A 45628-nucleotide genomic window follows, 5' to 3' on the forward strand; every position below is an offset into this window, starting at 1 on the left:
TATTTGAGAGATTAGGTCCTAACTTAAGAGCATCAAGCAGACCTCCTTTTAGCAGTAAGATCATTTTCGAAAAATTTCTATAAAAATTTTCTTAATTACCGTTTTTTTTAAATCCTGCTCCAAAATTTGAAACACACCCCATGAATTTTATTTTAAAAAATTGCGACTTTCTCTTTTTAACTTATATTCAGTATATGTAGGAGTACTTTAGGTAATAAAGGATCATTACTCAGGGATTTGAGATGAAAATATTTTCTGCATTGATTTTTGGTGTATTTTCCGCCTTAATTTCATTTTCTTCAGTTGCAGCTGAGTGGAAGCCAACTCAGGATATCACGATTATTGTTCCTTACAAGGCTGGAGGAGGAACTGACATGAGTGCACAGGCAATCAAGTCAGTTGCAGAAAAATATATCAAACATAAAATCACCATCAAGAATGTCACAGGCGAGGATGGTATAGCAGGTGTTAAGGAAATCGTAAAAGCAAATCCTGACGGACATACCTTAGGCTATGTGAACCTTCCAACTTTTGCTGCAATGTCATATCTGCCTGGAGCATACTTTCAGGTGTCAGATGTTGTCCCTATCTGTGGACAGAATACAGAAACCGCTATTATCGTGGTTAATGCCGACAGCAAATACCTGATGTTAGAAGACCTTGTAGAGGATGCCAAAAAACATCCAGGAAAAATTAAGGCAGCAACCAATGGATATAAGGCTTCATATCATACTGGAGCTCAGCTTTTCGCCCATTCTGCAGGATTTACATATACCGCTGTTCACTGCGACGGCACCATCAATCAGCTGGCAAAACTGTTAACTAAAGAAGTTGATTTTATCTGTGTCACCTTTGCTGAGATTGCAGATATGGTTTTATCAAGCTCACCAAAATTAAGAGTACTCGGAGTATTCGGCAATCACAGAATTTCTGCGCTTCCTGATGTTCCAACGCTGGAGGAGGCCGGCTATTACAACAAATGGTATGGAACCATTAGAGGAATTGTTGCTCCTCATGGAGTTTCTGATGACGTGGTCAGATACTACACCAATATCTTCAAGAAGATTATGGCTGATCCTGTAGTTGTAAGAGAACACTTTAAGAAACACATGACTCTGGATTACCAGGACAATCTGAACTTTGAAGCAGCGATAACCCAGTTGGATTATTTCTGTAGAAGTGTTGAAGGAACAATCTACAAGGATGAGCCGGAACTGCCCGCAGCTAAATCTGATTAAATATTGATCCTTATCAAGAAAATTAGCATGTTTACACCTCCCAAAGCGGAGGTGTTTTCATTTGCAGAAGAGCAAAACCGTATAATCTATTCCCCGAAAAAATTTCATTAACCAAACTAATAGATAATACACAACCGCATTTTTAATCAGTGTTATGATTAAATTGTGATAAAATAACTCGGTTTGTCGATTCTCTTTAAAAGAGAATATTGCATAAAAAACTGAGGACATTATGCTTTCGTCTACATCACATTTTTTGAACCGTCTATTTAAGATTGAACAGAAAGGTTCATCTGTTTCTACAGAACTACTTGCAGGCCTAACCACTTTCGTTGCTATGGCCTACATTATTTTCGTAAACCCATCAATTCTTGAAGCATCAGGAATTCCTCGTGAAGCCGCTGTTGCAGCCACTCTATGGTCTGCCGGTCTGTGCTCAATTGCCATGGGCTTATTCTCAAATCTGCCAATTGGTGTTGCTCCTGGAATGGGTATTAACGCATTCTTCGCATTCTATGTCTGCGGTACTATGGGCTTATCTTGGCAGACTGCTTTAGGTGCTGTTTTCGTATCAGGTGTAGTCTTCCTGATTCTGACCATTACCAAGCTGCGTATTCTAATCATCAAGGCTGTGCCAAACAGCATTAAGGCTGCAGTTGTTGTCGGTATTGGTATGTTCCTGGCTATCATCGGCTTAAGCGGTGCAGGTATCGTTGTAAAATCAGATGCAACCATGGTTACCTTAGGTCACATTGGTGACGGCAAGGTTTTCCTGTCAATCATTGGTATGCTGCTTATCTCAATCCTGCTGGCATACAGAGTTAAGGGCGCCTTAATCTATGGTATTCTGGCAATAACAGTCTTAGGTATGATTTTCGGTCTGACACCAGCACCAAAATCAGTAGATGATGTATTCAGCTTCAATATTCCAAGCTTTGCAGATACCTTCATGCAGATGGATGTGATGGGAGCAATCAACTACGGTCTGGTTACCGTTATCTTCACCTTTACAGTGGTTGAACTGTTTGACAACATCTGTACCTTAATCGGTGTAACCAAAGATGCCGGTTTAATGGATAAGAATGGTAATGTTGAGGGAATGGAAAAGGCTCTTTTAACTGACTCAGTTGGAACTATGGCTTCAGCAGTTCTAGGAACCTGTACTGTAACCTCATATGTTGAGTCTACCACCGGTATCAAGGAAGGTGGTAGAACTGGACTTACCGCTGTTGTTGTTGGTCTGTTCTTCTTCCTGGCATTCGTGTTTGCGCCTCTTGCAGGACTTATTCCAGCCTTCGCAACTGCCCCTGCAATCATTATTGTTGGCAGTATGATGATGAGAAACATCAAGGATATTGATTTCTCAGATGTTACCGAGTCAATTCCAGCATTCCTAACCATTGTCATGATGCCTTTGAGCTACTCAATCGGTAATGGTTTCGGCTTTGGCTTTATCAGCTACTGTCTGATCAAGACCTTTACAGGTCACGTAAAAGAAATCTCCCCAGTTATGTGGCTGATTTCAATTATGTTCGTTGTAAGTTTCTATATGCACGGTTTATAAACCAGTACAAAAAAGAAATAAAAAAATATATCTTAAGATCACCGTGGTTAATACACGGTGATTTTGTTTGTACTGAACAAAAATTAAGGCATTACCAGCTGCTTTAGCTGCTCAATCTCCATATCCACAATCTGTGCATAATGTTTTTTTAGAGTCTCAGTGTTCTTCATTCGAGACTGAAAGAAGAATCCTGACATGAATACAGACAGATGTTCAGTTGCAGCCTTGATATTCAGATTCTGAGGAAGCTGTCCTTTTGCCACACAGTTCATAATGATTTTGGAGAGGAGATCCATTCTCTTCTTATCAAGCTCGGCAAGTTTTGCTCTTGCCTCCTCATTACCGGCGAAACCGTTAGAAATGCCTATCAGCATGTTTACAAAGCTTGAATTAAAATATTCGATTAACTCTTCTGTAAACATATTCAGAATAAAAGCCCTGAGCTTGGAAAGAGGATCTATCTCTGAAGGAGAGGCACTTTCATAAAAATAACGGACACAGTCTGTGTTGTTATCCACATAGTCCACAAGATTTATCAGCAGATCTTCCTTACTTTCAAAATGCCAGTAAATAGCACCTCTGGATACCCCTGAATACTTGGCGATATCTGAAAGACTTGTTCTCTCATACCCCCTCTTAGAAAAAAGTCTTTTAGCGCATTCAAGAATACTCTTTCTGGTTTCTTGAGATTCATCCTGTGTTTTTCTTGCCATAACGGTCTCACCTTATGGACAGTCAGAGAAACTGTCTCAATGTTTAAATTCGTAAAAAATAATTAGACAAATTGTATTATAAATTGCGCTCAATTTGATATAGGTGTAATAAGAAACTCGCTTATACACTCCCAATCATTTACAATTAGTTTAACTAAATTCAAGTTTCGGTATCTAGATTTCTATTTCAGCAATTATGAAATTTAACAAACTTAACTCATATAAAGGTCTTATTTTTGATCTTGATGGAACTCTGATTGATTCCATGCCCTACCATGCCCAGTCATGGAAGCAGGTGGCAAACGAACACGGCTTTGATATAGACATCAAAGATGTATTCAGAATGGGAGGAGCATCAAGCTTTGACATTGCCAGATTCTACAAGAATCAGGGCTTTCCTGTAGGAGATCTCAAAGCCTATGTTGATAGGAAAATCGAGATTTATCTTGAGAACGTTCCAAAGATCAGAGTTTATGAGGATGTCTTTAATTTTCTTAAAGAAAGACGAGAGAACAACGTAAAAATTGCCATAGGAACAGGCTCCAGAACCGTCAATGTGAACTGTCTTTTAGAGGCTAAGAAGATGATGGATTTTATTGATGTCATTGTCACCTCAGATGACGTCACAGCTCATAAACCAAATCCAGATACATTTCTTCTGGCAGCAGAAAAAATGGACCTTTCACCAGAGGATTGCTGTGTTTTTGAAGATGGTGGCTTAGGCCTTCAAGCTGCAGTAAACGGAGGCTTTGACTGTGTTGAAGTTAAGGAAGGACGATTTGTTAATTTCTACGAAATAGCACGCTAACCAGCTTGAATCCTCCCAAAAAAGAAATCCCTTCGTACTTTCATTAGTATGAAGGGATTTTTGGTATTCTCAGATAAGGATTATTTCTTAATCAGCTGGCTTCTTAGAGTCCAGATGTTATTAGCATAATCCTTAATTGATCTGTCTGAGCTGAAGATACCCATAGTTGCAGAGTTAATCATTGCAGCTCTTGCCCACTTAGCCTTATCCTTGAACAGCTTCTGAGCTCTCTGATGAGCTTCCTTGTAAGAGGCAAAGTCTGCCAGTACCAGGAATGGATCACCATTGTTCAGAAGTGATGTCTTGATTGATGACAATGCGCCAGGCTGACCAGGAGTAAAGAAGTCAGAATCCAACCAGTCAACAACAGCCTTCAGATCATGATCTGCGTTGTAGTAATCCCATGGATTATAGCGAGGCTTCAACTCCTGAACTTCCTCAACGCTCAGACCGAAGATGAAGTTGTTATCAATACCGGCCTGCTCAACAATCTCAATGTTAGCACCATCCATAGTACCTAAGGTTAGAGCACCATTCATAGAGAACTTCATATTTGAAGTACCTGAAGCCTCATAACCGGCAGTAGAAATCTGCTCGGAAATATCAGCAGCAGGAATAATCTTCTCAGCAAGACTTACTCTATAGTTAGGGATAAATACAACCTTCAGCTTGCCCTTGATGCGTAAATCATTGTTGATCTTCTCACCAACAGCATTGATTGCGAAAATAATATCCTTAGCAAGAGTATATGCAGGAGCAGCCTTAGCACCGAAGATAAATACCTGAGGTACGATATCCTGATCAGGATCTTCAAGCAGACTCTTGTATAGAGACATGATATACAGAAGATTCAAATGCTGACGCTTGTACTCATGAAGTCTCTTAACCTGAACATCGAACAGTGCATTAGGATCAACCTCAACACCGGTCAGTTCCTTGATGGTCTTAGCAAGAGCAACCTTATTCTCATGCTTGATCTTCATGAAACGATCCTGATATTCCTTCTTGTCAGCATATTTCTTTAATGCCTCACACTTATCAAGATCTAAAGGCCAATCTTTGCCTGCAACATCATTGTATAACTCAGCAAGACCTCTGTTGCATGAAAGCATCCAGCGACGTGGGGTTACACCGTTTGTTACATTGCAGAACTTGTTTGGCCACAGCTGAGCATAATCTGGGAACAGATCTTCTTTAACCAGCTTAGAGTGAATCTTGGCAACACCGTTAACATGCTCTGAGGTGATTACACACAGGTTAGCCATGCGGACCTTTCTAACCTCTCCCTCTTCAATAATGGAAAGCTTAGACTTCATTTCGTTATTACCAGGCCACTTAGCTTCTACAGGACCATTTAAGAAACGGAAGTTAATCTCGTAAATAAGCTCAAGGTGACGAGGTAACAGTTTCTCGAAAATATATACAGGCCACTTCTCTAATGCTTCAGGAAGAAGTGTGTGGTTGGTATAGTTGAATGTTTTTGAAGTAATATCCCATGCCTGCTCATATGATAAGCCTTCCTCATCAATCAGAAGTCTCATCAGCTCAGGAATAGCAATTGTAGGATGAGTATCATTCAACTGAATAGCGATTTTTGATGCAAACTCGCTAAAATCATTGTGATGGGATCTCTTATATCTACGAAGAATATCGCGTAGAGAACAAGCACAGAAGAAATACTGCTGAGTTAAACGTAATTCTTTACCAGCCTCTGTAGAGTCATTTGGATAAAGAACCTTGGAAATTGTTTCAGCCAGAGATTTTTCAGTCTGAGCATCTACGTAACCACCAGCATTGAAAACGTCCCAGTTGAACTGTTCGGTTGAGCGTGATTCCCATAGACGAAGAATAGCAACAGAAGAACCTCTGTAACCAACAACAGGAATATCCCAAGGTACACCTTTAATCATGCTTGATGGGTGCCATACAGAACACTGTGAACCATCAGGTGCGGTCTGCTTCTCAACATATCCGCCAAGAGGGATGTTCTGAACAGACTCAGGACGGCAGGCTTCCCAAGGACAGCCGTACTCTCTCCATGAATCTGGACGTTCAACCTGCTTGCCAGCACGGATTTCCTGTCTGAATAAGCCGTTTTCATAATGAATACCGTAACCTACACAAGGATAATTACAGGTTGCAAGTGAATCCATAAAGCAGGCAGCCAGACGTCCTAGACCGCCGTTACCCAGAGCCATATCAGGCTCTTCCTCGCAAATCTCGTTAATATCTAATCCAAATTCCTTCAATGCTTCGCGAGCAACATCGAATTTTTCAAGGTTGGTAAGATTATTGATGGTTAATCTTCCCATTAAGAATTCTGCTGATAAATAATGCACTGCACGAGTATCATTTTTTGCGTGAGTCTGCTGAGTATCAGTCAGTCGACCGAAAATGTCCTCATTTACAGTTGCAACAAGTGCCTGCCACCAGGCTAGTTTACTTGCTTTTACAGGAGAGGTACCGATGGTGGTACGAAGATGTTTTTCAACCTGCTCTTTAAATGCCTTTACCTGAGCCTTATCTACAGCTGAAGTTGCCTTTGCTGCTTTAGGTGCTGAGGTAGTTGTCTTAGCAGCAGCTTTTACAGGAGCTTTTGCTTTAACAGTGGTTTTTGATGTTTGTTTTTTTGAAGAAGTTGCCATAAAAAATTCCTCTTTAACTCCTTTGGTATATTTGATTATAACAAAGCGTAAAACCCTGTTCATACTCAAAGTACTACACAATATTAAACCAAAATCTAGATTTTTTTTTGAACAACCTCTTAATTTTCAAAGAATTGTACCGTCTTAATGATGAAAGTTTGAAATCGGCGGAATAAAACGAGTAGATAGGACATTCTTTCCCAGTCTAAATGAGACAGAATTTAAGCACAAAGATGGAACAGCTAGAAACGAAGCTCGTCAGGAATATCTGGATTCATATCGAGATCACGAGGACGCTGTTGAGATTTGCCCTCTTTAAAGGCTTTCATTCCCATAACCCAGGCTAATACCTGAGCTACAGCCTTGAATAGCCCCCTTGGAATTTCATTATCAAGTTCGGTTGTGTAATAAAGAGAACGAGCCAAAGGAGGAATAGGAATTACAGGAATATTTGTTTCACGGGCAATCTCTTTAATCTTTTCTGCAATCTCATCAACACCTTTTGCCACTACAACAGGAGCTAAAGCTCCATTAGGATCATAAGATAATGCAACGGCATAATGGTTAGGGTTAGTAACAACCACATCAGCCTGAGGCACCTTAGCCATCATACGACGGGCAGCCATCTGATACTGCAGCTGCTTGATCTTACCTTTAATCTGTGGATTACCTTCTGTATTCTTGTACTCGTCCTTAACCTCCTGTTTGGTCATTCTAAGCTGCTTTAGATAGTGCCACTTCTGATAAGGAACATCTATCATTACAATCGGCAGCATCGCACAGACCACGATAATCATAAACTGCAGAAGAAGAATCATCGCTCGTCTAATAGCACCTATAGGATCAAGGTATGATAAGGTTAAAACTTCACTGATTCTTCCGGACAGGGCAAAATAGCAGAAAGAACCGATAAAGGCAACTTTCAGAACACCCTTTAAAAGCTCAATAATTGAGTTTAGAGAAAAGATTCTGCCAATACCATTTACGGGATTAAGTTTATTAAACTTGGGCTGATATGCTTCATGGGAAAAATTAAAGCCACCGATAAAAGTGTTACCATATATTCCGCAGATGAATAAAACTACAGCAATACAAATAATCGGAATTGCAATTTCTGTAACATCAGCAACGAAAAGTCGACGAATCTCATCGGTTGAGAAAATCTGGTCACGGGTCAGAGTAAAACTGTTATGCATTATCTGCTGGATAGAACGGCCAAGCATAGAGGAGAAGGCCCATAATAACAGTACACCAGCAAGAAGAACAACAAAGGTCGCAGCTTCCTTTGAGCGAGGAACCTGTCCTTTTTTTCTAGCATCACTTATCTTTTTGCCAGTCGGTTGTTCTGTCTTGTCGTCGTTATCTGCCATACCTTAAGTTTAGTCTAGCAATTCAGCTTTGTCGCCATTATTTTCGATCCACTGACGGCGATCAGCTGCGCGTTTGCTGGACAGCAACATATCCATAAGTGCAAAGGTACCTTCATCTGCATCTGTTGTGAGGGTAAGCTGCATCAGACGACGAGATTCTGGTGCCAGAGTAGTTTCTCTTAACTGCTCAGGATTCATCTCGCCCAATCCTTTGAATCGCTGAATCTTTATATTCTCTTTTTTGATGCCCTTTCTTAAAAGCTGTTTCTGTTTAACCTCAAGCTCTTCCTCATCAAGGGCATATTCCTTGATTTTTCCAGAATCAATTCTAAAAAGAGGAGGACAGGCAACAAATACATGCCCCTCACGGACAAGCTGAGTGAAGTGCTTGACGAAAAGGCCACACAGTAGAGTGCCGATATGCAGACCATCTGAATCCGCGTCTGCCAGAATACAGATTTTGTTGTAACGAAGACCATCAAGAGAATCCGCATCAGGTTCAACACCGATTGCCACAGAAATAGCTCTGATTTCCTCAGATGCCAGAGCTTCAGCAGAGGATTTCTCCCATGTATTCAGAATCTTACCTCTAAGAGGAAGAATTGCCTGACAACTCGAATCTCTTGCCTGTCTTGCTGAGCCTCCTGCAGAATCACCCTCTACAATAAATAGTTCACCTCTTGAAGGATCGGTAGAAGTACAATCCACAAGCTTTCCTGGAAGCGCTGGACCGCGAGTAATTTTCTTTCGCTCTACAGTCTTAGCAGAATTCTCTCTTTCTCTTGCTGACTCAATAATCAGATTGGCAATAACAGTTGCCTTTTCTACATTAGCATTAAGCCACAATGAGAATCTGTCTGAGATTATGCCATCAACAAGGGCTGCAATATGACGTGACGAAAGCTTCTCCTTAGTCTGACCCGCGAACTGCGGATCTCTCATTTTGAGTGAAATTACATAGCTGCATCGAGACCAGACATCATCAGCAGTAATCTTGATCCCGCGAGGAAGCAGATTATGAAGCTCACAGAATTCTCTCATGGCAGTGGTAAGACCACTTCTGAAACCATTGACGTGGGTTCCGCCATCAACAGTAGGAATTAGGTTTACGAAGGATTCTCCAATACAGTGGGAACCGCGGCCTTCCATCTCCCAGGCTACAGCCCACTCCAGTTCTTCATCCTCATTTTTAACAACACCGAAAAATGGAGGCTGAGGTTCAATTACCCTACCCTCTACCTGATTATTAAGATAGGTCTGAAGATTGCCGTTATAGGTCCACTGATCGGTAGTATTACGGATCTTATCTATAAAATTAATGGTCAGACCTTCACACAGAACAGCCTTAGCTTTTAACAGATGCTTTAAAGTCTGAACGTTGAATCTGATATCATCAAAATATGGCTCATCAGGCCAGAAATGCACAGTTGTACCGGTATTCTTTTTGCCACATGTACCGATTATCTCCAGATTTTCAGTCTTTTTGCCATATTCATAAACAATACGGTAAACATTACCGTCACGCTTAACAGTGGCAGAAAGTTTCTTGGATAGAGCATTTACAACAGATACACCTACACCATGCAGACCGCCTGAGAATTTATAGCTGTCTGAATTAAACTTACCACCGGCATGAAGTTTGGTAAGAATAAGTTCAATTGCAGGTATTTTTTCTACAGGATGAAGATCGACCGGCATGCCTCTTCCGTTATCTTCAACCTCTAAAGACTCATCTTCATGCAGAGTAACATTGATTAAGGAAGCAAATCCAGCAACAGCCTCATCCACACTGTTATCAATAACTTCCATACCCAGATGATTTGGATTCTGAGTATCGGTGTACATACCAGGTCTTCTACGAACCGGTTCAAGACCTTTTAAAACCTCAATAGAAGCGCCAGTATAATCTTTTACGTTTTCTGTCATATAAATCTAATGTATGTATATCTTTGCTAAGAAATAATTATTTTAATTTTAGCAAAAAGCATGGATAAAAGCACATTAGTGCAAATGGTTACAGATATAGAGATAGCTATCAGAAACCACTGTATTCATGGTGGTAGAATTAAATGAAATTATTATTTCTATGATTCGGATACTAAGAAATGGCAATAGATAACACAGAAATTGAGATCAAAAAAGTAAAAGAAGCTAACCAGAAATACCTCAATCTTTTTGAAAAATTCCTTAAAGAAAAAAAATTATCTCCAAAAACAATAAAAATACATTTGGAAAACATTGATTTTTTTATTAACGATTTTGTAGCTGATCATTACGTGGAAGGTTTTGAGCAGGCTCATTTATATCTTGAGGATTTTTATGCTTATTTAATTCAGAAATGCATTTGGGCAACACCTCCACAGATAAAAGGAGTAGCAGCGTCACTGAAAAAATTCTACAAATGCATGCTTGAAAATAATCTCATCAGCAAATTGGATTATTCGGAAACCAGTGATTCAATAAAAATAGGATTGGAATATTGTCTTGATTTCTATGGAGACTGTTACTGATAATAACAAAGGACTCATCCTGATGAGTTATACGTTCCAGCAAGTGAAATTTGCCCCTAATGGTGTGGGCCAGGCTGGAACAGTATTTTAAGCATAATTTTTTATACAGTTAGACAAAATTTCGCTTTGGAATAGTTACAGCAGCTCTTAAGCCACCTTTGTTACGATTGGAAAGTACAACTCTTCCGTTAATCTCATCACAGGCAGATTTAACAATAGAAAGACCTAAACCTGTACCTTCAACCTTGGCAGAATCTCCACCAACACGATAGAAAGCATTGAATACCAGATCAAGGTCCTTTTGAAGTAAGCCTGGACCAGTGTCATCCACATAGATGGTAACAACCTTCTTATCGGCACTCTCTTCACATGAAAGATCACAGCGACCACCTTCAGGAGTGTACTTTAAAGCATTTGAAACCAGATTGGTGATGATAGTTTTTACATTGGTTCTATCGGTATAAACCTGTATATCACAGTCACCTTCAAGACCAAGATCAATGTTCTTTCTATCTGCTATAAAGCCAATCTCTTCAATAACTTCAATAAAGATATCCTTTATAGAGAAATTCTGAAGCTTCAGCACATGACCACACTGAGAGCGGGCATACTCAAGCAGGTTATTGGTAAGAGTTCTCTGCCTTGCAATAGCCTGTTTAAGCTGGTGAATTTTTTCAGCTTCCTCAGGAGGCAGATCCCCCTCATGAATAGCCTGAGCCTGAAGAGATATTGCAGTTAAAGGAGTTCTCAGCTCATGGGCAGCATCGGCAATAAAGCGACGTTCATTCTGCATCACACCAGAGGTCTTTGTGAAAAGACGGTTAATGGACTCGATGAAGATATCAAGCTCAGATGGTAGCTTGGTAGCTCTGATAGGAGAGAGATCGTTGTGTTTTCTGGCATCAAGTTCTGATGCAACCTTCTTAACCGGTCTGAAGATAACATTAACCAGAAAAATCGTGCTTGGTACATAGATAATCAGAAGCAGCAGGAATTCACTTAAAGAATGAAGCAGGGCCTGATTAACAACTTCATCTAAAAGATCATAAGAGCGAGCAACAACGAATCGAATACCGACCTTATTGGTAGATACATATGCTCTTACACGTTTATCCTTGATTAGAACAGTATAGATTCCATCCTCAATCATAGACGGGAAATAGAAGGTCTCTCCAGGCTGAGCAAACAGCGGCGCAACCATAATGTCCTGATGCTTGTCGAAAAGATCATTAAGTGAAGGCATAGGAAGAAGAGATGATTGAGAACCGTGATGCGGAAACAGCAGATTACCGTTTATATCACGAAAAATTCTTCTTCTGAAAGACGGACCTTCCCAGGATTTAGGAAGCATAACATCGTAATTGACGATTACCCCTGCGATTTGAGCAAGTTCCTCGTCAATAAAAGATGCAGCCTCAATCTTGGTTTTGTTGTATGAACGATAGCAGCTAAAGCCAGTATAGATGATACCAATAATAGTCAGAGCAACGCACAGTTTTAGGCGAAGGGACCTTATTAGTTTCCTTTTATTACCTTCCAACCTACACCTCTGACATTTTTAATATTTGCAGAGCCAACCTTTTTGCGCAGGTTGTGAATAATAAATTCGATAGCATTTGATTCAACTTCTTCACCAAATGCATAAATCTTGTCTTCAAGTGTTTCTCTGGACAAAACAGCGCCAGGTCGGCGAAGTAATGCTTCAAGCAGAGAGTATTCACGGGAGGTCAGAGGACAGTGACTTACAACTCCGGCATCATCCTTAACCATAACCTCATGGGTTACGGGATCTAGGGTTAAAGTTCCATTGGTGAAAGACACAACATCATTAGAATTAGCACTTCTTCTGGTAACAGCTCTGATACGGGCAAGAAGTTCAGTCAGATCAAAAGGTTTGACCACGTAATCATCAGCTCCTACATCAAGGCCCTGAATACGATCATCAAGACCATCTCGTGCAGTAATAATGATTACAGGAGTAAATATGCTTTCAGAACGCCAGTTTTTTAATAGCTGAACGCCATCCATTCCTGGTAATCCAAGATCTAGAAGGATACAGTCATAGCTTATATCCTTAGGAGCATAGAGAGCCTGATTACCATCAGAAACACAGTCAACAGCATAAGCACTTGACTTAAGACTGTTCTCAAGTGCATTTGAAATCAATGGATCGTCTTCAACTACTAAAATACGCATAATCGTCTCACATCTTATTTAACCTAGATATTATGTTACAACAAACTTAGGATAAATTTAGCAAGAAGATTAGAAAACAGGTGGGATATTGTAAAGAAAAGGATAATACTTTAATTTTCCTCAAAGAATTTCAGGATACGTCCAATCTTACTTTCAAAATTATCATAGCGATGAGAACCGCCGTTTTCAACATCAACAGGGATATCTTTAAAGAATTCCAAAGCATACCTGTAATCTAAAACCTCATCGCCAGTCTGAAGAAGGACCATGGTCTTGTCTTTTCTGTAATCTACAAGCTCTTTTTCAAGCTCCTCAACATAGGCAACAGCTTCAGGTCTAACGACAAATGATTCACCGGTGTCAAAATTCTTAAGACTCTTACCTATATAGCCCATTTTCTTAATCCATGCAGATGGATACAAACACGGATTAATAAGCGCAATCTTAAGGTCATAACGGACAGACAGAATTATAGACAAAAAACCGCCAAGGGAACTACCTATAAGAAAAGGTCTTATTCCTTTCTCAAGATCTTTTTCTATTATTTTACAAAGAGATTCGACACTGAATTCAAGATCATCAGGATAATCTACAGACTGAAAATCTATATCTGTGATTCCCTCCAGCTCTCTTCTTAAAATCTGAGCTTTCTGTGCATTAGAACTGGATAGAAAACCATGAATATAAATGATTTTCATCAATATCCCTCAACATCATGATTTGGAATAAAGATGTTATTCTGAAGTCTGTAAACCTGAGTATCAATATTTCCATCCGGATAGAAAGTCAGATATCTCCAGCCAGGAGCCAGATTATCCAGAGAAAAATCACTTGATAACGGCGTAAACTGAATAGATGTGGAGGGTGATGCTATGTAACGGATATCATGGTCATACATATCAAATTCCTGATGAACATGACCTGTAAGAACAAGCTTTAACTTAGGGATCCGTCGCATGTATGCATTGAACTCATCTCGATTATGCATTGTCTGAGTATCAAGCCAAGCGGAATGAACAAGCTGTGGCATATGATGAACCAGAACAGCCATAAACTGATCAGGATTTCTTTGGGAACAGTAGCCAGTGTAATCAAGCTGTTTTCTCTCAATCCAGCCATGAGGAACAGCGTAAACCTCTGAATTCAGGAATACGAACTGCCATTTTGGAGTAATCACGTTCTTTGCAATATTAACTCCAAGATCCTCAAAGATTCTGTACATAAGAGGACCATCGTCATGGTTGCCAGGAAGGAAAAATACCGGTTTGTTCAGGACAGAGATTATAGAAGCAAAATGCTGATATGAAGTAGCAGAATAGTCCTGACTAATATCACCAGTAAAAGCAATAAAGTCATATTCAAAATTCTGATCTTTGATTGCCTGAATAGTAGCTTTGAAACTCTCAGAAGTATTAACTCCCAAAAGATCTTTATCAGGATCGGCAAACAAATGACAATCAGAGATCTGTAGAACTCTGACTGTACCGTCGCCTGACATTGGAGTTAAATACCGAGGGGCCATTCTTTTTTTAACCTTATGTTTCTATAGTAATACTGTAATCTTTATTGTAATCAAAAATGAACCTTTATAACGTAATCGCTAGCTCATTTTTGTAAATCTGGTACTTTTTTACAAAAATATCTTGGACTACCTCATATATTTTTTACTTAGCAAGTCCAAAAAGTTACGCAATTCTATAGGAAAAAAGAAGTTTTTTAAACCCTCGATATAAAAAATGTGACTTGCTTTTTATTTATTGTGCAAACGTTTTACAATTTTCGCCTTTTCCCACTTCAGATTCATAATTGCGATAATTGCAACAGAGTTATGAATGCGACCATTCATAACATTCTCGTAAGCATCATCAAGCTTTGCCTTGAATACACGCAGATCCTCAGATTCAGTTTCAAGTCCGCCATGGTTTCCAAGCTTTGATAAATCAGCCTTGGCAACGTATAAGGTAACCATCTCTGAAATTCCGCCAGGAGAAGGATATTCAGAGGTAATAAAGCATAAATCGTCTGGCTTTATATCGATACCGATTTCCTCTTTTACTTCTCTGATGGCAGTCTGCTCACAGCTCTCACCTTTATCAATAATACCGGCAACAATCTCAATCAGCCACGGACTCTCAGAATCTTTTAAAGCACCTGGACGGAACTGTTCAATCAATGCAACTTCATCGGTTTTCTCGTCCCAAACCAGAACAGCTACTGCATCAGCATCTCTTTCAAATACTTCTCTAACCAGAACCTTGGTTTCACCACCAGAAAACTGTTTGTATGAAACCTCGTATCGGTCCATAGCAAAAAACTGTTTGTATACACGTTCTTTTTTATGAATTGTTACATCCTTGATGCTGAATCTAGGTGCAAATAAATTATCACTTTCACTCATTTCTTAAGTGTCTCTTTATCTTGTAAAATATTGAAAAAAATTCGGAGTTTCTATGTCAAAACTGTTATTAAAAAATGCTCTGCTGGTTACCCCAGAGCGTATTATACGCAAAGATCTGCTTATTGATGGACAATTAATAACAAAAATCGATAACGATATTTCTGAGCCTACAGCCAAAATCATCGAATGTCATGAATATATTGTTCTGCCAGGACTAATTGATGATCACGTACACTTCCGTGAGCCAGGAATGACTCAGAAAGCAACAATCTACTCTGAATCAAGAGCTGCAGTATTAGGCGGTGTAACCTCCTATCTTGATATGCCTAACAATAATCCTGCAACAACAACCCTTGACCTTATCAATCAGAAAAAAGATATCGCCCAAAAGAATTCACTTGCAAACTACGGATTCTATCTTGGAGCAACAGATAACAATCTTGAAGAAATAAAGAAAGCCCCTGTAAAAGAGATTGCCGGCATAAAAGTCTTTATGGGCTCATCAACAGGAAACCTCCTGGTTGACAATGCAGAGAAACTCTACGGTATATTTGAGTCAGCAAGAACCATAATCGCACTTCACTGCGAAGATACCGCAACGATTCTTAGAAATGAGAAAAGAGCAAAAGAAAAATACTCTGATAATGTTCCTTTCTCCATGCATCCTTTAATCCGAAACAGAGACTGCTGTATAGCATCTTCTTCACTGGCTATTCAGCTGGCAATGCAGACAGGTGCCAGAATTCATATCATGCATATTTCTACAAAAGAAGAAATTGCAATGCTAGAACAGCTCAAATTCGGAAACGTCAAAACCAGACAGATTTCAGGAGAAGCCTGTATTCCTCACTTATTCTTCTCTGAATCCGATTATCTTCAGAAGAATGCATTCCTAAAATGCAATCCTGCAGTAAAGACTGAAAAAGACAGACTTGCTATAGTAAATGCTATTGAAAACGGTACCCTCACAACTGTTGGTACAGATCATGCTCCACATGAGATTCAGTCAAAACCGGGAAGCTACTTTAAATGTGCATCCGGACTGCCTTCAGTCCAGTATTCTTGCTTAAGTCTCCTTGAATTGTGGAAGAGAAAAGAAATTACTCTTGAGACCATAGCAAAAGTAACTGCGCAAAACGTTGCAGAGAGATTCCATATTGAGAACAGAGGAAGAATTGAGGAAGGATATTACGCCGATTTAGCAATCATAAATCCGCTGTTAAATCATAAGGTTACAGAAGATGATATAGCATCATCATGCAAATGGTCTCCATTTACAGAGCATACTTTCCCTTCAACGGTTATTCATACAATCGTAAATGGTAATCATGTAGTAGAGAATGGGAAAATTGTTAATGAAGAAGTGGGATTGGCGCTGACTTTTGACAGATAAAAAAAAGACAAGCGTGATTTCAGACTTGTCTAAAGGATATCCGTCTCTCCAGAGGAGAGACAGATACATTTGAAATTAAGATTCTAGAGCAAATCCAACTTTCTTGTATACATCATCTAAGGTCTTCTGAGCTCTTTCACGGGCCTTTGTAGCTCCATTCTTTAAGACCTCATCAAGATATCCCTGATCTGCTCTGATTTCTTTGTACTTGGTCTGAATTGGCTCTAACATTGCAACTAGAGCATCTCCGACATCACACTTGAAGGTACCGTACATTGAGTCTTTATACTGTTCAACAAGATCTTCAATGCTCTTACCATTACATGCAGACAGAATCTCAAGCAGATTGGATACGCCTGGCTTGTTCTCCCAGTCATACTTGATAACAGGAGGATTATCAGAATCTGTTACTGCTTTCTTAAGTTTCTTGATGATTGACTTAGGCTCTTCAAGAATTCTTACAACGTTATTCTGATTATCATCAGATTTAGACATCTTCTTGGTTGGTTCCTGTAAAGACATAACTCTTGCGCCTGTCTTAGGGAAATAGCCTTCAGGAAGAACAAAGGTATCACCGTAAAGATTGTTGAAACGGGTTGCAATATCTCTTGTAATCTCAATGTGCTGCTTCTGGTCATCACCAACAGGAACCAGATTTGCCTGGTATAAAAGAATATCAGCAGCCATTAGAACAGGATAATCAAAAAGACCTGCAGTAACATTGTCAGCATATCTCTTTGACTTGTCCTTGTACTGAGTCATTCTATTAAGCTCGCCAACCTGTGTATAGCAGTTTAATACCCATGATAACTGGCAGTGAGCAGGTACATGAGACTGTAGGAAAATTGTGCTCTTGTTCGGATCGATTCCAGCAGCAAGGAAAATAGCAAGTGTATCGTAAGAGCGACTTAGAAGCTCTTTTGGATCCTGTCTAACAGTAATTGCGTGCTCATTTACTACGCAATATATGCAGTCATAATCATCCTGCAGTTTAACCCAGTTGCGTAAAGAACCAATGTAGTTACCTACTGATAATTCACCAGATGGCTGGATGCCACTGAAGATAATTGGTTTAGACATTTTTCTTTACCTTTATTTAAATGATTTTATTAGTTCAATTAGTTGTGTAAAACTATCAAATTTATAGTCTATGTCAAGCTCTTCTAAATTTGCTCGGTTATAGCCATAAGTAAAAAAGACAGTACAAATCTTTGCATTCTGGCCTGCTATGATATCATTATCCGAATCACCAATCATCACTGCCATATCGTTAGAAACGCTTATTTTATCAAGACAGTACTGTAATGGTGCAGGATCAGGCTTTCTCTGTTTTAGAACTTCTCCACCTAAAACAAAATCGAAATAATCATAAATGCCCATGCATTTTAACAAAGGATCAGCAAAAATTTGAGGTTTATTGGTTACAACCGCAAGTTTTATTCCCCTTTCTTTAAAATACTTAAGACCTTCTATAACTCCGTCATAAATTCTAAAGTCGGTTTTAAGCCCTTCCGAATAAACCTGATTGAATACTGATCTGGCTTTTAATAGAAGCTCTTTATCAAGCTCATCAAGAGTAACATCAAATTTTCCTGCAAGAACTCTGGCAAGCAGCATGTTAACGCCATTACCAACGTATTCCTGAATAGTATTCTGTGGAGGAGGAGTAAGACCTAAGGCAACGGCACTTGCACTTGCCGCTTTTGCAAGCTGGACAATCGTATCTGCAAGAGTGCCGTCAAGGTCAAAAAGGAGTGCCTCAGGAAGAGACTTTAATTTTGACATGTTATTAAGCTAGTGCACTGTGTAATGAGGATAAAGCTTCCCTCTTATCGGAGGTTCCAAAGAAAGCGGAACCAACAACAAAGACTTCTGCACCATAAGATGCAATCTCTTTGATGTTAGAAGACTTAACTCCGCCGTCAACCTCAATTAGGATATCCCTATTTTCTGCCTTTGCCATTGCTTTGATATCAGCAACCTTAGTCAGAGTAGCAGGAATAGTAGACTGACCACCAAAGCCTGGATTTACAGTCATAACCAGCACAAAATCAAGTTTATCCCACAGATAGCGAAGCATCTGAGGAGGAGTAGAAGGATTTAAAGCTATACCAGCCTTAATTCCCATTTCCTGAATATGAGTCAGCATTCTTTCAGTGTGAACACATGCTTCAGGATGGAAAGAAATCCAGCTGGCACCAGCTTTTGCATAATCGTCAACAATATTTTCTGTAACAGGTGTTACCATCAGGTGAACATCAAATACAGCATCAGGAAACTTCTTTCTCATTGCCTTGAGGAAGGCTGGACCAAATGTCATATTTGGAACAAAGTGATAATCCATTACATCAAAATGAATTACATCAACACCTACATCTAAAGCTTCCTTAACATCTCTTTCAAGATTTAAAAGATCAGCTGACAGGATGGAACCTGCAATCAAAAAATTCTTTTCTTTCACGATTACTGCAATCTCATTTCTGATTTAACTTTATCGAAAGTCTTGGCAAAAGGACCTGCAGATCTTATTGAGGCAGGCAGACTCCTACTTGCATCTATAGCTGCACGAGGTGAGGCAAAATCACCTGTGATCAAAACATGCCAAGGTCTTCCGTTACGAACGGTAGAATAAATCCAGTACTTGCCGTCAACATAGGAGGCGGCTCTCTGAAGAGCTGATTTATCAGTTCCGGCTAACACCTGAAGAGTATAATGATTTGAGTTCATAGAATCAATTTCAGAATTCTCTCCGGCATATGCTTTTGAATTTCTTCTGACAGGAGCTCTTGAAGGAGTAGCAGGTTCGTTCTTCTTTTGAGCTACAGCTGTCTCCTTAACCTCTGAAGCCTTAGCCTCAGAAGCTTTGGTCTCAGAAACTCTAGTCTCTGACTTCTTTTTAGCCTTCTCTTTTGCAGCTAAATCTCTCTTAGCCTGAGCCTGAGCTTCAGCCAGTTTTGCAGCAGCTTCCTCATCAGCCTTACGCTTTTGGGCAATTGCTTCGTCTTCTTTCTGGATTTTGTCCTTGTAAAGAATACTGTTTTCTCTGTGTAAAACAACTAAAGGTGCTTCTTCCTTATTGGCAGCGATCTCGTCTGATTTAGAAACAGCAGCTTCCTTCTCAGACTTTACCTTTTCCTTTTTCTCTAAAGATCCTGCCAATCCTCGCCTGGGATTATCTGATTTTGAATCAGCCCCCTTGCCTTCAATTGCCTCTAAAGCCTCTCCCTGAAGAGTCACAGAATTCTTGGTAGTAGGCTTAACTTCCTCAGCCTCTACACCACCTTCAACCTTAGGAAGGAGACCACCTTCATCTTTTACAGCTTCCTTCTCAGATCCCTTTGGACCGTTGGCCTTGATATCACCGATTGCCCCTGCGGATACAGCTAAAGGATCATCACTTACAGTCTGCTCTTTTTTCTCTTCATCACCGAAGGTAAGCTTATTTGCCTGAGCAGGATCTGCTATGGAAGTTGAAACTTCAATCTGCTGTTTGGCAGGCTCTTCAGTTGGAGTCCTGCCAAGGATTCTATCTATAACGTTGGTTCCTAAAAATACAGGAATTAGGCAGGCAAGAACTATTACTACACAGACAATAGCGATAAAAATACCGGTGCTGTTGTGTTTCTTCACTTCAGAAACATTTTTATCAGCATTCTGTTTCTGCTGATCTTTTTCTACTTCAATAGGATCTGCCATAAAAGTCTCCGTTAGTTTGATGATTCGCCCAAGATTACCATCGCAGGACTCCAGCGCATTAGGTAATTTAGGTAAAATGACGTTATATACTTTCTCAAGCCCAGCGTGTGAAAACAGCTGCCTGCTGATATCCAAAGCTTCCTGCATCGGGATTTTTGGAATCTCGTACTCTTTGACTTCAAGCTTATCATTTAATGAAGAAGAGATCTTAGCCTGAGCCCACAAAGGATGAGACGTGATCAAAAAAGAAAAGCGATTTTGACCTAAAACCTGAGAAAAGAGTTCAAAAACCTCATCTGAAAAGGAGGTAATAACATCATCGATGTTATCAATTACAACCAGTAATTTCTGTCTTACAGGAATAGATAGGGATTTAAAACTCTGATAGAGAGGAATAGTCTCGTCCCATTTATCAGCAGGAGCAGCCTGCTGAAGGAATAGCTGTCTGAGACGTTCTATAGACATCTCCCTCTGACAGGGAATGAATACTGTAGAAAAGCTCTCATCCAGCGCATTAACAATGTGTTCACAGACACTGGTTCTGCCACTGCCGGAATTACCTGTCAGAAAAATAATTTTTTCACCGTACTCTAAATCGGACTGCAGATGTTTAACGCAATCCAATAAAGACTTTGCGGTTGAAAAATTCTTATATTTCATCAAATCCCCAATAGCAAGACCTAAAAATTCTGTGCCAGAACAATATGTTTCCGCACAGGAATATACAGTTGAAAGCTTAGATTGCTGTTAGACACCGGCTTACAACCGTTTTTATACATTAACTACAGGAATTTTACTATATTATTTCAGTGAGTTAATTAAATTTTTTATCTCTTCATCGGTTACATCAGAAAAAATATCAACTTTTCCGATTGAAGTAGGAAGAACATATCTGATAGTGCCCTGTCGAACTTTTTTATCGTGACGCATATGCACAATAAAATCCTCTGCGGTCATATTCTCAGGGATTTTAACTGGTAGCAGAGCCTTTTTGCACAGTTCAAGCATTCTCATATCATCCTGCTCACTTATCAGTCCTCGTTTTCTTCCAAGTGCGGAGGCAATAACCATCCCCAGACCTACAGCCTCACCGTGCAGCCAGGTCCCAAAGCCTAAAAACGCCTCTATAGCATGGCCAAAGGTATGACCGTAATTGAGGATAGCGCGAAGACCATGCTCCTTCTCATCCTCAGAAACCACACTGGCCTTAACCTGACAGCAGTTTTTAACTATTCTGCCGATTACCTCAAGATCATATGAAAATACCTTTTCAATGTTCTTTTCAAGATAGCTGAAGAATTCCGAATCATAGATGATGGCAGTCTTAACCACCTCACCTAAACCTGCTGTAAGTTCTCTTTTAGGCAGAGTTTTTAAGGTATCAAGGTCGGCAATTACAGCTTTTGGCTGATAGAAGGCACCAATCATGTTTTTACCTAATGGATGGTTGATTGCAGTCTTTCCTCCTACAGATGAGTCAACCATAGCTAAAAGAGTAGTTGGGATCTGAATGAAAGGAATGCCTCTCTGATAAGTTGAAGCAGCAAAGCCGGCCATATCACCGACCACACCACCACCAAGAGCAATAATGGCACTGTCACGGGCAAAATTGTTTTCAAGAAGAGCCGTCTGAATCTCCCAGAAACTATCAATGGTTTTATAAGCTTCACCATCCTTAAGCACACACTCACAGACATTAAAGCCTGATTCCTCAAGCTGCATCTTTAGGGAATCAAAATAAAGAGGACCAACAGTATCGTTGGTTACAACCATCAGATCTCTAATTTTAGGAATGGCCTTTCTGACTAGTTCTCCGTAATGCTGAGAGGTACCGATGTAAATAGGATAGGAACGATCATTAAGTCCAACTGTTATATTTTCCATCTTTATTATTTCCTGATTTCTGCTTTAATCTGTTCTACGCACTGTTTAATGTTCTGAGTATTCGTATCAACAAGACAGTCATTCACTTCTTCATACAAAGGTTTACGTTTGGTAAAAATCTCATGTAATCTTGCCTTTGGATCTTCAACGGCAATCATTGGTCGATTTGTATCATTCATGGTTCTTAAATACTGAGTATCGACACTTGCATAAAGGTAAACCACAAAACCATTATCCTTAATAAGCTTACGGTTCTCCTCAGAGGTTACAATACCGCCTCCGGTTGCAATTACAGCATCATATTTAAGACACTTTTTTAAAACTTCAGTTTCAATTTTCCTAAAGCCGCTCTCACCTGACTCCTCAAAAATCTCAGGAATACTCTTTAAAGAGGTTCTGACGATTTCCTCATCAACATCAATGAAAGGCTTCTGTGTTAGCAATGCCAGGGACTTACCAATTGAACTTTTACCTGCTCCCATTGGTCCTATAAGGATAATTCTGCTTTTTTCTGCTCTGGACATTACTACTCCGCATTTTTTTTAGATTGATTAGCTTATTGAGTCTGATTCTACTTCATTTTGAGATTTATCAACAAGAAACGGGAGCTTTTGCACAGAAATAGCAATTCACGAGAAAAGAAATACAAAAAGCAGATACAAAAAAAACATAACTCAACATCTTTTCATATGGAAACCAATGCTGAAGTTATGTTTTTCTGAACAGTTAAAGGCACTGCCTATGCAGGATTCTCTCCTGCAGGTTTATCGTCTTCTTCCACTTTAGGATGGAACATGAAGAAGAAAAGAATACAGATAACAAGAGCATAGATACTGAAACTCATCCAACTTGGATACCAGTCTATATCGCCGTTAGCTTCAGTATTCATATTGATAACCGACTGGGCAAACATAGATCCTACAGAGGAACCAACACCGTTTGCCATCATCCAGAACAGACCCTGTGCACTGCTGCGGATATTATTAGGAGCCTTCTTATCAATATAGATTGAACTTGAGATTACGAAGAAATCAAAAGCAAATCCGTAAACAATCATAGATAAGATCAGAAGGTATAGACCAGATCCAGGATTACCTGCCCCCATAAAGAAGAATCTTAAAGCCCAGGCGGCCATTGCCAGCAGCATTACAGCCTTGATACCGAAACGCTTCAGGAAGAAAGGAATCAAAAGCAGACAGGCGCACTCACTGATCTGAGAGAGTGAATACAGAATATTCGAGTGCTTAACAGCAAATGAGTCAGCATATTCGGCAATTTTTGAGAAACTAGAAAGATATGGAGTTCCATAGGCATTGGCAATCTGCAGATTAATACCTAGAAGAGCAGAGAATATGAAGAAAATACATAGCTCTTTGTTCTTAAACAAACCAAAGGCATTAAGACCGAACATTTCCCTCAAGGTCTGATGTTTAAGCTGCTTTGGCTGATCACAGATTGGAAGAGTGAAGGTATAAAGGAAGAATACCAGACTTACAATTCCTGACAGCATGAACTGTTTTTCCGAGGCCTTAAAGTTAAACAGATCAGTCAGCCACATGAAGACTACGAAACCGATAGAGCCGAAAACTCTAATTGAAGGGAAATGCTTTACAGTATCAAGATTCTCCTGTTCCAACAAAGTATACGACACAGACAGAACCAGCGAATAGGAGCCCATGTAACAGCCTATACAGAAGAAATATACCAGATACATTTTTGAGTAGTACATTCCAGCATCAGGAAAGCCACCGATATAGAAAAGCACCAGCATTCCGAGACCACACAGGAGGTGGCATAGACCAAGAACTCTTACCGGCTGAACATATCTGTCGGCGATGATACCTGCTATAGTTGGTGTAAAAAAGGAAACAATACCTATTAAGGCATAAAAGGAGCCGATTCTGTTTGCCAAACCTATATGAACAAAATAGTTTCCCATACTGATAAGGTAAGCACCCCAGGCCCCCATATGAAGAAAGTTCAATATAGCAAGACGAATCTTAATACTCATATTCACACCACTTTCTGTCTATTCACTAAAAACCACGAATTCCCTACGTAAGAAAAAAAAATAATCTCAAATAATTAGGAAAATCTTTCTATTTCTTATTTGTGATTTTAGTTGAACAAATCAGGAAGAAATGTGTTTTGTATAAAAAATAGGCGTAATCACAAATAATTAGCGACTTAAATGGTGAAAGCTTTCGATTCCGTCACATTTTTTTTAGAAAACAGATAAATACAATTAATTTGTTACCTTGAAATTAAGTGACAGATATGAATAGTGTGTTTTCCACACGGCATAAGATATAATATACACACAAAATAAGAGATGCTTAGTTTTTAACAGAGGCTTTTTGTGTTTTTACATTATTTAAAATTCGCTCTTTGGACAGGATTATTCGGAATCGGTGCCATTGGTGTAGCCAGTGCCGGTTTATATTATCAGGCTTTAGGCGATCTTCCTGATGTAGAAAAATTAAAGGAAGTCAGTTTTGAAACCCCTATGAAGATTTACACCGCAGATAACAAGCTGATCGGTGAATTCGGAGAGGCAAAACGTATTCCTGTAGCAATTGACAAAATTCCAGATAAATTAAAAAAAGCCTTTCTGGCAATTGAAGATACCCGTTTTTATGAACACAGCGGTATCGATCCAATCGGTATTTTCCGTGCTGCTATTGTTTCTCTTACAGCAGCTTCCGCACGTCAGGGAGCAAGTACCATCACTCAGCAGGTGGCAAGAAACTTCTATCTGACCAGAGAGAAAACCATTCAGAGAAAACTCAAAGAAATATTCATTTCCCTAAGAATTGAACAGGTTCTGACCAAAGAGGAAATCTTTGAGCTATACCTAAACAAAATTGCCTTAGGCCACAGATCATACGGTGTTGCGGCCGCAGCTCAGACCTACTATGGAAAGAATCTTGATGAGCTGACACTAGGACAGATGGCAACCATAGCCGGACTTCCGAAGGCTCCTTCAATACTAAACCCAATCTCAAATCCAGAGCGTTCAAGAGAAAGAAGACATCTGGTTTTAGAGAGAATGCTTTCCTTAGGCTTCATTACCGAGGATGAATACAAAAAAGCAGAGGCTGAACCATACAGAGCAGAGTTCCATGCCTCAAAGCTTGAATCCTATGCACCTTATGTAGCAGAGACAGTTCGCCAGAGTATCATCGATAAGTACGGAGATCAGGCTTACCTTGATGGCTATGAGATATACACAACTGTTCTTTCTAAAGATCAGGAAGCTGCAAACTATGCTGTTTTCAAGGGCGTAACCGATTATGACCGTCGTCACGGATACAGAGGAGCTGCAGACAACATCAATAAAATTGAGAATTACTCTCCTGATACCTTTGACAGAGCAAAATATCTTTACGCTGCTGATAAGTTCCATTACATCAAGCCTGCTATTGTTACTGAAATCAGTGATGAAAACGGAATCTGTACCGCTATCGGCAGAAAGGAAGCAGAAGTAAAAATCACTTTTGAAAATATGAAATGGGCTGCACCATTTGTATCAGACAAGAGACAGGGCCCTTCACCAAAGAAGGTATCTGAGGTTGTAGCTTTAGGAGATCTGATTTACTACTACGTAAATGACAAGCAGGAAAATGTTTTAACTCAGATTCCTCAGGTAGAAGCAGCAATTGTTGCTCTAAACCAGTATACCGGAGCTATTGTTGCGACTGTTGGTGGTTATGACTTTGCCAAGAGTAAATTTGACAGAGCATCTCAGTCAGTACGTCAGACCGGTTCAAACTTCAAGCCATTCCTGTACTCAGCAGCTGTAGCAAGAGGAATCAACATTAACTCCATCTTCCAGGATCTGCCTATCAAAACCTGGGATCCTGGTTCAATGACCTGGTGGGTTCCAAAGAATTCACCAAACCGCTACGATGGTGCCATGACTTTAAGAGAAGGTCTGGCCCGTTCAAAGAACGTTGTTTCCATCAGACTGATTCGTCAGATAGGTGTTCAGAACGCAGTTGAGCATATCAAGAAGTTCGGATTTAATCTGCCTAAATCTCAGCAGGTTGAATCAATGGCTTTAGGTTCTGTTGAAGTAACACCTCTTGAACTGGTTACCGGCTATGCAACCTTTGCCAACGGTGGATACAAGATTACCCCTTACCTGATTTCAAAGATTGTTAAAAACGGTCAGGTTGTCTTCGAGGAGAAGCCTAAAATAGCAGATCCAAATGCACCTGACAGAGTTGTAAATGGAATCAACCTTGAATACGTGGATGGAGTTGAAGAGCCAGAGAACAGTGCTCCACAGGTTCTGTCCCACAAGAATGCCTTTATTATCGGAGACATGATGAGTTCTGTTATTTACGGTGGTCACGGCGTCTCAGGCAATTACTGGGGAACCGGAGGAAGAGCAAAAACCGTAACCGGAAGAGAAGATCTTCATGGCAAGACCGGTACCACGAATAACGTTCATGATGCCTGGTTCTCAGGATTCAATGGTGACGTGGTTGCAACATCCTGGATGGGATTTGATTCAGACAGAGATTTAGGCTGGTCAAGAACTCAGGGACCAGAGGGCGGTGCCTACTCTGCCCTGCCAATTTGGGCGGAGTTTATAAAACTCTCACAGGCAGGAACCCCACCTGCTCCGATTCCTGTTCCTGCAGGCTTAGAGAAATGTTCTAACCATGGTATCTCAGACTGGTGCATCCGTGGTGGAACAACAATTTCAGAGTCAGATGTCGGAGAGGAAGGTGTAGAGAACACAGCAACTGACAGCAGAGGAGCTCCAGTCCAGACTGAAGTTGATACCTCAGGCGTAAGCTCAGATAACATCTTCTAAAGAAGGATCTGTACAGTCAGAATCGCTTTTGCAGTTCTGACAAAACAAAAGCTAGGTTCACATTAATGTGTCCTAGCTTTTTTTTCGTGGGTAAATCTCTAAAAACCAACAGAACAGAATCAGACAATTCTGTTGATATTTGGAACCACAACAACTGATGTCACCATTGGCGCACCTATCACTGGGTTTACTCCGTTAACAACGGAAGTCAGACAGGCTGCTGGTCTTCCTTTTACAAGGTGATTTATAGCAGTTGTCACTGTAATGGCCCCTACACATACGGGGCCCGCAACAAGATCACCTAGACAGGCTTCAGGTAGAGCATTAACTAGGTTAAGGGGCATACCTGGGCCGGTTACTACATCTCCTGTTGCAGTCATATTTACTAATGTTGCTGCAGGAGTCATAATCACACCTCTCTAGTTTCAAAGTCGAAAACAAACTTGCCATCCTTTGCACTTGCTGTAGCGGATACAAGCTGTTTCTCTTCCATTGTACACTCAAGGAAATGCGCGCTCAGTTCAGGTAGCAGATCATTGTTTACAATTGCATCAATCAGACGAGCTCCAGATGCGACATTATTGCATCTTGATATAATCTCATCACGAAGTTCCTGCGTATATCTGAACTCTGCGTGATAGTTTTCCTTAACACGTTTTACAATCTTATTAAGCTTCAAATCAACAATGTGATTTAATGCCTTCTTACCTAAAGGATAGTACGGAATTATATTAATGCGACCCAATAATGCTGCAGGGAAAACTTTCATCATTGCAGGACGTGCAGCCTCCTCCAATACAGAAGGATCTGGCAGATTATCTTCATCCTGACAAAGATTCATAATCGCATCATCACCAACATTGGTCGTCAATATAATTACGCAATTCCTAAAGTTTATGAGTCTTCCAGAGCCGTCCTCCATCTGGCCTTTATCAAAAACCTGGAAGAAAATCTCATGAACATCCTTATGTGCTTTTTCAATCTCATCTAATAAAACCACACTATAAGGTCTGCGACGAACAGCCTCTGTTAAAACACCGCCTTCACCGTAGCCTACATATCCTGGAGGCGCACCTTTCAAGGTTGACACAGTATGCGCTTCCTGGAATTCACTCATATTGATAGTTATAAGATTACTTTCTGTTCCGTATAACTGTTCAGCCAGAGCCAGAGCAGTTTCAGTCTTACCTACTCCGGAAGGACCTGCCAGCATCAGAACTGCAATTGGTCGGTTAGGATCAGAAAGATTTGCCCTTGCAGTCATCAGTCGTTTTGCAATCAGATCAAGTGCATGAGGCTGACCGATAACTCTCTGCTGCAGGAATTCAGACATCTTGAGAACAGAATTAATCTCATCTTTCATCATTCTGCCAAGAGGAATACCTGTCCACTCAGAAATAACAGTACAAACAGCCTGAGCATCCACCTCAGGAAGCAGCATAGGGGTTTCGCCCTGCATCTCATTGAGTTCATTTCTAAGTTTTTTAAGCTTCTCAAAATCAGCTTTGGAAGGCTTACTGTTTGCAGATTTTTCTTTCTTAGCTGCCTTCTCTGAATTTTCTGCAGTCTCTGCATTTTCAGCATTCGCTGCTTTCTCTTCTGACTTAACCTCTTCTTTCTTATCCTTGTGAGGAGCAATCTTCTCGCACAGATCAAAATACTCTTTAGCCTTATCTCTAATCTTCTTAAGTTTTTCATTCAACTCTTCATAGTGGGCTTTTTCTTTATTCAGCTTATCTGCAAGCGCTTTTAATTCATCCTCATGTAAAAATCCCTGTGAATTCTCTCTGCTAAGAATCTCCTGCTCTAAGGTCATAGCATCAATTTTGCGTCTGGAGTATTCAATTTCATAAGGTTCCTGACTCTGACTTAAGGCAACCTTGGCACAGGCTGTATCAAGGACACTTACGCCTTTATCAGGAAGCTGACGTGCAGGAATATAGCGACGGGAAAGTTTTACAGTAGCACTTAGTGCCTCGTCTAAAATTCTGACCTTGTGATGACCTTCCAGCATATGAGTCATTCCGCGAAGCATCTGCACCGCCTTGTCATCATCAGGCTCTAAAACCAGAATATTTTCAAAACGTCTGGTTAAAGCAGGATCCTTTTCAAAGTATTTGACATATTCCTGGTAGGTTGTTGCAGCAATACATCTTAACTGACCGCGGGCTAAAGCAGGCTTTAATAGATTTGCAGCATCATTCTGACCTGCTGCACCGCCAGCACCGATTAAGGTATGGGCTTCATCAATGAAAAGAATAATAGGTGTATCTGAACTTTTAACCTCTTCAATCACCTGTTTAAGTCGATTTTCAAACTCGCCCTTCATTGAAGCGCCTGCCTGCAGAAGACCTAAATCCAGAGAACGCAGAACTGTCCCTTTAAGACAGTCAGGAACATCTCCATCAGCAAGACGTTTGGCAAAGCCTTCAACCACAGCTGTCTTACCTACGCCAGCTTCACCAGTCAGGATTGGATTATTCTGTCTTCTGCGCATCAGAATATCAATCATCTTACGGATTTCTTCATCACGTCCGACAATGTTGTCAATCTTTCCTTCCTTTGCCTGAGCTGTCAGATCTGTTGTGTAGAGATCAAGGGCTTCTCCCTTGCCCATTGCAGGATTGGAGAGCATCTGTCCAGCCTGACCGGTAGCCCCTTCAGAGCCGCTGACAACACTTGAAACTTCAGGAGAGTTCTTCACAATTTCAGCAAATTTTTCCTGAAGCATATCTCCGTTTACCTTGATAAACTCGGAGCTGATATCAGAAAGAATACGGGAAAGCTCCTGATTCTGCTTCATAGCAAGAAGCAGATGACCTGTTCTGATAGTTCGTTCCTGATAAACAATTGAGGTTGCCATCCATGCTTCACGAATTGTAAGCTCAATGGTGCTACTGAAATCACTTATTGAACTTGCGCCTCGAGGCAATCGGTCCAGTGCGGCTATCAGATCTTTTGAAAGCTGAGCCTCATCTAAGGAGAAGTAACGAACAATTTCATGCACATCACTAGCATCCCCCAAAAGAATCTGATTTAAAAAATGTACCAGTTCAATATAAGGATTTCCTCTGGTTTTACACAGTACAGTTGCACTCTCTAGGGCCTTATATGCCGTCTTGTCGAGTTTTCCGAAAATTTGAACTCTTTTAAGTTTCAACATTGGTTGACTCCTTATAGTTTCTACGCAGCATGGCCATTAAGTCGAGAAACATTAATGACAATCTGACACTCTCCCTTATCATTTGTGTATTTAAAGTAACAGTTTGATCCCAGCGTATACTTCCCATTCAGATAAATACCCTTCAGGGAATTCTTCCTAAGAATAAATATCAGGTCATAATCAAGAGGCTTCTGCAGATACAGATTTATAATTTCTATCAGATGCCTATAATTTTTTGTTCCTGGAAGCATTGCATAACAATCTTTGAAATCCATAGGGCCAAGCTTCAAAACAAATTTCTTGGTGTGACTGTAGAAATGCTTGCCTATCTGCATACTTACACCAAGGGTACTGGTTTCCCTATGCCCCAGTCTGCAGTGCAGTTGCTCAGGTATCAAATAGCGCTCAAAAATATTACTTTCAATTCTGATATCAAAGCCAAAGAACTCTCTTAGAACTGTTCTTAAACCTTCTGCGCCACTGTTTTTCGAAAGAACAAAAGGCATCATCGCCTCAGCAGCAAATTTAGGAAGAACAGGATCTCTACCGGAAGGAGCTCCAGAAAAAGACCTGAAAATAGCACGAGGAAGATTATTCTCCTTTTTATCAAAGCCTATGGCCAAATCCTTTTGAGCATAAGAACGATAATAAAGAGATAAGAATTCATTATTGATGATGTCTATAAAACGCTGAAGTGCGTAATCATAATAATTGCTTGAAAGCTGCAGAACTCTGCTGGTGAACTCTAAAGGCATTGGCCCATCGGTTCCTGTTAAACCAGGCCCAGATACTTCAATTACCGAGTTGCCGTTTTTATCTTCACTTATTGCTGTAACCGCTGGAAGAACACCGCTCAGAGTTGGTTTCTGAGAAAAACGGACGTTGCATTTTGAAGAGTTTCTATAGCCAACTCCAGGGACAATGCCATTTGCTTTCTCAAAGTTTCTTACAACTTCAAAAAAGTCCACATCCCCGAAATTTCGCAAAACTCTTAAAGCCTGCTTTACCTGTCTTTCTCTTGTGTCCATGAGCTGATTAACCCTGATTTTACGCCATAGAGAGAAAACCTAACCAACAGATTCAACGAAGAAAAATCACATAAAACCTTTCTTAAGACTGAACCAAAAGCATATACGCCAAAGCCTGTAAGATTACTTTCCTCAAGGACTATGTCTACCTTAAAGCCCTTTTCAAAATAAATATGACCAGTTTCAACGAATCTGAAAACACTTGGACTGGTCTCAACCTTGCTGATAGCTGCTATCAGGATCTTCTTTTCATCAACAGATCCCTGATAAAAAATCTGGATAAGATTCTGCAGAACAGCCTTACACTCATCACTTTGCTGCAGAAGCTGTGCAGAAAGATTCATTAGAACGAATGAAAGTCTTGAGAATCCATTCAGATCTCCTCTCATAAAAAAAGCCGGACGAGGAGAAGTTAAAGGAATAACAAACGATGCAGATCCACTTCCATCAGGAGTAGTTACTTTTTTGTTTGCACCGACAAATAGAGACAGATCCGCATTTGAACACCACAGATTAGCTGTGAATTCCTGTAGGTCTCTAATAGCAGAATTATAAATAGCTCCAGACAGTGAAATGAATACCTCTGACTTCTGGTAATTGCTTCTAGATCTGTATATACCGTTAAGACGCTCTCTCATTACAGTTGAGAAAAAGACTGCATTATCTTCATTATCCAGAGTATTTCTGAAAGAGTAGAAAGGCAGCGCTGTATTCACATGAACATTGTGTGAATCATATAGCTCCACATTCTCAACTTTGATAATTTCATAATCTAAAGAGCTGGTTCTATCTGCGCTTACAAGGAACTCATGTTTTAAATTAAGAGTAGAGCGACTACTACGCATCCTGAACAGATTAATTACCGGCAGACATGAGAATTTAAATGAAGATTCAGTTACTTCGCCCTGGAGATCAACTGAAGAAGTAAAGGCAAAAATCAGATTTAAAGAATTCTGGGATGACTTCTTTAAGATCTCAAGAAGACCTCTGATAGTTAAAAAACGATAAATGAATGGATATGAGAAATACATCTGAAGAAGACATATTCCTGGCATATAGCCAAAAATCTCATTAAAAATATTCTCACACTGCTCAGCCTTGTAGAAACATTCAAGTTTATCGGAAACCTTAGTTATATTTCCGGATTCATCCTCAATATACACGGCCTTAAGATGGCGGTTAAAGCAGTATGCCATTCTTGAGGAGTTAGAATCCACCATATCCAGATAAATATCAATACCATCATCTTCGGAACCAGTATCTTTAAGATTACTGCAGCCAAGAACTGTCATACGCAGAGCAGATTTAAGATTCAGAGCATCAATTTCTTCTGTTGGCAGAATATTAACCAGCGAAGACTCATAATTTGCAGCAGTGACACTCAATGGATAAAAACGAGTTCTCCACATTGGTGACAGTTTCAGAGATGAAGAAAACCTACCGCCCACATTACAGTCATATACTGTCGAACAACTAATCTGTTCGTTTTTATATTCCTGACCTGATCCCGTAAAATTCAAAACAGAAGCAGCCGGTACAGGTGTTGAGGCAAGAGGACAGACTTTATTTAAAATCTGCTGCAGAAGCTCAGGATAGCCGTCATCAAATTTTTTTTCAGCACGAGCGACAAGAAAGGCTGTTCCCTCAAGAAGTCTTTCCACAAAAGGATCCTGTGAATCCTGTTTTGACAGATTCAGTCTTGAAGCAACCTTTGGAAACTGAGCACCGAATTCAGTTCCCATCTGGCGTAAATGAACTAGGTTCTCTCGATAATACGAAAGAAAATCTTCATTCATAAATGCTCCTTTCTTTTATTCTCTATGTATATGAGGAACACCTGACTCCAAGTCCAGAGTAAACAGAAAATTAACCTCATCCGTATAAGGAGGAACTGAAACCAAACCTGTAATCTGAATCTTTATATTAGATGTCATATCATTACTTTTTAACTTCTGCACTTTTATACTTGCCGGATCAAGTCTTGGTTCAAAAAATTCAATCAGATCTCGAATCTCTTTTAACAGGTTATCAACAGTAAATTGATTGTGCGATAATCCACAAAAATCACTCAGTCCATACCCTAATACCGAACGGTATAAAAACGGATCGCTCTCCAGATCCTTTTTTTCCGGTCTTACTCTTGAGTTCAAGAGCATAAAAATATTATCCAGAATTTCTTCTTTAAGCATGTCTATATCAGAAAGTCCATCTATATCTTCTCTGGTAAGCCTTGATAATAGACTTGGAAGATAAAACTGCTGACCGTGTTTGGAACTATCTGCCATAGAAATCCTTAAAGAAGGCTCCCCTTCACAGGGAAAGGAAGCCTTTCTGTGTTAAGCGTTTTCAATCTGATTGAAGTTTGCCTCAACAGCACCATCCTTGGTGTTATCAGGTTTAATAGCGGTGTACTTCCAGGTAATCTTGCCTGCTACCAGCTCTACCTGCTCTAAAGGCAGATAGGCACCGTCAGCTCCCTGGAAACTGTTAATCAGAGCATCTGCACCGTTACCGCCAGATACTACAGACTTCACAGTAGCCTTGGAAATCTTCACATTCTCAAGAGTAACCTCATATACAGGTTCCTGCTTACCAGCAACTGCACGGCATACCTGGAACTGTACCTTTGCAACCTTCTGACCTGACATACAGAACTGCTGGATCTTTGGTGTTGCCTTGTCAATCAGATGAACAAAGGTAAATGGTTCAAAAGCGCCTCGTCCAGATACATCGGTTGCTCTACCTGCTCCTACATTCTGAACAGAACCATGAGAGAAAGCTACGACTTCAATCCATTTGCCATGGCTTTTATCGTTGGAATCTCCATCAATACCGTCAATTTTTACATAAAAATCAGAGGCCATATCTTAATCTCCTTAGTGTTACTTAGCTCCGTTAGGAACCTTTGTAGTTAATCTTAATGATGTAGTTAAGCCCTCAAGCTGATAATGAGGTCTTAAATAGAACTTGGCATTGTAGTATCCAGGCTGTCCTTCAACGTCCTCCACAACAACCTTGGCTTCAGCAAGAGGATACTTTGCCTTTACCTCCTCAGATGCATTTGGATCAGAGGTAACATAGTTTGAAATCCAGTTGCTCAGCCACTTCTCCATATCGGCTCTTTCCTTGAATGAACCAATCTTGTCACGGACAATGCACTTCAGATAATGAGCAAAGCGTGTTGTTGCAAAGATATAAGGAAGTCTTGCAGATAGATTTGCATTTGCGGTCGCATCAGGATTGTCATACTCCTGAGGCTTATTTACAGTCTGACCGCCGATAAATACAGCATAATCAGTATTCTTCCAGTGACATAATGGAAGGAAACCATTGTTGGAAAGTTCCGCCTCACGACGATCGGTAATTGCAATCTCTGTAGGACACTTCATGGTTACACCGCCATCCATGGATGGGAAGGTATGAGTTGGAAGAGACTCAACAACACCGCCAGACTCAACGCCGCGGATATGAGCACACCAGCCATAATCGGTAAAGGAACGGTTGATATTAACGCCCATAGCATAGGCCGCATTCATCCAGTTGTAATTTGCAGAGTTACCGTTACTGGTATCCTCTTCAAAATCAAATGTTTCAACAGGATTGGTAGTAGCACCATATGGAGCTCGGCTTAATACACGAGGAAGAGTCAGAGCCACATAACGGCTGTCTTCTGAGTCTCTGAAAGATCTCCATGCAGCATATTCAGGTGTTGAGAAGATCTTTGAAATATCACGAGGGTTTGCCAGCTCCTGCCAAGAATCAAGATTCATAATTGAAGGATCTGCAGCTGCAATAAAAGGAGCATGAGCAGCTGCTGAAATCTGAGCTATCCCCTTTAGCACCTCAAGATCGGGACCGGTATGATTAAAATAGTAATCACCCACAATGGCACCGATTGGCTCACCACCAGCGGTACCGTACTCCTCTTCATAAATCTTTTTGAATAAAGGGCTCTGATCCCAGGAAGTTCCCTTGAATTTTTTCAGAGTTTTTGCCACATCCTTTTTACTGATATTAAGAACTCTGATCTTCATCTGGGTACTGGTTTCAGTATTATTTACAAGGTAAGAAAGTCCACGCCAGGCGCTTTCAAGATTTTCAAAATCCTTATGATGAATAATCTTATTAACCTGAGCACTGAGTTTCTTGTCAATCTCAGAGATAATTCCTTCAATAGTCTTGATAGCATTGTCACTGACTAAAGTTGCATTTTCCAGAGCCTGAGAAACAAGGGTTCTTACGGCTCCCTTCACAGCAACGTCTGCCTCCTCTGATTTTGGTTTGAATTCCTGATTAAGAAGTTTATCAAAATCAGAAAGTTCCATCTCCGCAGATAGTGCGCCTTCTTCTTTTACTGTATCTGTCATAATAATCTTTACTCCTTATCAGTCTTTTCTGCAGATTCATCCTTGGCCTTTTCCATCTCTTCCTTTGCCTTGGCACTCAGAGCCTTCAGCAGAGCAGGATCTTCAAGCAGCTTGCCAAGAAGTTCTTCAGCCCCGCTCTTACCATCCATATAACTTAATAGATTAGCCAGCTGTTTTCTTGCATCTAAAAGCTGCTTTACACCTTCAACTTTCTCTGCAACCTTGTCAGGAGAAAAGTCTTCCATATTATTGAAGGTAATATCGACTGCAATATTGCCACCATCGTCATTAAGTACATTAGGTACAGAGAATGCAACTCTTGGTTTGATGCTCTTTAATCTGCTGTCAAAATTCTCTGAATCGAACTCCACAAAATTTCGCTCTTCTACATTTGGGAGAGGATCTTCTGGTTTACCAGAGAGATCTGACATAACTCCCATAACAAAAGGAAGATTTACCTTTTTCTCAGCACCATAAAGTTCTACGTCGTATTCGACCTGAACTCTCGGAGCTCTATTCCTTCCAATAAATTTCTGAGAACTGCTGTTTGCCATTCTATTTACCTATCCTTAATGTTGAAAAAAAATCATTCTTCAGCTTTCTGGATCACACCAAGCTGTTCCATAGCCTTTGAAACCGAGTTTTCATCAATCTCTCGCATAATGTCCAGAAGATTCATATCTGACATGCGTAGAGCTCTGTTTAATAAAAATGGAAGAGGACTAGTAGGCTCTGTTTTCGCGAAGAAATCAGAGCATTTCTTTATGAGCATCAGTGCATCACCACGGTCTGAAACAACAAAAGACTTTATATCAAAGCCAATATATTTTTTTCCAGACTCGCTACCACCGTTTCCTATGTCAGTTTTCTGTTCAGTAACGCCTGTGTCCTGAACATTTGAAGATTCATCTGATGAAACGCCTCCTTTTTTATATGATAATATGAACTTCTTGACGCTCTTCATTTCAGCAATTAGAGCCTCAAGATTCAGATATCCCGCATTCCCCATCTTCTCATTCATGCTAGAAGAAATCTTATCGAGCAGAGAGAGAATGTCATCTACACACTGACTGCGGTTTTCCATCTCTTCTGCAGGAACACCATTGAGTTCTGCATTAACAATAACAGGATCAACCTCGTTCTCTGCCTTACCTTCGATAAACCCCTGAACCACCATCACATCTCTGATGGAATATGGCAGAGAATCTACAAAACGATTCTGTCTTAAATGAAAAATAAACCTGATAGGATCATTATATGAGCCGCTTTGAGGAGACAGCATATGGAGAATGTTTACTCGTTCAGTTGGATCGTTATCATCCTCAGGATCAAGCTTTGGATAAAAATCCTCCCACATGTTGTCAATCAGATAATCGATAAGCTGCAGTCCGAATTTCAGACCTTCAAGACCATTGCAGCATGACAGTCCAATCGTGTAATAGGTAGCCACTCTGAGGTCACGGGTCTTTTCCCATAAGGAAAGACATGACGAGCATAGCTTAGAGAATTCTGGATCTTTTCCCTCAGATACAGATTCTCCCATCTCAGAATCAGGGACTCCAACTGCAAGAGAATCTAGTTCCATGTATAACTGATCATATTCACAGTTATCTCCACAGCGATTGTTTGGCAATTCAGTCGTCAGTGTCGATAAATCAGGAAAATCCATTTTCTCCCCCAAACGCTCTCTAGATATCGCGATTATTTGAATAAAATAAATAAATTCAGATATATAACTGCTAACTTCAAGAGTAGTTTTTGAATGTCATATTTACTGTGATCATCTCTTTGTTTTAGCTAACATAGAAGAAAAAAAAGCAATTTTTAGAAACTATGTCATATTTATTTTGTTCAAAATACAAGTCTGATCGCATTAACATCGTTCTAAAAAGTGCCCTCTATACAGTATTTTTTTCTTACTCCCATGTAACAGATACAGGTTTACAGTAAATAAAAAAGGCCTTCTCACTGAGGAGAAAGCCTCTATAGAATTAAGCATTCTCAATCTGGTTGAAGTTTGCCTCAACAGCGCCATCCTTAGTGCTGTCAGGTTTAATTGCTGTATACTTCCATGAGATCTTTCCTGCTACAAGTTGTACCTGTTCTACTGGCAGATAAGCACCATCTGCTCCTTGGAAGGTGTCAATCAGAGCATCAGCGCCATTTCCGCCAGAAACCACAGACTTTACTTCGGCCTTGCTGATCTTTACATTTTCCAAAGTAATTTCATAAACAGGTACCTGTGCACCTGCAACCTCACGACAAACCTGGAATTCAACCTTTGCAATCTTCTGACCGGACATACAGAACTGCTGAATCTTTGGGGTTGCCTTGTCAATCAAATGAACAAAAGAGAATGGTTCGAATGTGCCACGACCAGACACATCAGTTGCTCTTCCCGCACCAACATTCTGAACTGAACCATGAGAGAAAGAGATTGCCTCGATCCACTTGCTGTGGCCCTTATCGTTTGAATCGCCGTCAATACCGTCAATCTTTACAAAAAAATCTGAAGCCATGATAAGTCTCCTTTCAAATTCCCCCCCTCTGGGAGTTCCCCTTTGGGAGTTATTCTGTTAGGACATCTGATTTACCAGAATGTCCTAAATGTTGCGATATAAACTAAAAAGTTTTATAACAAAGTACAATTACCTAACAATCAGATTAAGCATTCTCAATCTGGTTGAAGTTAGCCTCTACTGCACCGTCCTTGGTGTTATCAGGTTTAATAGCGGTGTACTTCCAAGTAATTTTGCCTGCAATCATCTCCACTTGTTCTAAAGGCAGGTATGCACCGTCTGCGCCCTGGAAACTGTTAATCAGAGCGTCTGCACCGTTTCCGCCAGAAACTACAGACTTAACAAAAGCCTTGGAAATCTTCACGTTCTCAAGAGTAACCTCATACACAGGTTCCTGCTTACCAGCAACTGCACGGCATACCTGGAACTGTACCTTTGCAACCTTCTGACCTGACATACAGAACTGCTGGATCTTTGGGGTTGCCTTGTCAATCAGATGAACAAAGGTAAATGGTTCAAAAGCGCCTCGTCCAGATACATCTGTAGCTCTTCCTGCACCAACGTTCTGAACAGAACCGTGTTCGAATGCTACAATTTCAATCCACTTGCTGTGGCCCTTGTCATTTGAATCGCCATCAATGCCGTCAATCTTTACAAAAAAATCTGCAGCCATAATAAATCTCCTTTTATGACTATCACGCTCTAAAAGAGCTTTTGTTTGACCTTTTAATTGTTTTTAAATTCATTCTCATGAAAATAAAAACTGTTGTAAAAAAAAACTGCCCTATTTATTTTCTTAGGAGAAGCTCAACTATATTTTTTCCCCTTAAAGCCTTTGGCAGATGAACATTATCAAAAATAATGTTGTTTTGTTATTACACAATATAGATCTTTTTTACAGAATATTTTAGCTACTTTTATAATTTTTTGAAGATAGTCACATATTTTCTTCTTTACTTAGCAAAAACTTAGGAGTATGAGATATCTAAATAATAAATATCTTATTGTTTAATAAAGATAAAATTAAGAAATAAGGTTATTGTTAAATTAAAGAAAATATTCTCTTTTCCTTAAAGAAAAAATTAATAAGAAATGCTTATGTAGATATTGATATATCTTATATTAGGATTTGTGACAACTATACGGTACCAAGAAAGAATACTTAAACACATTCACTTCAGGAGATGATTAAAGTGAGGAGATGGATCGAAGTTATCCTGCCGAAATGAAACGACCTAGGGTCTTCTTCCGTAAAAACACAGGGAGCGCTCTTAAGAGCGAACACTAACAGTGATTGTAAAAGTATTATCTATATCTTCTGATTTTCAATTATCAAGAAAAATCTAAAAATTTTATCTATTGACTCTCCTCATACAAAAAAACTTTCATATTTTTAATATTATTTTTCACTACTTTTAATGTTTTTGAGAATAGTCACATTTTACATACAGATTTAGACATATTATTATTGAAAATATATTTTTTTCTATATATGTGATCATTGATCATTTAAATTAGAAAAAAATGCAGAAAAGGCAACTTTTTAGTTTATTTTTCTCAACTATGATTGAAATATGCGAATTTAACTGTATTTGAAGGGAATTTACCGCATTTACAGAAGATATTTGTATATAGAAATCAGTTTTCAGGGGAATATAAGATGAATACTAAGCTAAAGTCTATTTATTTCAGCATTACTCCTACGATTACAAAGGGTAAAGTTATATTTCCTTCATACTCTGTTTATGAGTTTTCTTTTAAAGAAGGAATTTCAGACCTCTACTACGGAAAACTGTTCTTTTATGCAACAAATTCGTTAAAGGCCTCAGAACTGCAGCAGCTTATAGGAAAGATGATAAATATCGAGATTGAAATCTCAGATAACCTGCACGCTCCAGACAAAGATAAGCAGTTAAAACAGGATTACAGCTTCAAGAGACTTATCAACGGTCTTATTTCTTCAGTGAAATTTCTTGGCAGAACCATGGATGTAACCACCAAGTCCGACAGCAAACCAGCCAACATCTTCGAGATTGATTTCACATCACCTTTTGAGCTACTCAAAGAAAGTAATTACAAGTACCATGATCTAACTTATGGAAAACTACAGGATAAGCTAGAGAAATTCTTAAGTAAACCAGAAAAGGTTATTTACGGAGAAGATTACAAAGACAGTTCATATTTATCAATAAAATATGAGCTTCTTGATTCTAAAGATAAAAATATATCTTCTTCACTCCCTGACAACGTATGTATTCAGATCGGAAATTACACTCCTCTTCATTGTTTAAGAAAACTACTTACTGATTTTGGCCTGAATTTCAATATTATTCATGCAGAGGATAATAACAAAAAAGTTATCAAGGTTTTCCTTAGCAAGGGCTATGGTGTCAGCAAAAGCAATGGAGTTGTAAGTAGTTATTTTGATAACTCAAACAAAGATAAGCTCAATTACGATATTGAAATTGTCTGCGACCAGTCTGATAGCGGCTCTCCAAAATTAACATCATTCAGTATTGATGTTAAAAATCATAATCTGGGAGCATTTAACAATAGCAATGAATTTCTGATCTATTCAACAACATCAGAAAAGAACGCTGTTGCTTCACAGACAAACGCAGAAATTGAGAATCTTAAGAATCTTAACAATAAGACAGAACGAGAGAGGATGGTATACAAACTTACCGCATCCCATCTGATCTTTGTGCCAGGAACTGTTATAAAAGCACAGAACTACATTGACAGTGAAGTAAAACTGATTGTCGATAATGTTGATCTACACATCCTTGCTGGTCTAGATGGCTCAATATTCAATACCAGTAAAAAGCTAGAACCAAGTATAGAGGAAACCATCTGCGCATATGAGCAGGACCAGAATAAAGAGCCAGGTTCCTTTGCTGATTTTGTAGAAATTGAAGATAAACCTGTAGCGATAAACAAAGAAATATCAGTGCGTGCTGAAACCAATAATATCAGGATATTAGAGGCGGTTGTAACAGATGGCGCTGGTCGTTATTCTGGCAACTGGCCAGCACCTAGTGATGATTCTTCAGTAAAAGAACCGATTGCAGGCGCAATATGTATCTGCGCAGGAGATGATACCAAGAATCCAAGCATGTTTTATGCACTGCCTTCTGGTCAGAGTAATCCTGTTCAGGTAAGACTAACCTCCACAGTGGCTAATAACGAAATATTCAATATGCCACGTATTGGACAAAAGGTTCTGATTATCTCAGGCGACAACAATTACTATCTTCATAGTTTCCTTTCTCAGAAAGACTCTACTTCTGTAACCGAGGCAAATAAAGCAGATAGGGACAATAAACTAGCATCCATAAAAGGATTTGCTTCCCACAGCCATGGAGCAAGAGTGCATGTATGGAATGCAACCGACACTAGCAAAAATACCGGAATCAAAGGTTTTAATGTTGATGAAAGCCAATACAAACTTTCAAAACTATCTCTTGAAAAAAATACCGATATCAAGCAATACATAAAAAATAAGATTCTGGCTGGAACCGAAACATCGGTTGTTGAAGCTCTAGTTAAACAGGATAACACCTATAAATATTACCAGGCTTATTCTGACTCCAGTAAAATTGATAGCAAATATCTTGGAACCTTGAAAGAAAGCGATTGTAAGGCACTTAGTGAAGCTTCAATAAAAAAACGTTGTGCTGCAATAAAGAAACTTGTTGAAAAAACAGAAAAAGAGCTTAAGGAAGCTGACAGCAAACTTAATGAAATAGAAAGCAAAATTAAAAACAAGGATAGAGAAAAGGAAATCGCTGAAATTGCAGTAAAAGCACTTACAGGTGATGAGAAAAATGCAAAACAGAAGGAACTTAATAATATAAAGTCTGACCTTAGCTCATTAAATGATGACAAAAAAAATGCAGAAAAAACTCAAAAAGAAAAGCAGAGTGCAAATGATAAAGCACAAGCAGGATTGGAAGCTATTGTTAATGAATTTATCGGAGAAATAGGATATACAAGAAATTATATAGATTCCTTCAGTGATGTATTCAAGATTGACCATGACGGAAATCTAGAAATAAATGCAAAGGGAACAGTAACAATCAATGCTGAAAGCGTAAATATTTCATCCTCAAAATCAACTTCCCTGACCGGTTCAGGTTCTATTACCATGACCTCCACAGGAAGTATCAAGATGGGATGTGCAGGAACTTCCTTTACAATCCTATCTTCAGCAATCAAAGCCTGTTCTATACCTTTTGCAAATGGTGCGATGTCAAGCTTTGGCTCAACCTTAACCTTAGACAGCTACGAAGGCACAAGTATCAAAGCTCCAACAGTCAATATCTCTGCAAAATTTGCAGCAGCTATGAAAGATGGCGTCGGCTCGGGCTTCAAGGTAAGTAAAGGTGTATGTGGCATGAATGGAGCAGAAGCAAGCATGACAACCAGCACCTTCCCAAAGCATACATTGAGTGTCATTAAGTTCGATGAAGAACTTGTAAAAGAAATGGCAAATACTATTACCGTAAATACAAATCCTGATGCTTCTAAATATGAAAAAGGAATTTTAGATGGAGTTCTATTCCCTGTATTTAACGAAGTTTCCGGTTATTTTGTTGGTGATGGTCTATTCCAGAAAATGAATAAAACTCACGACGACTACTGTAGTACCAGGCGAGACAGTGCTGCAGACATACATCAGAAACAAACCGATTACGACACAGCTGTAACCAATAAGACTGCAGATCAGGCTGAGAAGAAACAAGCTCTGGATGAAGCAAAAGCAGCAGATGGCAGAACTGTCGCACGTTTTGTAGTAGACGTATGTGACTTATCCTGTGACACTCTTGATTTTATCGCTAAATGCATGGATATAGTTGTCGCCATTACTGATATGGCTGACGATGACAACTGGTTTGAAAGAAAAGGTCTTGTTGGAAAGAATCATGCACAGGACATAAAATACCTTTTTGCCAGCCTGAAATATACATTAAACACCGTGGCAATAAATACTATCGTAGCCGCAAATCAGTGGGGATTAAAACCAGCAAAGGTTGCACTGAAAGGTGGATTATTAGATATGTACACTACAAGAGAACAAGCAGCAACATACCACAAGTTGGATGCTAGACCTGTAGTTTAATGGAATGGGAAACAATAGTTTATTGAATATGGAGCTGTAATTATGGCACTGACAGAAGAAAGTAAAAAACAGCTGCAAGCACTTGGAACAAGCCTGGCAGAAGATATAGGCGTTGGTGTTGCAATGATTATTGCAGAAGAAGCTCTTGAATCACTTGCAGCCTCAAATATCAAGGAAAGTGATCCTTCTGGAGATAGAGAATCTAAGCCAACTGATGATCAGGCTGTTCTTGATGAAAAGAAGGCTGAAGGTAATTCAAATGAAGGTTCTCTGGCTAAGGATGATGTCAAAGCTCAGGGTGGTGAAGTTGCAGCAACTCAGACCAACGCAGAGGCCAACCAGAATCAAGCCAAAGCACTGGATACCGGAGCAAAGGCTCTACAGACAAGTGCAGGTGCAACAGAAATCGCAACTAAGGCCTTAAAGATGAACTAAAAAAAACATACGGAGTAAATTTTAAACATGGCAAATGTATCAAATCAGCTTGAGTGGATGAATAAACATCTGGTACTTCTACAGTACCAGACTGTTAAAGAAGCTATTGAGCAGGAAATGTTTCCTGCAACCACCGATCTTCTTGAAATTGCAGAAAATTATCCAAACAGTGAGGATTTTCTGCATGAACTTGAAAACAAGAAAGAGTTTAAGGATGCCTGTACTTTTCTTGCCTACAATCTTCATCACAGAGCAGCAGTCTGGTGGTCATATATCTGTGTTCTGGATTTACTCAAGGAATTAAAAAAGGCTCCGGCAAAACCACGTGATATTGATGATATAGGAAAGCCAAAGCCATTTAATCTCCCTGATTGGGCAAAAAAAATGGAAGAACCGCCTTATGATGTTGATAAGAAGATTGCTGATTTCCATGCTTTCAGGGATAAGGCTTTTGCAGCTCATCAGGAGAGAATAAAGAATATTGATCCGGAGGTAAGAAAAGACTGTGAAGAAGCCATAGAAATTGTAATGAGCGAAATTAGAAAAAAACATGGAAAGGATTTGTTTGAGCTGTTAGATGCAACCTGTGAAAAAATGCTCAGAAATCATGGACAGGATATAGTTATCGACATAGAAAACAGTCCTATTACCAAAGCAAGAAAAGAGCTTCAGGATAAAATCGAGGCCTCAAGAAAGGAGACAATCGAAACCATTAAGGCTGCCCTGCCAAAGGTTGATCTAAAAGCTCAGATTAAAAATAAACGCTCTGCGCTAGATAGTGTTTACAGCTATATCGTATCCCCAGATGAGGATAATGCCAATAACTGTATAAAGATTGGAAACAAAGGTCCTGATACCCCAGAAGGCTTGCTCGCGCTCGTTGCTTTCTGGAGTTTTGGTGATCTAGCCCCAAAGGGGACAACCGTTGTAAAAACACCTGCTGGGCTGTTGGGCAACGGAATCAACTCCCTGATGCTGATGCTTGCACTGGCACCAGGCGGAGAGAAAAAGCTTAAGGAAAGATATGAAACCTACTTTAACCTTGGTTATGAAGTTGCGGCAGGAAGAAATAACTGGAGTAAGAGTGTTGAAGAAGGGAAAGCGCCTCATGCTGAGCTGAATCTATATGCAAATATGGAGAAAGACGTTGCAGCTACAGAAGAGAGCCCTTCTGATGCTCTAAGTTCAGGTAAGGCTGATAATACGCAGTCTACACCACCTGCAAAACCAGTTATCAACAGATTCAAGTAGAAAGTACTTCTCCTACCAGTTTGATTGAAACTCAGGCAGCCTATAGAGCTGCCTGAATTACAATTAAATTACACTAGAGATACTTGAAGTCTCTTTCCAAGACCAGCGGCAAGTTTCTTTAATGTTCTTATTGAGGGATTAGCATTTCCATTTTCTATTTTGGATAAATCAGCTTGAGTTATCCCTGTTAATTCTGAAAGTTCTTTCTGAGTAAGTCCTTTTTCTTTTCTTGCAAGAATAATACTCTTAATCATGGTATATTCAGGCTCTAAAACATCATATTCTTTCTTTAGATTTGGATCCTTAAGCTGTTCAGCTAGAAAATCATCAAATTTAATACTCATTGCCACACTCCGCTAGTTTGGATCTATAAAAAACTATAAAAATATATAAAAAGCTATAAATTTATGGGCTTTCTACCAAATTCCTGTTTCATCACTGCTGGTTGCTATCCCATTCATTTCTAAATCAGATAGCAGAGCCGTCAGCTCCGCAGGCTTAAG

General features: G+C 39.7%; 37 protein-coding genes. 9 read left to right on the forward strand and 28 right to left on the reverse strand.

Annotated elements, in window-relative coordinates:
* The first annotated feature begins 242 nt into the window (after positions 1 to 242).
* Together BM308_RS07550 and BM308_RS07555 are read left to right on the forward strand one after the other, a co-directional pair.
* Positions 243 to 1238: a tripartite tricarboxylate transporter substrate binding protein gene (locus tag BM308_RS07550; protein WP_083425494.1), complete on the forward strand. Its 996-nt coding sequence runs from the start codon at positions 243 to 245 to the stop codon at positions 1236 to 1238.
* Between the two features lie 232 nt (positions 1239 to 1470).
* Positions 1471 to 2802, forward strand: coding sequence for an NCS2 family permease (locus BM308_RS07555; RefSeq protein ID WP_074944201.1), 1332 nt, complete (start codon positions 1471 to 1473; stop codon positions 2800 to 2802).
* 83 nt (positions 2803 to 2885) lie between these two features.
* On the opposite strand, the gene BM308_RS07560 is transcribed toward BM308_RS07555, so the two are convergent.
* On the reverse strand, positions 2886 to 3515 hold the full coding sequence (locus BM308_RS07560) for a TetR family transcriptional regulator (protein ID WP_074944203.1): 630 nt from the start codon (positions 3513 to 3515) through the stop codon (positions 2886 to 2888).
* A gap of 196 nt (positions 3516 to 3711) precedes the next feature.
* Here BM308_RS07560 and BM308_RS07565 point away from each other — a divergent pair, with 196 nt between their 5' ends.
* Positions 3712 to 4323 carry an HAD family hydrolase gene (locus tag BM308_RS07565; RefSeq protein ID WP_074944206.1) on the forward strand — a complete coding sequence of 204 codons (612 nt, stop codon included), beginning with the start codon at positions 3712 to 3714 and terminating at the stop codon, positions 4321 to 4323.
* 80 nt (positions 4324 to 4403) lie between these two features.
* Here the strand turns inward: BM308_RS07565 and BM308_RS07570 are convergent, their stop codons facing one another.
* The 3 genes from BM308_RS07570 to parE all read right to left on the reverse strand — a co-directional run bounded on the left by BM308_RS07570 (position 4404) and on the right by parE (position 10264).
* The gene (locus BM308_RS07570; protein WP_074944207.1) at positions 4404 to 6968 is read right to left on the reverse strand and encodes a glycogen/starch/alpha-glucan phosphorylase; all 2565 of its coding nucleotides are present in this window, start codon (positions 6966 to 6968) and stop codon (positions 4404 to 4406) included.
* A gap of 242 nt (positions 6969 to 7210) precedes the next feature.
* A complete protein-coding gene (gene flhB / locus BM308_RS07575) occupies positions 7211 to 8338 on the reverse strand; it encodes a flagellar biosynthesis protein FlhB (RefSeq protein ID WP_074944209.1) in 1128 nt (375 codons plus the stop codon).
* Between the two features lie 9 nt (positions 8339 to 8347).
* Positions 8348 to 10264, reverse strand: a complete 1917-nt coding sequence (parE, locus tag BM308_RS07580) for a DNA topoisomerase IV subunit B (protein WP_074944211.1) — start codon at positions 10262 to 10264, stop codon at positions 8348 to 8350.
* 179 nt (positions 10265 to 10443) lie between these two features.
* On the opposite strand from parE, the gene BM308_RS07585 reads away from it, so the two are divergent.
* Entirely contained in the window at positions 10444 to 10848 is a 405-nt protein-coding gene (locus tag BM308_RS07585) for a phage integrase SAM-like domain-containing protein (RefSeq protein ID WP_074944212.1), read from the forward strand.
* A gap of 109 nt (positions 10849 to 10957) precedes the next feature.
* On the opposite strand, the gene BM308_RS07590 is transcribed toward BM308_RS07585, so the two are convergent.
* The 5 genes from BM308_RS07590 to BM308_RS07610 all read right to left on the reverse strand — a co-directional run bounded on the left by BM308_RS07590 (position 10958) and on the right by BM308_RS07610 (position 15442).
* On the reverse strand, positions 10958 to 12388 hold the full coding sequence (locus BM308_RS07590) for a sensor histidine kinase (protein ID WP_074944213.1): 1431 nt from the start codon (positions 12386 to 12388) through the stop codon (positions 10958 to 10960).
* Complete coding sequence (locus tag BM308_RS07595; RefSeq protein WP_074944215.1) at positions 12364 to 13044, reverse strand: response regulator; 681 nt, start codon at positions 13042 to 13044, stop codon at positions 12364 to 12366. Before BM308_RS07595 ends, BM308_RS07590 begins: the two co-directional genes overlap by 25 nt.
* Positions 13045 to 13154: 110 nt before the next feature.
* Positions 13155 to 13742, reverse strand: a complete 588-nt coding sequence (locus tag BM308_RS07600) for a YqiA/YcfP family alpha/beta fold hydrolase (RefSeq protein ID WP_074944216.1) — start codon at positions 13740 to 13742, stop codon at positions 13155 to 13157.
* Positions 13742 to 14566, reverse strand: a complete 825-nt coding sequence (gene cpdA / locus BM308_RS07605; protein WP_074944218.1) for a 3',5'-cyclic-AMP phosphodiesterase — start codon at positions 14564 to 14566, stop codon at positions 13742 to 13744. The genes BM308_RS07600 and cpdA overlap by 1 nt, the downstream gene beginning before the upstream one ends.
* Positions 14567 to 14794: 228 nt before the next feature.
* Positions 14795 to 15442 carry an NUDIX domain-containing protein gene (locus BM308_RS07610; RefSeq protein WP_074944220.1) on the reverse strand — a complete coding sequence of 216 codons (648 nt, stop codon included), beginning with the start codon at positions 15440 to 15442 and terminating at the stop codon, positions 14795 to 14797.
* Between the two features lie 52 nt (positions 15443 to 15494).
* Here BM308_RS07610 and BM308_RS07615 point away from each other — a divergent pair, with 52 nt between their 5' ends.
* Positions 15495 to 16835 carry a dihydroorotase gene (locus tag BM308_RS07615; protein ID WP_074944222.1) on the forward strand — a complete coding sequence of 447 codons (1341 nt, stop codon included), beginning with the start codon at positions 15495 to 15497 and terminating at the stop codon, positions 16833 to 16835.
* Between the two features lie 75 nt (positions 16836 to 16910).
* Here BM308_RS07615 and trpS read toward each other — a convergent pair whose 3' ends face one another.
* From trpS to BM308_RS07650, 7 genes are all read right to left on the reverse strand, one after another.
* A complete protein-coding gene (trpS, locus tag BM308_RS07620) occupies positions 16911 to 17915 on the reverse strand; it encodes a tryptophan--tRNA ligase (protein WP_074944224.1) in 1005 nt (334 codons plus the stop codon).
* 12 nt (positions 17916 to 17927) lie between these two features.
* Positions 17928 to 18620, reverse strand: coding sequence for a phosphoglycolate phosphatase (locus BM308_RS07625; RefSeq protein ID WP_074944226.1), 693 nt, complete (start codon positions 18618 to 18620; stop codon positions 17928 to 17930).
* 4 nt (positions 18621 to 18624) lie between these two features.
* On the reverse strand, positions 18625 to 19296 hold the full coding sequence (gene rpe, locus BM308_RS07630; RefSeq protein ID WP_074944228.1) for a ribulose-phosphate 3-epimerase: 672 nt from the start codon (positions 19294 to 19296) through the stop codon (positions 18625 to 18627).
* Positions 19297 to 19298: 2 nt separating this feature from the next.
* Positions 19299 to 21191: an AAA family ATPase gene (locus BM308_RS07635; protein ID WP_074944230.1), complete on the reverse strand. Its 1893-nt coding sequence runs from the start codon at positions 21189 to 21191 to the stop codon at positions 19299 to 19301.
* A gap of 141 nt (positions 21192 to 21332) precedes the next feature.
* Complete coding sequence (aroB, locus tag BM308_RS07640; RefSeq protein WP_074944232.1) at positions 21333 to 22415, reverse strand: 3-dehydroquinate synthase; 1083 nt, start codon at positions 22413 to 22415, stop codon at positions 21333 to 21335.
* Positions 22416 to 22420: 5 nt separating this feature from the next.
* Positions 22421 to 22939 carry a shikimate kinase gene (locus BM308_RS07645; RefSeq protein WP_074944234.1) on the reverse strand — a complete coding sequence of 173 codons (519 nt, stop codon included), beginning with the start codon at positions 22937 to 22939 and terminating at the stop codon, positions 22421 to 22423.
* Positions 22940 to 23154: 215 nt separating this feature from the next.
* Positions 23155 to 24426, reverse strand: coding sequence for an MFS transporter (locus BM308_RS07650; protein WP_074944236.1), 1272 nt, complete (start codon positions 24424 to 24426; stop codon positions 23155 to 23157).
* 348 nt (positions 24427 to 24774) lie between these two features.
* Here BM308_RS07650 and BM308_RS07655 point away from each other — a divergent pair, with 348 nt between their 5' ends.
* The gene (locus BM308_RS07655) at positions 24775 to 27240 is read left to right on the forward strand and encodes a penicillin-binding protein 1A (RefSeq protein ID WP_074944238.1); all 2466 of its coding nucleotides are present in this window, start codon (positions 24775 to 24777) and stop codon (positions 27238 to 27240) included.
* 119 nt (positions 27241 to 27359) lie between these two features.
* Here the strand turns inward: BM308_RS07655 and BM308_RS07660 are convergent, their stop codons facing one another.
* From BM308_RS07660 to BM308_RS07710, 11 genes are all read right to left on the reverse strand, one after another.
* A complete protein-coding gene (locus BM308_RS07660; protein ID WP_074944240.1) occupies positions 27360 to 27647 on the reverse strand; it encodes a hypothetical protein in 288 nt (95 codons plus the stop codon).
* A 2-nt stretch (positions 27648 to 27649) separates the two neighbouring features.
* On the reverse strand, positions 27650 to 30403 hold the full coding sequence (gene tssH, locus BM308_RS07665; protein ID WP_074944242.1) for a type VI secretion system ATPase TssH: 2754 nt from the start codon (positions 30401 to 30403) through the stop codon (positions 27650 to 27652).
* 20 nt (positions 30404 to 30423) lie between these two features.
* Positions 30424 to 31431 carry a type VI secretion system baseplate subunit TssG gene (gene tssG, locus BM308_RS07670; protein WP_074944244.1) on the reverse strand — a complete coding sequence of 336 codons (1008 nt, stop codon included), beginning with the start codon at positions 31429 to 31431 and terminating at the stop codon, positions 30424 to 30426.
* A complete protein-coding gene (gene tssF, locus BM308_RS07675; RefSeq protein WP_074944246.1) occupies positions 31407 to 33227 on the reverse strand; it encodes a type VI secretion system baseplate subunit TssF in 1821 nt (606 codons plus the stop codon). The genes tssG and tssF overlap by 25 nt, the downstream gene beginning before the upstream one ends.
* Before the next feature lie 15 nt (positions 33228 to 33242).
* A complete protein-coding gene (tssE, locus tag BM308_RS07680; RefSeq protein WP_074944248.1) occupies positions 33243 to 33716 on the reverse strand; it encodes a type VI secretion system baseplate subunit TssE in 474 nt (157 codons plus the stop codon).
* Between the two features lie 51 nt (positions 33717 to 33767).
* Positions 33768 to 34295, reverse strand: a complete 528-nt coding sequence (locus tag BM308_RS07685) for an Hcp family type VI secretion system effector (RefSeq protein ID WP_074944249.1) — start codon at positions 34293 to 34295, stop codon at positions 33768 to 33770.
* Positions 34296 to 34313: 18 nt separating this feature from the next.
* Positions 34314 to 35798: a type VI secretion system contractile sheath large subunit gene (gene tssC / locus BM308_RS07690; protein ID WP_074944251.1), complete on the reverse strand. Its 1485-nt coding sequence runs from the start codon at positions 35796 to 35798 to the stop codon at positions 34314 to 34316.
* 8 nt (positions 35799 to 35806) lie between these two features.
* Complete coding sequence (tssB, locus tag BM308_RS07695) at positions 35807 to 36352, reverse strand: type VI secretion system contractile sheath small subunit (protein WP_074944253.1); 546 nt, start codon at positions 36350 to 36352, stop codon at positions 35807 to 35809.
* 32 nt (positions 36353 to 36384) lie between these two features.
* Positions 36385 to 37467 carry a type VI secretion system protein TssA gene (locus BM308_RS07700; RefSeq protein WP_074944255.1) on the reverse strand — a complete coding sequence of 361 codons (1083 nt, stop codon included), beginning with the start codon at positions 37465 to 37467 and terminating at the stop codon, positions 36385 to 36387.
* Between the two features lie 322 nt (positions 37468 to 37789).
* Complete coding sequence (locus tag BM308_RS07705; RefSeq protein WP_074944257.1) at positions 37790 to 38317, reverse strand: Hcp family type VI secretion system effector; 528 nt, start codon at positions 38315 to 38317, stop codon at positions 37790 to 37792.
* Between the two features lie 145 nt (positions 38318 to 38462).
* Positions 38463 to 38990 (reverse strand): Hcp family type VI secretion system effector, encoded by a 528-nt coding sequence (locus tag BM308_RS07710; protein WP_074944259.1) that lies wholly within the window; start codon positions 38988 to 38990, stop codon positions 38463 to 38465.
* Between the two features lie 987 nt (positions 38991 to 39977).
* On the opposite strand from BM308_RS07710, the gene BM308_RS07715 reads away from it, so the two are divergent.
* Genes BM308_RS07715 through BM308_RS07725 form a run of 3 tightly spaced genes read left to right on the forward strand, consistent with a single transcriptional unit; the run spans position 39978 to position 45125 of the window.
* The gene (locus BM308_RS07715; protein WP_074944261.1) at positions 39978 to 43439 is read left to right on the forward strand and encodes a hypothetical protein; all 3462 of its coding nucleotides are present in this window, start codon (positions 39978 to 39980) and stop codon (positions 43437 to 43439) included.
* A 42-nt stretch (positions 43440 to 43481) separates the two neighbouring features.
* Positions 43482 to 43874, forward strand: a complete 393-nt coding sequence (locus BM308_RS07720) for a hypothetical protein (RefSeq protein WP_074944263.1) — start codon at positions 43482 to 43484, stop codon at positions 43872 to 43874.
* 27 nt (positions 43875 to 43901) lie between these two features.
* Positions 43902 to 45125, forward strand: a complete 1224-nt coding sequence (locus BM308_RS07725) for a DUF6931 family protein (RefSeq protein ID WP_074944265.1) — start codon at positions 43902 to 43904, stop codon at positions 45123 to 45125.
* A 68-nt stretch (positions 45126 to 45193) separates the two neighbouring features.
* On the opposite strand, the gene BM308_RS07730 is transcribed toward BM308_RS07725, so the two are convergent.
* Positions 45194 to 45469, reverse strand: a complete 276-nt coding sequence (locus BM308_RS07730) for a helix-turn-helix domain-containing protein (protein WP_074944267.1) — start codon at positions 45467 to 45469, stop codon at positions 45194 to 45196.
* Positions 45470 to 45628: the final 159 nt, after the last annotated feature.

Origin of the sequence: Succinivibrio dextrinosolvens, assembly GCF_900116345.1 — a bacterium.
Classification (GTDB): domain Bacteria; phylum Pseudomonadota; class Gammaproteobacteria; order Enterobacterales; family Succinivibrionaceae; genus Succinivibrio; species Succinivibrio dextrinosolvens_B.

What these genes read in the sequence shown, in the direction of transcription:
- BM308_RS07550 (WP_083425494.1), top strand. Translation starts at nt 243, where the DNA reads ATGAAAATATTTTCTGCATTGATTTTTGGTGTATTTTCCGCCTTAATT.
- BM308_RS07555 (WP_074944201.1), top strand. Translation starts at nt 1,471, where the DNA reads ATGCTTTCGTCTACATCACATTTTTTGAACCGTCTATTTAAGATTGAA.
- BM308_RS07560 (WP_074944203.1), bottom strand. Translation starts at nt 3,515, where the DNA reads ATGGCAAGAAAAACACAGGATGAATCTCAAGAAACCAGAAAGAGTATT.
- BM308_RS07565 (WP_074944206.1), top strand. Translation starts at nt 3,712, where the DNA reads ATGAAATTTAACAAACTTAACTCATATAAAGGTCTTATTTTTGATCTT.
- BM308_RS07570 (WP_074944207.1), bottom strand. Translation starts at nt 6,968, where the DNA reads ATGGCAACTTCTTCAAAAAAACAAACATCAAAAACCACTGTTAAAGCA.
- flhB (WP_074944209.1), bottom strand. Translation starts at nt 8,338, where the DNA reads ATGGCAGATAACGACGACAAGACAGAACAACCGACTGGCAAAAAGATA.
- parE (WP_074944211.1), bottom strand. Translation starts at nt 10,264, where the DNA reads ATGACAGAAAACGTAAAAGATTATACTGGCGCTTCTATTGAGGTTTTA.
- BM308_RS07585 (WP_074944212.1), top strand. Translation starts at nt 10,444, where the DNA reads ATGGCAATAGATAACACAGAAATTGAGATCAAAAAAGTAAAAGAAGCT.
- BM308_RS07595 (WP_074944215.1), bottom strand. Translation starts at nt 13,044, where the DNA reads ATGCGTATTTTAGTAGTTGAAGACGATCCATTGATTTCAAATGCACTT.
- BM308_RS07600 (WP_074944216.1), bottom strand. Translation starts at nt 13,742, where the DNA reads ATGAAAATCATTTATATTCATGGTTTTCTATCCAGTTCTAATGCACAG.
- cpdA (WP_074944218.1), bottom strand. Translation starts at nt 14,566, where the DNA reads ATGGCCCCTCGGTATTTAACTCCAATGTCAGGCGACGGTACAGTCAGA.
- BM308_RS07610 (WP_074944220.1), bottom strand. Translation starts at nt 15,442, where the DNA reads ATGAGTGAAAGTGATAATTTATTTGCACCTAGATTCAGCATCAAGGAT.
- BM308_RS07615 (WP_074944222.1), top strand. Translation starts at nt 15,495, where the DNA reads ATGTCAAAACTGTTATTAAAAAATGCTCTGCTGGTTACCCCAGAGCGT.
- trpS (WP_074944224.1), bottom strand. Translation starts at nt 17,915, where the DNA reads ATGTCTAAACCAATTATCTTCAGTGGCATCCAGCCATCTGGTGAATTA.
- BM308_RS07625 (WP_074944226.1), bottom strand. Translation starts at nt 18,620, where the DNA reads ATGTCAAAATTAAAGTCTCTTCCTGAGGCACTCCTTTTTGACCTTGAC.
- BM308_RS07635 (WP_074944230.1), bottom strand. Translation starts at nt 21,191, where the DNA reads ATGAAATATAAGAATTTTTCAACCGCAAAGTCTTTATTGGATTGCGTT.
- aroB (WP_074944232.1), bottom strand. Translation starts at nt 22,415, where the DNA reads ATGGAAAATATAACAGTTGGACTTAATGATCGTTCCTATCCTATTTAC.
- BM308_RS07645 (WP_074944234.1), bottom strand. Translation starts at nt 22,939, where the DNA reads ATGTCCAGAGCAGAAAAAAGCAGAATTATCCTTATAGGACCAATGGGA.
- BM308_RS07650 (WP_074944236.1), bottom strand. Translation starts at nt 24,426, where the DNA reads ATGAGTATTAAGATTCGTCTTGCTATATTGAACTTTCTTCATATGGGG.
- BM308_RS07660 (WP_074944240.1), bottom strand. Translation starts at nt 27,647, where the DNA reads ATGACTCCTGCAGCAACATTAGTAAATATGACTGCAACAGGAGATGTA.
- tssH (WP_074944242.1), bottom strand. Translation starts at nt 30,403, where the DNA reads ATGTTGAAACTTAAAAGAGTTCAAATTTTCGGAAAACTCGACAAGACG.
- tssG (WP_074944244.1), bottom strand. Translation starts at nt 31,431, where the DNA reads ATGGACACAAGAGAAAGACAGGTAAAGCAGGCTTTAAGAGTTTTGCGA.
- tssF (WP_074944246.1), bottom strand. Translation starts at nt 33,227, where the DNA reads ATGAATGAAGATTTTCTTTCGTATTATCGAGAGAACCTAGTTCATTTA.
- tssE (WP_074944248.1), bottom strand. Translation starts at nt 33,716, where the DNA reads ATGGCAGATAGTTCCAAACACGGTCAGCAGTTTTATCTTCCAAGTCTA.
- BM308_RS07685 (WP_074944249.1), bottom strand. Translation starts at nt 34,295, where the DNA reads ATGGCCTCTGATTTTTATGTAAAAATTGACGGTATTGATGGAGATTCC.
- tssC (WP_074944251.1), bottom strand. Translation starts at nt 35,798, where the DNA reads ATGACAGATACAGTAAAAGAAGAAGGCGCACTATCTGCGGAGATGGAA.
- tssB (WP_074944253.1), bottom strand. Translation starts at nt 36,352, where the DNA reads ATGGCAAACAGCAGTTCTCAGAAATTTATTGGAAGGAATAGAGCTCCG.
- BM308_RS07700 (WP_074944255.1), bottom strand. Translation starts at nt 37,467, where the DNA reads ATGGATTTTCCTGATTTATCGACACTGACGACTGAATTGCCAAACAAT.
- BM308_RS07705 (WP_074944257.1), bottom strand. Translation starts at nt 38,317, where the DNA reads ATGGCTTCAGATTTTTTTGTAAAGATTGACGGTATTGACGGCGATTCA.
- BM308_RS07710 (WP_074944259.1), bottom strand. Translation starts at nt 38,990, where the DNA reads ATGGCTGCAGATTTTTTTGTAAAGATTGACGGCATTGATGGCGATTCA.
- BM308_RS07715 (WP_074944261.1), top strand. Translation starts at nt 39,978, where the DNA reads ATGAATACTAAGCTAAAGTCTATTTATTTCAGCATTACTCCTACGATT.
- BM308_RS07720 (WP_074944263.1), top strand. Translation starts at nt 43,482, where the DNA reads ATGGCACTGACAGAAGAAAGTAAAAAACAGCTGCAAGCACTTGGAACA.
- BM308_RS07725 (WP_074944265.1), top strand. Translation starts at nt 43,902, where the DNA reads ATGGCAAATGTATCAAATCAGCTTGAGTGGATGAATAAACATCTGGTA.
- BM308_RS07730 (WP_074944267.1), bottom strand. Translation starts at nt 45,469, where the DNA reads ATGAGTATTAAATTTGATGATTTTCTAGCTGAACAGCTTAAGGATCCA.